The organism is Paenibacillus phytorum (genome assembly GCF_013141715.1).
Taxonomy (GTDB): domain Bacteria; phylum Bacillota; class Bacilli; order Paenibacillales; family NBRC-103111; genus Paenibacillus_E; species Paenibacillus_E phytorum.
Map to the genome: position 1 here is coordinate 1 of NZ_WHOA01000219.1, position 47,029 is coordinate 47,029.

54 protein-coding genes and 5 pseudogenes are annotated in these 47,029 nt (G+C 42.8%); 14 read left to right on the plus strand and 45 right to left on the minus strand.

Annotated features, from left to right (window positions below):
* Nucleotides 1-394: 394 nt before the first annotated feature.
* A complete protein-coding gene (locus GC098_RS30545) occupies nucleotides 395-505 on the plus strand; it encodes a YjcZ family sporulation protein (RefSeq protein ID WP_171647325.1) in 111 nt (36 codons plus the stop codon).
* A 241-nt stretch (nucleotides 506-746) separates the two neighbouring features.
* Here the strand turns inward: GC098_RS30545 and GC098_RS41010 are convergent, their stop codons facing one another.
* The gene (locus tag GC098_RS41010) at nucleotides 747-881 is read right to left on the minus strand and encodes a hypothetical protein (protein WP_281367151.1); all 135 of its coding nucleotides are present in this window, start codon (nucleotides 879-881) and stop codon (nucleotides 747-749) included.
* Between the two features lie 84 nt (nucleotides 882-965).
* Here GC098_RS41010 and GC098_RS30550 point away from each other — a divergent pair, with 84 nt between their 5' ends.
* Nucleotides 966-1,076, plus strand: coding sequence for a YjcZ family sporulation protein (locus GC098_RS30550; protein ID WP_171647327.1), 111 nt, complete (start codon nucleotides 966-968; stop codon nucleotides 1,074-1,076).
* 237 nt (nucleotides 1,077-1,313) lie between these two features.
* Here the strand turns inward: GC098_RS30550 and GC098_RS30555 are convergent, their stop codons facing one another.
* From GC098_RS30555 to GC098_RS30565, 3 genes are all read right to left on the minus strand, one after another.
* Nucleotides 1,314-3,152, minus strand: coding sequence for a putative thiazole-containing bacteriocin maturation protein (locus tag GC098_RS30555; protein WP_171647329.1), 1,839 nt, complete (start codon nucleotides 3,150-3,152; stop codon nucleotides 1,314-1,316).
* 426 nt (nucleotides 3,153-3,578) lie between these two features.
* On the minus strand, nucleotides 3,579-3,833 hold the full coding sequence (locus tag GC098_RS30560) for a 50S ribosomal protein L33 (RefSeq protein WP_171647408.1): 255 nt from the start codon (nucleotides 3,831-3,833) through the stop codon (nucleotides 3,579-3,581).
* Between the two features lie 141 nt (nucleotides 3,834-3,974).
* The gene (locus tag GC098_RS30565; RefSeq protein ID WP_216625479.1) at nucleotides 3,975-4,241 is read right to left on the minus strand and encodes a hypothetical protein; all 267 of its coding nucleotides are present in this window, start codon (nucleotides 4,239-4,241) and stop codon (nucleotides 3,975-3,977) included.
* 134 nt (nucleotides 4,242-4,375) lie between these two features.
* Here GC098_RS30565 and GC098_RS40415 point away from each other — a divergent pair.
* From GC098_RS40415 to GC098_RS30590, 6 genes and pseudogenes are all read left to right on the plus strand, one after another.
* Nucleotides 4,376-4,788: pseudogene (locus GC098_RS40415) on the plus strand (IS1595 family transposase); the annotation flags it as partial.
* 114 nt (nucleotides 4,789-4,902) lie between these two features.
* A complete protein-coding gene (locus tag GC098_RS30570; RefSeq protein WP_171647410.1) occupies nucleotides 4,903-6,804 on the plus strand; it encodes a TOMM precursor leader peptide-binding protein in 1,902 nt (633 codons plus the stop codon).
* Nucleotides 6,805-7,023: 219 nt separating this feature from the next.
* Nucleotides 7,024-7,884 (plus strand): alpha/beta fold hydrolase, encoded by an 861-nt coding sequence (locus tag GC098_RS30575; RefSeq protein ID WP_171647333.1) that lies wholly within the window; start codon nucleotides 7,024-7,026, stop codon nucleotides 7,882-7,884.
* 105 nt (nucleotides 7,885-7,989) lie between these two features.
* Entirely contained in the window at nucleotides 7,990-8,415 is a 426-nt protein-coding gene (locus GC098_RS30580) for an SRPBCC family protein (RefSeq protein ID WP_171647336.1), read from the plus strand.
* A 235-nt stretch (nucleotides 8,416-8,650) separates the two neighbouring features.
* Nucleotides 8,651-8,779: pseudogene (locus tag GC098_RS30585) on the plus strand (IS110 family transposase); the annotation flags it as partial.
* A 295-nt stretch (nucleotides 8,780-9,074) separates the two neighbouring features.
* Nucleotides 9,075-10,082 (plus strand): DUF3231 family protein, encoded by a 1,008-nt coding sequence (locus GC098_RS30590; protein WP_171647337.1) that lies wholly within the window; start codon nucleotides 9,075-9,077, stop codon nucleotides 10,080-10,082.
* A gap of 257 nt (nucleotides 10,083-10,339) precedes the next feature.
* Here GC098_RS30590 and GC098_RS30595 read toward each other — a convergent pair whose 3' ends face one another.
* From GC098_RS30595 to GC098_RS30615, 5 genes are all read right to left on the minus strand, one after another.
* Nucleotides 10,340-10,486 (minus strand): hypothetical protein, encoded by a 147-nt coding sequence (locus GC098_RS30595; RefSeq protein ID WP_171647339.1) that lies wholly within the window; start codon nucleotides 10,484-10,486, stop codon nucleotides 10,340-10,342.
* Between the two features lie 54 nt (nucleotides 10,487-10,540).
* Entirely contained in the window at nucleotides 10,541-10,696 is a 156-nt protein-coding gene (locus GC098_RS30600) for a hypothetical protein (protein ID WP_171647341.1), read from the minus strand.
* A 217-nt stretch (nucleotides 10,697-10,913) separates the two neighbouring features.
* On the minus strand, nucleotides 10,914-11,252 hold the full coding sequence (locus GC098_RS30605) for a hypothetical protein (protein ID WP_171647343.1): 339 nt from the start codon (nucleotides 11,250-11,252) through the stop codon (nucleotides 10,914-10,916).
* 46 nt (nucleotides 11,253-11,298) lie between these two features.
* Entirely contained in the window at nucleotides 11,299-11,583 is a 285-nt protein-coding gene (locus tag GC098_RS30610; RefSeq protein ID WP_171647345.1) for a hypothetical protein, read from the minus strand.
* Nucleotides 11,538-12,089: an ankyrin repeat domain-containing protein gene (locus GC098_RS30615; protein ID WP_171647347.1), complete on the minus strand. Its 552-nt coding sequence runs from the start codon at nucleotides 12,087-12,089 to the stop codon at nucleotides 11,538-11,540. Before GC098_RS30615 ends, GC098_RS30610 begins: the two co-directional genes overlap by 46 nt.
* Before the next feature lie 374 nt (nucleotides 12,090-12,463).
* Here GC098_RS30615 and GC098_RS30620 point away from each other — a divergent pair, with 374 nt between their 5' ends.
* Nucleotides 12,464-12,679, plus strand: a complete 216-nt coding sequence (locus GC098_RS30620) for a hypothetical protein (protein ID WP_171647349.1) — start codon at nucleotides 12,464-12,466, stop codon at nucleotides 12,677-12,679.
* A 159-nt stretch (nucleotides 12,680-12,838) separates the two neighbouring features.
* Here the strand turns inward: GC098_RS30620 and GC098_RS30625 are convergent, their stop codons facing one another.
* Complete coding sequence (locus GC098_RS30625; protein ID WP_171647351.1) at nucleotides 12,839-13,639, minus strand: class I SAM-dependent methyltransferase; 801 nt, start codon at nucleotides 13,637-13,639, stop codon at nucleotides 12,839-12,841.
* 328 nt (nucleotides 13,640-13,967) lie between these two features.
* Between GC098_RS30625 and GC098_RS30630 the strand changes: the two genes are divergently transcribed.
* Nucleotides 13,968-14,150: a hypothetical protein gene (locus GC098_RS30630; protein ID WP_171647353.1), complete on the plus strand. Its 183-nt coding sequence runs from the start codon at nucleotides 13,968-13,970 to the stop codon at nucleotides 14,148-14,150.
* 681 nt (nucleotides 14,151-14,831) lie between these two features.
* Here the strand turns inward: GC098_RS30630 and deoA are convergent.
* The 8 genes and pseudogenes from deoA to GC098_RS40425 all read right to left on the minus strand — a co-directional run.
* Nucleotides 14,832-15,099: pseudogene (gene deoA / locus GC098_RS30635) on the minus strand (pyrimidine-nucleoside phosphorylase); the annotation flags it as partial.
* The gene (locus tag GC098_RS30640; RefSeq protein WP_171647355.1) at nucleotides 15,066-16,244 is read right to left on the minus strand and encodes a NupC/NupG family nucleoside CNT transporter; all 1,179 of its coding nucleotides are present in this window, start codon (nucleotides 16,242-16,244) and stop codon (nucleotides 15,066-15,068) included. The gene GC098_RS30640 and the pseudogene deoA, both read right to left, overlap by 34 nt.
* 765 nt (nucleotides 16,245-17,009) lie before the next feature.
* Nucleotides 17,010-17,510, minus strand: coding sequence for an NUDIX domain-containing protein (locus tag GC098_RS30645; protein WP_216625480.1), 501 nt, complete (start codon nucleotides 17,508-17,510; stop codon nucleotides 17,010-17,012).
* Between the two features lie 497 nt (nucleotides 17,511-18,007).
* Entirely contained in the window at nucleotides 18,008-18,346 is a 339-nt protein-coding gene (locus GC098_RS41810) for a serine hydrolase domain-containing protein (protein ID WP_171647357.1), read from the minus strand.
* Complete coding sequence (locus tag GC098_RS41815) at nucleotides 18,318-18,515, minus strand: serine hydrolase (RefSeq protein ID WP_171647359.1); 198 nt, start codon at nucleotides 18,513-18,515, stop codon at nucleotides 18,318-18,320. Before GC098_RS41815 ends, GC098_RS41810 begins: the two co-directional genes overlap by 29 nt.
* A gap of 312 nt (nucleotides 18,516-18,827) precedes the next feature.
* Nucleotides 18,828-19,067, minus strand: a complete 240-nt coding sequence (locus tag GC098_RS30660; RefSeq protein ID WP_171647361.1) for a hypothetical protein — start codon at nucleotides 19,065-19,067, stop codon at nucleotides 18,828-18,830.
* A complete protein-coding gene (locus GC098_RS30665) occupies nucleotides 19,064-19,657 on the minus strand; it encodes a MucB/RseB family protein (protein WP_171647363.1) in 594 nt (197 codons plus the stop codon). The genes GC098_RS30660 and GC098_RS30665 overlap by 4 nt, the downstream gene beginning before the upstream one ends.
* Before the next feature lie 487 nt (nucleotides 19,658-20,144).
* Entirely contained in the window at nucleotides 20,145-20,378 is a 234-nt protein-coding gene (locus tag GC098_RS40425) for a hypothetical protein (protein ID WP_246359060.1), read from the minus strand.
* A 936-nt stretch (nucleotides 20,379-21,314) separates the two neighbouring features.
* On the opposite strand from GC098_RS40425, the gene GC098_RS30675 reads away from it, so the two are divergent.
* Nucleotides 21,315-21,650: a hypothetical protein gene (locus GC098_RS30675; protein WP_171647365.1), complete on the plus strand. Its 336-nt coding sequence runs from the start codon at nucleotides 21,315-21,317 to the stop codon at nucleotides 21,648-21,650.
* 476 nt (nucleotides 21,651-22,126) lie between these two features.
* Nucleotides 22,127-22,501, plus strand: a complete 375-nt coding sequence (locus GC098_RS30680) for a hypothetical protein (RefSeq protein ID WP_171647367.1) — start codon at nucleotides 22,127-22,129, stop codon at nucleotides 22,499-22,501.
* Between the two features lie 4 nt (nucleotides 22,502-22,505).
* Here the strand turns inward: GC098_RS30680 and GC098_RS30685 are convergent.
* The 12 genes and pseudogenes from GC098_RS30685 to GC098_RS30730 form a co-directional block, all read right to left on the minus strand.
* Nucleotides 22,506-22,624 (minus strand): annotated as a pseudogene (locus tag GC098_RS30685) (VOC family protein); the annotation flags it as partial.
* A 395-nt stretch (nucleotides 22,625-23,019) separates the two neighbouring features.
* Nucleotides 23,020-23,880 (minus strand): PrsW family glutamic-type intramembrane protease, encoded by an 861-nt coding sequence (locus GC098_RS40430; protein WP_312880442.1) that lies wholly within the window; start codon nucleotides 23,878-23,880, stop codon nucleotides 23,020-23,022.
* A 264-nt stretch (nucleotides 23,881-24,144) separates the two neighbouring features.
* Nucleotides 24,145-24,864 (minus strand): annotated as a pseudogene (locus GC098_RS41820) (cyclic nucleotide-binding domain-containing protein); the annotation flags it as partial.
* A gap of 76 nt (nucleotides 24,865-24,940) precedes the next feature.
* A complete protein-coding gene (locus GC098_RS30695) occupies nucleotides 24,941-25,549 on the minus strand; it encodes a hypothetical protein (RefSeq protein WP_171647371.1) in 609 nt (202 codons plus the stop codon).
* Between the two features lie 483 nt (nucleotides 25,550-26,032).
* Nucleotides 26,033-26,557, minus strand: coding sequence for a GNAT family N-acetyltransferase (locus tag GC098_RS30700; protein WP_171647373.1), 525 nt, complete (start codon nucleotides 26,555-26,557; stop codon nucleotides 26,033-26,035).
* Nucleotides 26,558-26,660: 103 nt separating this feature from the next.
* Nucleotides 26,661-27,422 (minus strand): DUF3888 domain-containing protein, encoded by a 762-nt coding sequence (locus tag GC098_RS30705; RefSeq protein ID WP_171647375.1) that lies wholly within the window; start codon nucleotides 27,420-27,422, stop codon nucleotides 26,661-26,663.
* 217 nt (nucleotides 27,423-27,639) lie between these two features.
* Nucleotides 27,640-28,257, minus strand: coding sequence for a TetR/AcrR family transcriptional regulator (locus GC098_RS30710; RefSeq protein WP_171647377.1), 618 nt, complete (start codon nucleotides 28,255-28,257; stop codon nucleotides 27,640-27,642).
* A 70-nt stretch (nucleotides 28,258-28,327) separates the two neighbouring features.
* Nucleotides 28,328-29,800, minus strand: coding sequence for an NAD(P)/FAD-dependent oxidoreductase (locus tag GC098_RS30715; RefSeq protein ID WP_171647379.1), 1,473 nt, complete (start codon nucleotides 29,798-29,800; stop codon nucleotides 28,328-28,330).
* Nucleotides 29,801-29,964: 164 nt separating this feature from the next.
* Nucleotides 29,965-30,120, minus strand: coding sequence for a hypothetical protein (locus tag GC098_RS39645; RefSeq protein WP_216625481.1), 156 nt, complete (start codon nucleotides 30,118-30,120; stop codon nucleotides 29,965-29,967).
* A 1,033-nt stretch (nucleotides 30,121-31,153) separates the two neighbouring features.
* Nucleotides 31,154-31,366 (minus strand): hypothetical protein, encoded by a 213-nt coding sequence (locus GC098_RS30720; RefSeq protein ID WP_246359062.1) that lies wholly within the window; start codon nucleotides 31,364-31,366, stop codon nucleotides 31,154-31,156.
* Nucleotides 31,356-31,670 carry a DUF1572 family protein gene (locus GC098_RS30725; protein ID WP_171647381.1) on the minus strand — a complete coding sequence of 105 codons (315 nt, stop codon included), beginning with the start codon at nucleotides 31,668-31,670 and terminating at the stop codon, nucleotides 31,356-31,358. Before GC098_RS30725 ends, GC098_RS30720 begins: the two co-directional genes overlap by 11 nt.
* A gap of 186 nt (nucleotides 31,671-31,856) precedes the next feature.
* Nucleotides 31,857-32,570 (minus strand): helix-turn-helix domain-containing protein, encoded by a 714-nt coding sequence (locus GC098_RS30730; RefSeq protein ID WP_171647383.1) that lies wholly within the window; start codon nucleotides 32,568-32,570, stop codon nucleotides 31,857-31,859.
* Between the two features lie 298 nt (nucleotides 32,571-32,868).
* Here GC098_RS30730 and GC098_RS30735 point away from each other — a divergent pair, with 298 nt between their 5' ends.
* The gene (locus GC098_RS30735; RefSeq protein WP_171647384.1) at nucleotides 32,869-34,401 is read left to right on the plus strand and encodes an FAD-dependent monooxygenase; all 1,533 of its coding nucleotides are present in this window, start codon (nucleotides 32,869-32,871) and stop codon (nucleotides 34,399-34,401) included.
* A 158-nt stretch (nucleotides 34,402-34,559) separates the two neighbouring features.
* Here the strand turns inward: GC098_RS30735 and GC098_RS30740 are convergent, their stop codons facing one another.
* The 5 genes from GC098_RS30740 to GC098_RS30760 form a co-directional block, all read right to left on the minus strand.
* Nucleotides 34,560-35,240, minus strand: a complete 681-nt coding sequence (locus GC098_RS30740) for a DUF4352 domain-containing protein (RefSeq protein WP_246359063.1) — start codon at nucleotides 35,238-35,240, stop codon at nucleotides 34,560-34,562.
* Between the two features lie 180 nt (nucleotides 35,241-35,420).
* Entirely contained in the window at nucleotides 35,421-36,398 is a 978-nt protein-coding gene (locus GC098_RS30745; RefSeq protein WP_171647386.1) for a proline dehydrogenase family protein, read from the minus strand.
* Between the two features lie 80 nt (nucleotides 36,399-36,478).
* A complete protein-coding gene (locus tag GC098_RS30750) occupies nucleotides 36,479-37,288 on the minus strand; it encodes a helix-turn-helix transcriptional regulator (protein WP_171647388.1) in 810 nt (269 codons plus the stop codon).
* A gap of 330 nt (nucleotides 37,289-37,618) precedes the next feature.
* Nucleotides 37,619-37,918 carry a hypothetical protein gene (locus GC098_RS30755; RefSeq protein WP_171647389.1) on the minus strand — a complete coding sequence of 100 codons (300 nt, stop codon included), beginning with the start codon at nucleotides 37,916-37,918 and terminating at the stop codon, nucleotides 37,619-37,621.
* Between the two features lie 203 nt (nucleotides 37,919-38,121).
* Nucleotides 38,122-38,346 (minus strand): hypothetical protein, encoded by a 225-nt coding sequence (locus tag GC098_RS30760; RefSeq protein ID WP_171647391.1) that lies wholly within the window; start codon nucleotides 38,344-38,346, stop codon nucleotides 38,122-38,124.
* Nucleotides 38,347-38,612: 266 nt separating this feature from the next.
* Between GC098_RS30760 and GC098_RS30765 the strand changes: the two genes are divergently transcribed.
* Nucleotides 38,613-38,828 carry a hypothetical protein gene (locus tag GC098_RS30765; RefSeq protein ID WP_171647393.1) on the plus strand — a complete coding sequence of 72 codons (216 nt, stop codon included), beginning with the start codon at nucleotides 38,613-38,615 and terminating at the stop codon, nucleotides 38,826-38,828.
* Nucleotides 38,829-39,285: 457 nt separating this feature from the next.
* Here GC098_RS30765 and GC098_RS30770 read toward each other — a convergent pair whose 3' ends face one another.
* The 10 genes from GC098_RS30770 to GC098_RS30810 form a co-directional block, all read right to left on the minus strand.
* Nucleotides 39,286-39,591 carry a hypothetical protein gene (locus GC098_RS30770; RefSeq protein WP_171647395.1) on the minus strand — a complete coding sequence of 102 codons (306 nt, stop codon included), beginning with the start codon at nucleotides 39,589-39,591 and terminating at the stop codon, nucleotides 39,286-39,288.
* Between the two features lie 233 nt (nucleotides 39,592-39,824).
* A complete protein-coding gene (locus tag GC098_RS30775) occupies nucleotides 39,825-40,292 on the minus strand; it encodes a GNAT family N-acetyltransferase (RefSeq protein ID WP_171647397.1) in 468 nt (155 codons plus the stop codon).
* A 242-nt stretch (nucleotides 40,293-40,534) separates the two neighbouring features.
* The gene (locus tag GC098_RS30780) at nucleotides 40,535-41,059 is read right to left on the minus strand and encodes a GrpB family protein (RefSeq protein WP_171647399.1); all 525 of its coding nucleotides are present in this window, start codon (nucleotides 41,057-41,059) and stop codon (nucleotides 40,535-40,537) included.
* A gap of 190 nt (nucleotides 41,060-41,249) precedes the next feature.
* Nucleotides 41,250-41,753, minus strand: coding sequence for a GNAT family N-acetyltransferase (locus GC098_RS30785; RefSeq protein ID WP_171647401.1), 504 nt, complete (start codon nucleotides 41,751-41,753; stop codon nucleotides 41,250-41,252).
* Between the two features lie 169 nt (nucleotides 41,754-41,922).
* Nucleotides 41,923-44,541, minus strand: a complete 2,619-nt coding sequence (ppsA, locus tag GC098_RS30790) for a phosphoenolpyruvate synthase (protein ID WP_171647402.1) — start codon at nucleotides 44,539-44,541, stop codon at nucleotides 41,923-41,925.
* Nucleotides 44,542-44,963: 422 nt separating this feature from the next.
* Nucleotides 44,964-45,137 carry a hypothetical protein gene (locus tag GC098_RS30795; RefSeq protein ID WP_171647323.1) on the minus strand — a complete coding sequence of 58 codons (174 nt, stop codon included), beginning with the start codon at nucleotides 45,135-45,137 and terminating at the stop codon, nucleotides 44,964-44,966.
* 29 nt (nucleotides 45,138-45,166) lie between these two features.
* Nucleotides 45,167-45,292: a hypothetical protein gene (locus tag GC098_RS41015; RefSeq protein WP_281367152.1), complete on the minus strand. Its 126-nt coding sequence runs from the start codon at nucleotides 45,290-45,292 to the stop codon at nucleotides 45,167-45,169.
* A 119-nt stretch (nucleotides 45,293-45,411) separates the two neighbouring features.
* Nucleotides 45,412-45,861 (minus strand): DUF1569 domain-containing protein, encoded by a 450-nt coding sequence (locus tag GC098_RS30800; protein ID WP_171647404.1) that lies wholly within the window; start codon nucleotides 45,859-45,861, stop codon nucleotides 45,412-45,414.
* Nucleotides 45,862-45,939: 78 nt separating this feature from the next.
* Nucleotides 45,940-46,305 (minus strand): VOC family protein, encoded by a 366-nt coding sequence (locus GC098_RS30805; RefSeq protein WP_171647406.1) that lies wholly within the window; start codon nucleotides 46,303-46,305, stop codon nucleotides 45,940-45,942.
* Nucleotides 46,306-46,368: 63 nt separating this feature from the next.
* Nucleotides 46,369-46,941, minus strand: coding sequence for a MarR family winged helix-turn-helix transcriptional regulator (locus GC098_RS30810; RefSeq protein WP_312880444.1), 573 nt, complete (start codon nucleotides 46,939-46,941; stop codon nucleotides 46,369-46,371).
* Nucleotides 46,942-47,029: the final 88 nt, after the last annotated feature.

Below are 47,029 nucleotides of genomic sequence, written 5' to 3' on the forward strand. Positions count from 1 at the left end.
TCGTTGTTCTTATCATAAAAAAGTCACCCTTAATCTTAATCTCAGGGTGACTTTTTTATGGTAAATGAAGGGTGAAATATGAGATGGGTGGCTGTGGGGGTTTAATATATAAGATTCAAATTTAAAAATAATGCGTGGACACATAGGGGGAATTTGCGGTTATTTTTCCCGGGTGTTGCTCGACTATTTTGAAAAAAGCAGATCGGGCTTCCAGTGGTACAAATTCACAAACACCAACATAGCTGCCATCACTCACCTGCAGGGACCTTCCGAATTCTTGTTTACGAATGCCGGCCATTCCAACACTCAATTTGGTTCATACGTCCAAGCAATCACTATTTAACGAACATATTTTATACCGTAGTGACAAATCACCTGAGGGGAATGAGTAAACATGGGAGCAGTAGGTTATGGTGCAAGTTGTGCAGGTTACGGTTCAAGCACAGCAATTGTCTTGGTTCTTTTTATTCTTTTGGTTATCATCACAATGACTTTTGCATGGTAATTCCTTAATCCAACACAAAGAACAACGAGAAAAACGGCCGCGAATTAAAATTCGGGCCGTTTTTTCTCATTGTTCTTATCATAAAAAAGTCACCCTTAATCTTAATCTCAGGGTGACTTTTTTATGGTAAATGCAGGGTGAAATATGAGATGGGTGGCTGTGGGGGTTTAATATATAAAATTCAAATTTAAAAATAATGCGTGGACACATAGGGGGAATTTGCGGTTATTTTTTCCGGGTGTTACTCGGCTATTTTGAAAAATGCAGATCGGGCTTCCGGTGGTACAAATTCACAAATACCAACATAGCTGCCGTCACTCACCTGCAGGGACCATCCGAATTCTTGTTTACGAATGCCGGCTATTCCAACACTCAATTTGGTTCATACGTCCAAGCAATCACTGTTTAACGAACATACTTTATACCGTAGTGACAAATCACCAGAGGGGAATGAGTAAACATGGGAGCAGTAGGTTATGGTGCAAGTTGTGCAGGTTACGGTTCAAGCGCAGCAGCTGTTTTGGTTCTTTTTATTCTTTTGGTTATCATCACAATGACTTTTGCATGGTAATTCCTTAATCCAACACAAAAAACAACGAGAAAAACGGCTGCGTTCGGGCTGTTTTTTCTCGTTGTTCTTATCATAAAAAAGTCACCCTTAATCTTAATCTCAGGGTGACTTTTTTATGGTAAATGAAGGGTGAAATAGCTTAAACACTATTTATGATCCGGTTCACAGTAGCATCTTTGAGGCGAATTTTAGGATAGTCCGCTAACACCCCATCACCCACAATCATAGCGATAGCGCTCACCGGGATTCCCCCTCTCGCAGCAACACGCCAAACACTCCTGCCATTTCCTCTTTCAAAAACGGTGCTACTGCCAGATCCAAGACCAATAGCCGCTTACCGTTCCGTTCCAAGACCTGCAGGGCGGACTGAAGAACATCCGATTTTAATGTCACTTCACATGAAGGGATCTCAAAGATTAGCGGCAACTCTTCAGCTAGACTCACGGACGATACCTCCAACACTTTCGATGTGAGGCAAGCCGGTTGGTTTTGTGCCTCAAACAAAGCCTGTTGCAAAGCATCCCGCAACGCCAGGGTCACATTCAAGCCTACACCGCCATACCAATGATCACTTGTCCCGACCCACATCACAGGGAATCCGAATATTTCCTCTCCTAAACCAATCATTGGTGCTCCCTTCATCGTCGTCAGAGCCTGCAAATAAAACTGGCAGTGTTTATCTTCTATTGTAGACAACTGTACTCGAAAGACAGAAGGCAACTGACATGCCATTCGCTTGCCCAGTACCTCGGCCAAACTCCTTTGCAACCCTCGGCCAATGCCTTCCGCAATCGTTTCTCCCGCTCCAACGCCGATAAATTCCTGCGGTTCTATCCTGTTGTCCTCTGATTCCTGATAGGATGGAAGCGTCGAAACGAGCAGGCAGGCCATCCGCGACACATACGCTTCAATCCCGACCAGCCCCGCTTCCCGCCTCGCTCCCTCATGCGTCAAATTAGTACAAACAATGTCTGGCAGAAGACCAGCCGGCCCTTCCGATAGCGGATCGACTGCCTGAACGCGACACTGAGAGAGCGGTAGCTGCTTTAAGTCTCCCTCCTCCCAAATATGGAAAATCCCTGATTCAGTCGACGTCAACCGGCTGAAGTAAGGAAGCAATCCGTTCTCACTTTTGCTTGATCTCCGTTCGAGCAGCAGATCGATATCGTGAATCCATTCAGCTGCAGTACGTCCGGTCACAAGTGGATGGGGCATGAACGAATGCCATTTTCCTTCCAATGTCTCCAGATTAAGCAGGAAGAATTGATTCCTTTGTTCCGCATCGTTCGCTCCCGTAATCTTTTTTAATAATTCAAACACGATCACATTCGCTAACATCGCTCCCGCTGTGGAAGAAAAGGTGTGCAGCCGAGGGTCTTTATAAATCGCAGATTCGTGAATGCTGCGAAACGCTGACTCCCAGCATCCCTCAAAGTCCGGATGCACTAGCGGACCCGCCAGACCCACCTGCTGCAGACATACTGCGGGAAGAAACAACTTCCTCTCTTCCCTACAAACCGCGTGAAGAACCCGCAGTTCCTCGATATCACCCTCCTGTGACACAAACAAAATTGAATCAAACGGCCTCACAGCCTCCCGCAAACTACTAACCCCTTTCTTCTGCAGGGTAACTTCCTCTATTCTCACCTCGGGGTCTGTTTTACGGGCATGTGCCGCCAGTTCTTGCATCCGTTGCCGATCAGTCGGCACTGTGCCAGAGACTAGCACGTGAAACTTGGGCATTCCGGATACAAGCAGCTTAGAAATGACCGAGATCAAAAATGGACCAGAGCCGACCGCCAATACTTTGGCCTGACGATAGGACTGAAACCGGTAAGCACCCGAATTACCGAAATTGTCCAAAAATTCAATTTGAGAAGCATACTCTTTGAGAACCCCTTCCGGCAATTGATGTGGAGTGTCTTGGCTCACATCCTGAACAAACTGATCGATCAATTCGCCTTCCATGCGGAACGAGCTTTCGTTGTTTCGAAAATACACACTACCGTTTGGATTATGGAGAAAAAATGTATCCCTTTTCATCTTCTGTCGCATCGAATGGTTCAAATTTGTCATTTTATTCCTCCTCCGTAATCCCCGATCTGCCCCAACTCTTCACTAGTAATCTTATGTACAGCTATTTGTCCCTGATGTCTTATACTTTAAGGAAAGCCCTTGCAGCCAATGTAGTGAAGTATCCCCCTCAAAATTGGCATGGAAAGAGTTGTGACAGTTGATACAATTGAAGCAAACGAAGCATACTCGAGGAGCCCAACCATATATAAAAACTTCAATAAGATAAACCTAGCCTGCGGCTAGGTTCACCTTATGCTGCCTTACTTTCTGTATCTAACTTATCGCAAACCTTGGGGATATAGATACGCGCATACGCACGAAAGTAAGCTTCGCTTACCCCAAACCCAAACATATAAATTCTTATTTGTTAAAAAAAAGGGCTGCGCCGAAATAAATCTTTCGGTGCAGCCCCCTTATTTCATCTTACTACCAGAATCCTGGACCACCGAAGCCACCGAAGCCACCGAAGCCATCGAAGCCGCCAAAGCCAAAACCACCGAATCCAAAAGGTTCAGTGCCGATGGCTAAGAGATCAAACAATACCAATGGGATGATCGCTTTAACCTGTACTTTTTTACCTTTTTGTGGTGCTACAATCAACGTGTTTCCGCTAATTCTGACCAATTTGCCCGATACGCTTGTTCCGTCTTTTTTCAGTGCCACAATTTGTTTACCGACCATTTTTCGAACGTCCTCTTTCCGAATTTGGGATTTCACGAACGTCCACCTCCTTCTGCCACAAGAAATACAATGCTATACAATATACTCCTGAGTAGGTAACATCGATTGGATACCTGTCCACCCATGCATAAAAACAGTCGTTTAACTACAAGAAACGCCACTTTTCCACTCCATAAGGCGCTGCATTCCAAGATCATCGCGCGTTCCACGGGCCTTCGCCGGGGTATACGTGGTTCGGCCCTCTACCCTTCTAAACGATAAGTTCAGAAACATCGTCGGTAAGGTGTAGGCGACACTATTGGCGATGAGGAATACTTTGCTGGTAACCTTAAATTGTTCCGGAGCTAAACGCCACTCTGGCAGAACTGGAATCCCAAATTCTTTCCCTTCAGCAAGAAGGAAATACAATCGGATGACATATGTTAGATCTGCTTTGTGGTTATTATTGAAACATTGTATGCACCTTGTCCAATACGTGCATATATTATTCATCATTAATATATAATGAAATCATCTTAAAGAAAGGTTGAAATTAGGAGAAAATTAGCGTATATGAGGATTTCACCGACCTAACAAAACAAGAGCAACTACGTCTGTTTGAAGCGATTAAAGATACCTTATTTCCTGATCCCAGAATTCATGGATTACTGGCGAAATCCGAGAAGCCAAGTTCTATGGAGGTTTGACATGCCTTTATTGTGGGAGTTTAAGTGTGAAGCGGAAAGGAAAATATCGTTGTAGCCAGCGTTACTTTAAATATTTCAAGTTAATGGTAGATGGATATACGCTTCCTATAATTGCAGAGAAGCTTAAAATACATGTTTCAACGGCTTTCTATTGGAGACATAAGATTATTTACGCCTTGCACTCCCTCGGCAATAATCAACTTAGCGGAATCATTGAAAGCGATGAGACTCATTTTTTGGAATTCGAAAAGATCGGGAAGCAAACCATGATAACAATCAAAGGGGCTGCCGACCGGCAGTTCCTTCTCTTCAGCCTCGGGGAGAATAGAGGAGAAACCCGCCAAAACGAGCGGGGCACATTACTGCGAGATGAGGTGATCTGCGTGAATGCTATCATATCAGTTGTCGGAGAAGGTTTATTGGCCGACTTCGTATGCGGAAAGCTATTGGACTGTTATCAGGTCGTTCGACAGACAGATTTCACTTCAGACATACCGAAAGCGGCGAAATTGGTTGTGGTGCTGCACGATGACTGGCCTTCATCCGGATACTTCGAGGCTGAAGAGGCGCTGCAGCAGGCCGGCATCCCGTGGCTGCGGGGCTTTATTTCAATGGATGAGGGCATAGTCGGGCCTTTGGTTCGTCCGGGTGTGCCGGGATGCTCCCAGTGTGCAGATAACCGGCGTTTCACGGCGTCGACTGGGGACATACAACGTGCCGTAAGATCTTCGCCAGCAGGACTTTGGCATGCAGCTCACTTGCTGATTGCCGAGACGCAGCGTGTGCTGCGGGGCAGCCGAGCCCATACGGAAGAGCATATGTATATCGTTAACCTGAAAACTCTGAATAGTTCGCTCCATTTCATTCTGCCTGACCCGCTTTGTCCGGTGTGCGGCCGCTTGCCCGACGATTCATCGGCGGCAGCCAACATTTCGCTCAAGCCGAGACCGAAGATAAGCGCCGACAGTTACCGCAGCCGTCCGATAGACGACCTGAAACAACATTTGGCCAAAGACTATATGGATTCCCGGACCGGCGTTTTTAATGCCAAGATGCTTGACCTCGTGTCGCCGTTTGCCGGGGTGGGGGTCAATCTGCCGTCGTTTCTGATGGGAGATGAGGTAACAGGAGGCCGCAGCTTTTCTTATACGGAAAGTGAATTGACCGCGATCTTGGAAGGATTGGAGCGACACTGCGGTATAACCCCCCGCGGCAAACGGACCGTAATCTACGACAGCTTCAACCGTGTTGCGGATCATGCACTCGACCCCTCCAAGGTTGGGTTATATTCGAAGGAACAGTACGCGCAGCCTGATTTCACGTTCGAACCGTTTGATCCCGACCTCCCGATCGATTGGATATGGGGCTATTCGTTAGTGCGGAAGTGTCCGATCCTTGTTCCGGAAAGTCTCGCTTATTACAGCTCGGGATTCGGTGCCGGCTTTGTCCAGGAAGGCTCCAACGGGTGTGCGTTAGGCGGAAGCTTGGAGGAAGCCGTCTTGTACGGAATTTTGGAAGTGGCGGAGCGCGACTCGTTCCTGATGACTTGGTACGCGCAGTTGCCTATCCCGCGCCTGGACCCCTATTCCGCTAACGATCAGGAACTGCGGCTCATGGTCGAAAGGCTGCGCGCAGTTGCCGGATACGATGTACATTTGTTTAACATGACGATGGAGAATGGGATTCCGAGCATTTGGGCGCTCGCGAAAAGCGTCAGCCCTGGGAAGATGAATCTTATCTGTGCGGCGGGAGCTCATTTGGATCCGGTACGGGCCGCGAAAAGCGCCATTCACGAATTGGCCGGCAGGCTGATCTTCCTGCAAGAGAAATTTGAGGCGGGCAGGGAACATTTTATGCAAATGCTCGACGATCCGTTTCTCGTATGGCAAATGGATGATCATGTCATGCTGTACGGTTTGCCGCAAGCAGAGGAACGGCTGCAATTTTTGCTGGACGGACAGCGTCCACTCAGAACGTTTGACGAGGAGTTCAAGCGTAAGGCAAGTCAAGCGGATCTGACCGATGATCTGAAGGACACGATCGAGTTGTTTCGCCGCTTAAACCTCGATGTGATCGCGGTGGATCAGTCGTCGCTCGAAACGCTGCGAAACGGGCTACATTGCGTAAAAGTTCTGATTCCGGGAATGCTGCCGATGACGTTCGGACATCATTTGCAACGCTTAACGGGGCTGAAGAGAGTGCTTCGGGTGCCGGCGGAGCTTGGATATGCGAAAGAGCCGCTGACGGCCGGGCAACTCAACCCGCATCCGCATCCGTTTCTATAAAACACGAAGGATCAGTATGCCAACCCCATTATTATCGTCATCTGATGCTCCCTGATTACCAAGGTTACGAATAATAAGTAGTAGCACAAAGAATATGAAAAATAATGGAGCATTGTCCTGAGCACATACCACTTGCCATTAGCCGTAAATGTTGCCCTTTAGTTTAGTCGCCATGGTGCTCAACTTCCATACCGTTTTTTTGAGGGTCCATCCGATGTTGTGCTTATTTTTCTACACGGCATTACGGAACCTAGCCTGTATTTGAGGGAGTTCGGTCAAAATGTTTCCCAACTTGGGCTCGCCACCGTGTACCTTCCGGATCTACGTGGGTATGGAAATCATCCCATTCGACGCGGCGACATTGACTACATCGGGCAACTTGATGATGATATGGAAGACCTGTTCTGTTTTGTTCAAAAGCGTCATCCTGGTGGAAGGATCATTGTAGGAGGTTATTCTGCGGGAGGTGCAACCGCACTCAGACAAACAATACGACCGATTCATAAGGACATTTTTGCCTATTTACTCGTTTCACCAGCACTTAGCCCCAATGCGCCACTTGATCGTAAAGGCGGATCCGGTAACGAATCCAAGGTGAGCATCCCACGATATCTGTTGTTAATGCTGCTTAATGCAATTGGCATTCACCGTTATAACCACTTTATTGTATACCGCAGACTCACACCGGTTGAAAAACTGCATGGGACTGAATCCTGCAATCTTAGCTATCGGCTCGCCTTGTCGCGCATGGTGGGGAATAATTACGAAAAATATTTGTCGCAGTTGATCCAACCGACTTTCGTCATGGTTGGGGCTGATGATGAGGTATTCGACGCTGGTGCATATAAACCACTTTATGAAAAATTTTGCAAGGCTGAGATCCGCATCATCGCTGATCAAAATCACGACTCGATTGTAAAAACAGAAAATGCACTCTCAATCATGGGGAACTGGCTCAGTGTGATGCGGGAGAGGGACAAGCAAAATGAACTAGTGAAAGAAAACGCCATTAAACAGCGTCTGCCCGTAATCAATACGACTGCCCAAGCTATACTGCCCAATCGCTTAATGAAATCATAAAAAGGAGCTGCATTAATGCAGCTCCTGAACTATATTTTCCCGTTAGTTTAATGCTATAATTAACCATAGATGTTCTAAACTACATATAGTGAGGCGGTAATTATAATGGAAACAGGTAATCAAACAATAACGGTAGAAACCACAGTTCATGCACCAGTTGGACAAGTGTGGGAATATTGGACGGAACCACAGCATATAACGAAATGGTCTTTTGCTTCTGATGACTGGCATGCACCAAATGCCGAAAATGATTTAAGGGTTGGCGGAAAATTTCTTACAAGATTGGAAGCAAAGGATGGAAGCTTTGGATTTGATCTTGGTGGAGTTTATGATGAAGTGAGAACAAATGAATTTATTTCTTACACATTGGGAGATGGAAGAAAAGTTGCGATCACTTTTATTAGTCAAGAAACCGATACTAAGGTAATTGAAACTTTTGAAGCAGAATCCACTAATTCCATTGAGATGCAAAAAGCAGGCTGGCAGGCGTTTCTAGACAATTTTAAAAAATATAGTGAAATTTCTAAATAAGATTAGGATAAAATGAATCGGACATGCAGGTTAGTCATAATTATTGAAACATTAATTTAAACCTTCCTTTCGGAAGGTTTTTTTATGCTGTAGGTATTATTAATCCTTAAAGGTCAAAGACTATTTTTCATTGAACATATTACCCGCTCGCATGCCCAATAGCTTAATGGAACAAAAGGAGCATATCACTATGATAGCTCCCTTTTTTGAACTAACGTTTCCCGTTAGTTTAATCATCGATTGGATTAAACAACATGAATGTACTCACGTTGCGATGGAAAGTACAGGGGTATTTTGGAAGCCAATTGTCAATTTACTTGAAGCTGAAGGCATTGAATTTTTAGTGGTCAATGCTCAGCATATAATCCATTTATATTTGATAAACGAATATCATACGTGTTACGTTATTCGGCCCGATAACTTAAAGAAGCCGGCGTTCCATTGCGCGCAGCTCCAGATAATTTTTTATTGAGCTCTCGTTCTTCGTTGCGTAACAAGTTTTCTAAACCACTTTAATATAAATACTTACCAAAATCTTTTAGCCTATTGTCCAGAAGGAATAAATAACTTGACATGGGTGGGATATACTAACAATACTTCCCTCATTAGCTACCGAGTGGAATAAATATTTGATTTTGACAATTAAGGGGTTGTTATCAATGGTAGGTTCTCATGTTGTTGGACTGTCTTCAACGGAAATATCCGCATTGTGGTCATCTTACATTAGTGACAGTTTAGCGATATGTATCTCCAAGTATTTACTAAAAATAACTGAAGACGACGAAGTAAAGCCACTTGTTGAATTGTCGTTGACCTTAGCGCAATCACACATAGAAACCATTCAGGATCTTTTTGAAAAGGAAAAATTCCCTATCCCTATTGGATTTACTGATGCAGATGTCAATGTTACAGCCCCCCCACTATTTTTCGATACATTCCCTCTGAGTTATGTGTATTCTGTGAGCCGAATTGGCCTGACGAAATATGCCTTGTTTTTATCTAACACAGCTCGAGAGGATGTAAGAAACTATTTTACTCAGTGTCTACGCTCCACAACTGATTTGTACAACAAAACCATCACACTTATGTTAACCAAGGGAATCTACGATCGACCTCCAATGATCCCTTATCCGGAGCATGCTACCTTTATTAAAAAGAAAGAAAACTTTCTGTCTAAATGGTTTTGGCCGCAAAGAACGCTGAATGTAATGGAAATATCCGAAATGTTCTTCAACATAGAACGGAATTATTTCGGACTAATCCTTCTTACAGCTTTTATGCAAGTTGTTAAGGACGAACATATTAAGCGTTTACTGGCACGGGGAAAACAACTGTCTATGGATCAAATCAAATTCATCAACGATAAGTTGGTTCAAGATGATTTGCTCGGGACAATCATGGTCAATACAGAAGTCACCACATCAACGGTATCCCCTTTTTCAGATAAATTGATCCTAAATCTACTTAACATACTTAATTCATCAGCTCTCACCTATCTTGGAAATGCGCTATCCGTGACGACGCGACTTGATTTGGCTGGTGAGTATTCCAAGCTTTTGGTTGAAGTAATGAGTTTCGGTAAAGATGTAACTGATTTGCTGATTGAAAGGGAATGGCTAGAAGAGCCTCCGCTTACACCTGACCGGAAGAAACTTGCAGGCGTCTAAATTAGCTAAAAGTATCTTCAATGAACAAATCCAACCATTCGTTTAGATCATCTTTTGTAGCGCTCAAAACTTTCCGCCTCTTGAATTGAAGAAAGATGATTAGTTTAATTCACCCATATAATATTGGAACCATCCATTTAGTGTTTAATAAAAACCAGGGGGTAGCTGCCGCACGGAAAACTGCTCCCTGAATTCATTTGAATTAACGTTCTCCGATAGTTCAACGACGATTATGGTTTTCGTTCATAATAACCTAATTAATCCTTTTGTCTTTCTATCTCACCAGCTACAATTTGAGGAGGATTGGATTGCATTACAATATATTCGCCTTTATCATTTGTTTTGGGATTTACATTAACTTTTTCGCCAACCCTAAGCTCGTTGTAGAGTTGGGAATCTTCCACAATATAATAGACTAATTCGACATTACTTTTTTTGAAGGTAGCAAAGGTCTTACTTTATGCATCCTTCTTAGAAATTTGTTTCGCCACTAAGATTCTTTGCTCTTCTTTTGCAATTATGTAATTCCCCTTTTCATCTTCAGACGAAGCACTACAACCACTATGTACACATACGGTAATTGCTAAAGCTACGACTAAAACTAAGTTTTTCAATATTATTACTCCTCCTGCAAACAAAAAGTCTTAATCCAACCCACTTTATTAGACAGATTTGGCAAAAAATTGTTGCGTTAGACTGCTCGCTTAATAAACCGACCAGTCTAATACTTATTTTTCCTAGTCTACGACCAAGCCCTGTAATGAATCTGTGGCGAGTAAGATGAGCATAAAAAAAGCACCATCGAATGATGATGACTGTTATAGTGTCTATTTACTTGTCGCCAACCTTTTCGAATACGCCGTTGTAGCCCTCAAAAATTAATTGCTTTGTTTGTTCGTTAACAGAATCGTCATTATATGCTATTTCATAAGGCTTAAATGACAGTGCTGACGAAACACGCCTAAATTCTCCGTATTTATTGTAAATTGCCCCTGTTTCCTGCTTCAACCTTTTAAACTCATCTTCTGATAATTTCCTTGGTGCTGAAACTGAACCATCAGATGATTTTTTTGTTTTATCTGTAGGAATTAGTTGTGTTGCTACACTAATAAGAATGACACTTCCAACAACGCAAGTAATAATGAATCCTACATGTTTAAATTTGCTCATGATTAATCATTCTCCTTTCAATTAAAGTAACCTTCCTTTTTAGACGCTATTTATTACACAGTGTTCCCTCCAAGGGATCTTTACCCACAACAACTGTTCTATTTGGTAACCAAACTAACATATTTTCAATCCTTCTTTTTGATTCTTCGGTAGCATCCCAACCACCACGTTCTTGCATTGTCTTAACGATAAAAGGCTGGAACACTTTTTGTAATCTCCAGTTTCTGATGTATTTTGATGAGGTAATTATTACTCCAAGGTTTTTTCTGTTTTTTAGCCTTCCGATTACCTTAATTTCTTCATATCCATCACCCCATAATGGAGAAAACAATAAACCTTGGTATTTGGTGTGAATTTTTTCGTACCTCTTCGAACTTCTCGTTTTTCTCCAAAGTATCTATTTTCAACAATTTTTCCAACAAGGCACCATATATATGATGCCTGCCGTTCTATTCGTTCACTACTATTTTTCATTAATATCTGAGCTATATGAGAATCCTCTCCAAACCGAGATAATGCATATTCAAGAGGTGTATTACCATTCTTGTCGGCTATTTCACTCTTTGCTCCACTAGTAATTAACGTTTCAACTAATTCAGTATCATTATTCTGACAAGCAAAGTGAAGTACGCTACAGCCATCGAAATCACATTTATTTATGTCGCTACCAAAGGTCAATAGTAACTGAGTAAACTGCTTATTACCCATGATGACTGCAGAAATTAATGGAGTTTTGCCACTTTCGTCTAGAGCCGTAAGATCACCTCTTCTCGAAACTAAAAGAAACTTAAATGTACTAATATCATTATTTTTAATAGCTTCAAAAAGAGGATCCACATGCTGCACTCCTTTATTACCAATTTAAAATCGTTAATGTTAAAAATAAGTATTCCTAATCAGTATATTAACACCATGCTGAAGTTTATTGTTCCATTCGTTTTAAAACATTGAAATACACTAGCGGTAGCTGTCCTTTAGCACTATGAAAACAGGGAGCAGCTGCCGCGGCAAACTGCCCCCTGTTTGTTTTACTATCGTTCCGCGTTAGGTAACATGCAGATGCCGCGTCCGTGAGGATGGGTAATGGAGAAAATATTTACAAAGAAGCATTTGGTAGCCTATGATTTAAATATTCGCCCATTGGGGTAATTGTGCGTCTATTGGGACCGACTACGCCGGCAATGAAATCAAGCTGAAGGAGATGAATAAAGGTGAAGAATAGATTCGAATTTACTGCGGTCGTCTTAATAGGCAATGGCGAGTTAACAGACGACTTTACCATCGATATCGCCAAAATGATTGACCGTTTAACCACACAGCTGGAGATCGCCAAGAAAGCGCTCCAAACTATTGCGGAGAGCTCAGCGCTAGGCACTGAGGTAGCCAAGACGATTGCCGCAGAATCTCTAATAGCGATTGTCGAGTAGGTACCGGCTGCATTCGTGTCTTTTTTGAGCTATCGTTCTCTGTTACTTCAACAATCGTCTCTCATGATGTTCGCCGCCACATTCTTTGGCGGCTAATCTCTATACTCAGATTGATGTTTGTTTTTTAATGGATGGCGGTCGAATGCTTATACTGTACTCTTATAGTTTTCTTGCTTTGATTACAAAAGTTACAGGAAGCATCTTTGCTTTTTTTGCAAAATCGCTGTTATTCATAATTTCATCATCAGATTGCTCAATCATTTGCTCAATGACAAATCCCGCTTTTGCCAACGCATTCACATAGGTTGATAGTTTACGGTCCGATAATGTTAGTGTACTTTCGTCAAGAGATACCGAATACCAAGATTCATCGAAATAACATTTTTTAAAAACAAGCATATTATTTTCTGCAACAACACATTTGTGTATAGGGTGAGACCAACTGAAAATAAATACGCCGTCTTTTTTTAGGTAAGAAGCAATCCGGCAAAAAGTACCCTCAAGGTCGGTGGTCCAGCCTATGGCATAAATCGAATAAACAAAGTCAAAATAATCCTCTGGTATGCCACATTCTTCTTCCATGGGAGAACAGATCAATGTTGCTGAAAGACCGCATGCCGTCAAATGTTGCCTTGTCTTTTCGATTTGTTTTTCTGATATATCCACAGCCCATAGTTCAGATGCTTTGCGTTCCCCCTGATATTGCAAAGATTGACCGCTTCCACAGCCTATCTCCAGCATCTTTTTTCCTGAAACATCGCCAAAAAGTTGGCATTTTTCTTCCGAGACAAATGCGCCATAGAGAGGAAGCGCGGTTGTTCCTAAGATATCATTTCCTTTTGTATCCCAAAAGAAGCTGTTTGTTTTACGAACAACATTCTTATCCATGTCGACCGAGCTGGCGACGCCAACCTCGCCAGCGCCTATAATGTTTGTTCTATAAGCAGATTTTTTATCCATACCAGAGCCCTCCCCAAATATAAATATTCTAACCCATCTGCTTTATTTTTCGGCAAGTCGGTAATGAAACCCTTCCATTTCATTCCATCATTCTACCCGTTAGTTCAGCGCCGCCGCGTGTTTCCAATGGAAATAATAATACAGTAAGCACATGAGAAATCAGCCCATCTCAGGATCGGAACAAGGCGAGAAACGATAGGTACTTCTTAACCACAAATTATAAATTACCTATAACGTACCTTAGTAATTAGAAAATTTTCTCATTTTTGTACGTTATAGGTAACGGACGCATTTATGTTCCAATACACAGATTTAAGGAGTGAATGGATTGAAAACAATGAAACGAACGCTGAACACGCTTGGCAAGTCAATGTTTATAACAATTGTTGGAGTAAGTATGATTGCTTCAAGTGCACTGGCCGCGGATATGGGCACTACGATTCTAATAAAAGTGGTTTCAGATACCACAACAGAAGTGGCGCCTTCAACGAATAGTTCAAACACAAACTAAAATCCTGCTGATGCAAAAATATCGAAAGACCAGGCTGTTGAACGGACAAGAAAACTGTTTCCTGCTTTAAAAGAGGCTACTGTGCAATCTGTTGATTTCGGCGATCCCAATACATACCCTCCACGTAATGAGAAATTCTGGACAATTCAGTGGCAATTCCCACCTCTATTCTCTCACGCCTTCTAAAGGGTAACAAATCCTGACTCCCTTCGTTCTCCAATGAAACCAATAAGGGTGAAATCCTGCAAATACACGAGTTTGCGTGAGAAAATTAAATTATATCGAGGGAGCTTAGCAATTGACTTTAAAGGGGTGCTGCCAACCAAACCCAAAAGCAATCGTGATATGAAAAAGCCGAAATTTCCGTACGCTAAGTAAGGGGAATTCACGGCTTTCAGTCAATTCAAAACTCATCCCAAATGTTTCAGTGTCTGGACCAATCTTCGATTTAGATAGCATTTATATAATTTAAGAGCCTGTTTGATTGCCGTTTTTTTTAACGTAATTTTTTTCTCCTCAGGATCCTGCAAATAAAACGTCTCATGTAATTACAATTCGTACATAACCCTTGTAGCAGCCTAAATAGTTAATTTTTCACATTGAAGTAAGTAAAAACAGACAGATACTATAGCACTCAGCTTCATCTTCACATCCAGCACGATGGCGTCGGAGTCGTTCCGCCGTATGCTCGAGCCCGCGGCCGGCCATCTTCGCTACCGATTGTCCAGCGCAGCCACGAGCGGCGCCAAGACCAGCGTCGTCGTATCGCCCGCCCGTTCCCGCTCCGTCCTTGAAGAAAATCGCCATGACCAAAGCGCTGACCTGGTAATTAGGAATTTCGTCTTTCGTGATAGCCCTTGATAATGAAGTTGATCACTTCAGTTGTCAATTCCTTGCCGTCGCGCTGCTTCTTACTTACAAAAACAATCCGGCTACTATAGCTGACAATACGCTAACCATTGTTGCACCGTACAACAATTTTAGACCAAATCGAGCTACTACATTGCCTTGCTTCTCATGTAGCCCCTTTACCGCGCCGGCGATAATGCCGATAGATGAGAAGTTCGCGAAAGACACAAGGAACACGGATACGATGCCTATCGTCCGTCCTGTTAACCCTGTATGCTTGCCGAGATCGAGCATCGCCACGAATTCGTTGGCTACCATCTTTGTCGCCATTATGCTTCCCGCTTCCACCGATTCCTTCCATGGAACGCCCATGATGAAGGCGAATGGAGCGAAAATATAGCCCAATAACTGCTGGAAAGAGACACCTAGTATGCCGCTAAAGATGCCGTTGATCAAAGCGATCAGCGCGACGAAGCCGACCAACATCGCCGCGACGGTAATGGCCACTTTGAACCCGTCCATAATATATTCGCCAAGCATCTCGAAGAAAGATTGTTTCTCTTCATCTAGTACTTCCAGAATATCCTCTTCCTTCGAAACCATATAGGGGTTTAGGATCGAAGCGATAATAAATCCGCCGAACAGGTTCAAAACGAGTGCGGTAACGACATACTTTGGGTTAATCATTTGCATGTACGCGCCGACAATCGACATTGAAACGGTCGACATTGCGGAAGCACAAAGCGTATATAGCCTCTGCTTCGGCAGCATTCCGATTTGCTTTTTAACGGAGATAAATACTTCGGATTGCCCCAGAATGGCGGAAGCCACCGCGTTGTAGGACTCCAGTTTACCCATTCCGTTTACTTTACTCAATACAAGACCAGTATACTTAATAATGGACGGCAAAATTTTGGTATACTGCAGAATACCGATGAGAGTGGAGATGAATACGATCGGCAGCAAAACTGACAAGAAGAATGGAGCTTGTCCTTGATTGGCAATACCACCGAACACAAAATTGACGCCTTCCCCCGCATAAGATAGCAATCTCTCAAAAAGTGTCCCAAAGGCTCCAATGAGGAGCTCTCCGACACTGGTATGAAGCAAAGCAAAGGCAAGCAGCGCTTGTAATACGATCATGACAACAAGCGGCCGGTAGCGGATGTTCCGCCGATTGTTGCTTAATGCGTATGTTAGGACAAAAACGACTAGCACGCCCAAAATGGCAACCAAATACCTCATGTTGTTGTTCCTCCACTGTTTTGTATTTTTAGTTTGCCTATCTTAAGCGTTTGCAACACCACTATAAGAAGAATAATCCCAAAGAATTATTTCTTCTTCAAGGCATCCGCCCGCAACAGCGTATGATCAATCATACCAGCTAAATTCAAGTTGTTCTCTCCTTTTATACACGGACTGAAATAGCGTACGAACGTCGAGTCTTTCTTTAGTTCTTCCTGGCGTCCATATGCTTAATATGCATTTTTATTTGATTCACAATACTTCATGGTTATCTTAGGACAGATGTAATTTAACCTCACAAGACATATGTAAAAAATTGGGTGTTTTGTGCGCATTTCCTTTATTGAGCTAACGTTACCCGTTAATCAACGACTTAATCCCTACTCCTCGTCGTCGATTATCTATATCAAACAAGTTTTCCCCGAGGCGGATACCGTCGAATTGTTAAAAAGTTACCGCTCGACGATCGAAATCAGCTCACTTTCACGATGCGGGAAGATTCATTTTCATTACGACAGCCTGCAGATTTGCTTCAACGCGAAGCGCGCGACTTTCCACAGGGCTTCAGGCGCCGGATTTCGCCGACGTCTGCTGCAAGTTACGGGGCGGCTTGGTCCTTACCCCAACTGAACTTGCATCAGTAAGTTGTGACTAGCTTGCTAGGCGCGCACCGACCGTTAGCTGAGAAGGCTGCCGATCTATAGCATCGACAGCCTTCTCATGATTTTCATTGAACTATCGTTCCTTGTTAGTTTAATGTCGCAACTATTCCAATATTAATTTTCCATCGAACTTTTTATTATCTTTAAATACTCTTTGATGATGTCTTGCAAAAAGTTCACCGGAGGCTTCTGGTAACTTATCCAATGGGTAAAATTCAGCATCTACACTTTCGTCTGTCTCTTTTTCAAGAGTACCCGACCATTTATCCACACGAAATAAATATTCAATTACATGATGTTCATTCCCCCAACGGTCCGTGAATGTTTGTGTTGTTGGAGAAGAATAAATTGCAATTAATGTTGCCTGAAAAACGTCAAGCCCAGTTTCTTCTTTGACCTCACGTTTCATCGCATCAAACACGGATTCATCTAGTTCCATAGCTCCTGCAGGCATACCCCATTTTTTATCACCATGACGTTTTATAAACAAGGCACGACCCTCATTATCAAGTAAGATAGCTCGTACTGAGTTCACCATTATCTTTTGAGTACCAACCACTTTGCGAAGTTTACCTAAATACGAATCATGCCAACTACCGCTCATATTTATCACCCTTTGGATTATTCTGGATGATATTATAATAACGCTTGAAACCTTTTTAAAAAATAATTTATTTTAGATGGATTCGTTCTAATTCAATTATTGGTATCAAAAGAGTGCCATGCTTTTGACATTGATATCTATACCATAGTAGGCAAACTTATTGTACTTTCTTGCCCGTTACTTCACTGAATATAAAAGAAGAGCTCAAAGGTAACAGCTCCATTATCGTTCTCGTTAGCTGAATATGTGCAATCTTTGCTTCTACATGATGATCCGGATAATATAATGGCTTATTTGATCTACATCTGCAGATGATATGTTATTTAATAAGATTAGTGTCACACGTTCGTCAACTATCCGGATTATTTTGTTCTTAAAGCCAACTATTTCACCACCGTGATACATTTGCTTGTGGTTTTCGGCGTTATTTAGAAACCAACCGTATCCATAGTCAGAATCATGAGTAGAAAATATTTTTTCTAAAGTATTTTCACTGACTAAAAAGTCAGTATATAACACCAGATCCCACAAAAGTCCCCATAGGATAAACCCGTCGTTTGTTCGATAATGTATGCTAATAAAATGTATCCCGAATTTGTGTACTTAAACCGAGTTCCGGATTTGAATTCGGGTTCTAAACTCAGAAATAGATTAATCGTATTCTCAAGTGTAGTGGAATGCTTCATTAATTCACGAAAATTTGGGATTTGGGTTATATTTGGAATACCTGATGTGTGGGTTAATAGATGATCAATTGTTATGTCATCTGCGTAATTGAATGATGGCGTAAACCTCTTTAAATTTTCATCAACATTGAGTACCCCTTGTTCCTCCAACCATCATTATAGCCATTGCAGTAAACTGTTTCGTTATTGATCCAATTCTAAATTTTGTATCAGCAGTATTCATTACCTGGTGCTCCCGGTTTGAGAGCAATACAGTTCCACTAAATTCATTTCTACTCTGCAAAGTAGATAAATACTCTTGAAATGCTATATTTCGCAATGATTCAACCTCCTTGCAGTTTATGAGATAATTTTACAATTATTTACTGCAAATACAAGACATATAGTTATCCAGTCGTTATGATATAATTAAATTAGGGAGATCCAAATGGATCTCCCTTTTTGAGTTTTTGATTCGCAAAAAGCTTTCATTCATTTAGCTAACGATTAGCTTAATCTGCCCGTCCCTCGGAATAGGCCACCGAATTTATCACCGGAAGCCTGCTAGATCTTGTTATAAAGCTATAGTTTCCGTTAGAGTAGTATACGGCCGTCCGGCAACTTTAGGTTAAATGTTCACGATTCCACTTGGTTATCCCTCGATCCAAGCTCCATTCTTCTTGTGCAAATACCGTGAGTTGCTGCGCGTAGTACCGTCCTCCATCGTTTCTTCCACTCTGACATGCATCACAGCAGATTCCCGGCGTAAAATCCCGGTAATTTTAAAGCTCTTGATCGGATCAGGCATCATCTGCTTGGCGCGTTCCACATAGAATTCCTTCAAGACCAGCTCCACCTTTTGAAGCTCCTGTGCCGCTTCTTCCGGAGTCATTTGTATTGTGCAACCTCCCCGTGTGGTACACTTAGTTTCTCTTGGTCCAAAGGGGCGTTTACCTCTAGCTCCAGCATTTCCGCCTGGATTATCGGAAGCTCCGAGCTTTCAGTATAGTAAGCCTTTTTCAACAAGATGCCTGTTACCTCATCCACCCACAGTTTAGTCCCCGTTACTGGAAACACCGAATATGGGTCAGTTCCTGCACGAATCACAACTGCTGTCCGGCCGAGAAGTGGTTCTTTACCCTCCATGCTCCATTTTTCTGAATCAGCCAACACTGTCTCTGCCAATAAATATGGATGCGGCAATCCTGCAATGGTATACGGTACTCCACTTTTTTGGATCTCATCTTTTTCGAAATTGTAGTCCGGCTTTTTGACTGATGCGTCAAAGAGGGGGATATTAGTTTGAAACATGTAGGTACCGTCATACACCTTAGTCATATTCGAGTTTTTGTTTTCGATTAACCAATAAGCGCCCGGTTTCTCGCCCTGCCTGATTTGAAAGTGTACCGTTGTTGTATCCTTATCAAAGTGGCTTCGAATGATTCCCTTAATTGTTGTATAGTTCTTGTAGGAGTGAATCATCCGCTGCCTTAGTTGTTCCTTTAGGTTGGCTTGCCCGGCAATTTGTGTCGGTGTTACTGTAGGTGGAGGATTGCTATTTTTTTCAGTTTCATCTTTTGAGCAACCATTTAATACTAGACAGAAGATACTAGAAAATGTTACATAATAATGCCCAATTAAAACTTACAGTAATTTCGGTGTTCTCGAATGGCACGTCATTTTGAGGTCATTCTTCATTGGGGGAATTGTCATCGAGCTCTTTGCTTTTCTTCACATGCAGCGGATTTACAACACCATACCAAGGAGTCTTTTTACTTCTCAAACCTCGTATTTCTTCATAATATGAATGCTGACCGTTACTTCAAAGAAAAAGGGAACAGCTGCCGGCCGCGGCGATCTGCTCCCTGGTTATTCAACTATCGATCAGCGTTAGCACAATTGATATATATTTACGTTATATCTTCTTTAAGGTAAATAGCATTTCTAACGTATCTGAAAGTAATTCGTGTTAGCGTTCTATTTCGTTTAGTCCATCCTTTACTTTTAAGATACATTTTAATAACACTTCGTCCGTTACTTCTGAGTTAATAGCTTCAATGAGTTGATATGCTTCAGCCTGGACTTCAAAATTTCCTGTAATCAAATGGTAAACCAGTGTTTCTAAGTGTCCTGAACAATCAAATGGTTTTAATGCAAATAACAGCGTACCTCTTGCACCTAATGTTTTTGGGTGATTTATCATATCAATCAGTGGCTCAATGGCCTCTTCGGTTCCAATATCACTTAAAGTAATTGCAATAGAATTTCATAAATTATTACTCTCGGTGCTTTTTAAATATTCTATGAGTAGGGGAATGGCATCTTTAAGATTACTTTTCCCTATCTACTCTAACATGCTTTCAACTATATCCATCTTATTACTTTCTACTGCTTCTCTAAATAAATCTAAATTCATAAGCAATTCCAGCCCCTTATGTCAGTTATAACTCACTCCATTTTAACACTGTCTCTTACTCCACTAAACTGTCCGTCCCTCGGTTAAACAAATTCATCTTGCAATACGATCTATCCTATAGCTTCGAAAAGCCTTTCAATTGGAAGAAAAAGACTCGGCAGATTTACCCGCGCGGTCATTGAATACAACATGCATTACATTGTCTTTAGAAATAGCCTACAGCATACCATATTGAGAGGCCTTTTCGCAGAGTAACTTTAATGATTCCTAGAGGACTTAATACGATTATTTAAAATGAGGTAGAAGAAGTCCATGACTAAGCGAAAATCAACTACACCTAAAGGAAGGAAAAATTCATCCGTAGTGGTGCCCGGAACTGAAGAAACGAAGTAAATAAAGATTAGTTCTACAACCGGTTCGCCAAACCATACAAGGGCCACTGGGGCTTACAGCAACAGTGCAATTGCAATGATGCCGTCTGGACAGTCGGTCCCCACATCGAAGCAAGAACAAACCCTCGGCATTAAGATCGCGAGGGCTATGCTTTCTGGCCCGCGACACATCACCAAGGATGCAACAGTTGTAGAATTGGATGCAGCCGGTAACCTAATCATCCTGCGTCAAGGCACCAACGATTGGATCTGCTTTCCCGGAGACGAAAATCAGATCGGTAATCCTCCTATGTGCGCAGATCACATGGGCCTGCAATGGATGATGGACATCATGTCCAAGAAACCGAGACCCACGAATACTGCTCCAGGCATCATCTATATGCTGTGCGGAGCTACGCAGCATAGTAACACCGACCCGTTCGATAGATCAAGCCCGGCAATCCCGGTTGGACCGCACTGGATGATAATTTGGCCTTTTGACGCCAAGAAGTGCGGACTGCCCAATACAATCAGGGATGCGGGTGCCTGGGTGATGTTCGATGGCACACCTTACGCCTATCTGCACATCTGCGGTACACCTTGGGTGGGCAATATGTACAATGAGAAGAACCCCGGAGATCAGGTTCCGATCTGGACCATGGTGTATGGATCGCGATCAGAGCCATAATATTGGCAGCAGATGTGTCCGCTGCAGCTGGTAATCTTTTACCTTCGTGAAATTGTTGAGCTATCGTTCGCCGTTAGATTAATAAATAATGCAAATGTTAATAGATGGTTCCTAAAAATGATACAAACAGCTCTTTCTTCTTGTGGTATTCAGGGGAATCAGAGAACAACAAACCACATACATACTCTATAACCACTTTTCGACTCAACAGTGTTTTTCCTGAAGTTTTAAAACCACAATCTTTGAAGTTAAACCCACATCCGTCTTGTACGTACAAACGCTGAAACATGGATCGAAAACATTAAGGTAATAAGATTTTTTATACGAAAATAAATAGGGAGAGAGCCCACGGCCATCTGTGGCTCTTTTCAATTTGTGCACAAATGCCCACTCTCATTGCATATGGTGGAAGCAATGTATGATCAGTTCATTCGGAGGAGTATAGTCCCAACTTTAATTTCAAAGGAGATAAACATATGTGGAATAGCTTCCCAGCATATCCCGATAACAGACAAGGGATTTCAAACATTTTACAATGTATGAATAAATGGGTGACCATCCAATTAGAAGATGGGACTAATTTGCAAGTCAATGTGACCTCTGCCGATTTCAACTATGCAACAGGATTTTTGACCCGCCAATCTTATAACTCCTTAGTTTGCAACGGGACTGCCATTCAAAATTCACAACAGGCAGAGGCTTGCAAGGGTCAATGGGTCCAGCTTGTTCTTCCCAATCATATTTCGCTCTCGTTTTATTTGACTCATTATGATGATCAAATGGTCGGAGGCAGTTTCCAATCGACTCAGCTTCTCGGACTATCAAACCGTGTCACTTCAGTTCAATGTTGAATAGTTTTATCACAGCCCCATTCCAATTTTCTATTTCAATCTTCAACACTTCACTGTACCATTTTTTTTATAACTTCAAGATTCTTAGTTTCTCCAAAATATTCCTCCGAAACCTTTTATCATCGTATCTAACTCCTGTCTGTCAACAAATTTTTAGCTATCCGATTACATTAGATATTCGAGATTTAAATTTAAGTTCCTTTTTCAACTATACTGCCCGTAACGATCGATCCTCGATTATTGCTTTTTTTTCTTCAGTCCGGTAACTAAAAGGATCTATATATTAGTTATGCGTAATATGTAAATCACTTTATTTTAATAAATTTTTCTCAAGACACTTTAGAAGGCCGGGTCATCATTTATTTGCTCCATGCCATAATTACATAAACAAGCGAGTGTGGTGAATATGTCCGAACAAACGAAATCATGGCCAACGTTAAAGCGAATTTAACTAGAATCATTTTATTGAAAGTAATCCATATAATGAACATGATTGGGAAACGACGCTCCAAGAGGCGTCAATTCCGCGCGGCCTCCACCCTGAGTGATTGCCCGCAGCGCGGACAATACCGTGTCTTTGGCGGGCACTGCGTGTCGCACACTTGGCAGTTTAGCGTCCGCTCGACGTCCGCATCCTCTTCCTCCGCATCGTCTATCAACCGGTCCGCGCTCAGCGCAGGATTCAGCAGCGTCAGCGCTTGTATTTCTTCCACTGTGCCGGAACGGATAAGCAGGAATAGCAACAGGAGTCCAGCTGCACCGACTGCAGCCATGCCAACCACCCTCAGCGCTCCGCTTGCGAACTGGAAGTCCCAGAGCGTGTGCAGCAGAATGCTCGCGCTAACCAGCCCCGCCACCTTTAGCCATACGCTTAACCTGCCAGACGATGTCGAGGCCTTCGACAATCCGATCCCAATGCCTGCTGCCGCAATAGCCGTCCAAGTTCCGTGCCCAAATGGTGATAACAAGGCTCTCAACCACAAGACAGCAAGCATGCTGCCGCTCGCTCCCGTTCCGAGAAAAGCCCAGCCGTAGATCATGTTTTCAACAGCAGCGAAGCCCATTCCCGCTGCAGCGCCAAAGACGACCGCATCCATTCGGAAACGCTGCCGCTTGCTGCGCAGGAAGAAATAGCAAATCAGCAGTTTCGATGCCTCTTCGATTAAAGCGACGGCAATCGGTAGATGAAGCTGTGTAAATGTATACGCGTCCGGCCCTTTTGCGAACAACCAGCTTTTCTCCAGCAGCATAGCCAGCGGTAAGGCGATGGCTGCTGAAGTTACAAAAACGCCAAGCAGCCGGCTTATGCGATAGCCCAGCAGTTGCGAGCTTCTGGCATAGGCGACGAAGGTGACCGGTCCTGCCAGACAGCCCGTCACTAAAGCGGCATAGGTCCATATCGCGCCCTTCAGCCAAACGGACAGCAGCGTTGCGACCAGAAACAAGCCGCCCATCGACATTAGCACATCGATCCAGCGCTGCTGTGCCGACGGCCGAAGCCATTTCTGCCCGGTAGAAGCGACTTGTCCGGGTTGTTCCGAATCCGGCATCCATTGCCGGATGGCGGTATCTGCAATATCCGGCCTGCGAATACGCAGGGCCGCCAGAAACTGCCGCTTCACCGGTTCGTGTCGCATCAACGTAAATCGGAATTCCTCTTCTCCAAGTGCTAACAGCTTGCCGTCCTCAAGTGCTGTAATCGTTGCCGTTGTTGATACACCCGTCAGCAGTGCAATCTCACCGAAATAGTCGCCCTGGTGAAGCACGGCTACACGCTTCCCTGACGAACGGACTTCGAAGCTGCCGGAGCTGATCGTACAAAACATATTCGAGGCATCACCCTCGTAAACGATGACTTGGCCCTGCTTCACGCTCCGCAGCACCGTGACCTCCGCCAACCCCCGAAGTTCCGAGTCGGGGATGCTCGACCAGATCGACGCCTTGCTGAGCAGGCCGTGAATGTCTCTAATGCGAGCCGAATAGGTTAGGCTCTCGTGAAAAAGCGGACTTAGCGCTGCAAGCGTCCGAAAAGCTTCACGGTCAAGGCGCAGTGCTCGGACCTCGCCTACGGCGCGTATCGTCGCCGTACGCCGCTCGGAGGAGAGCAACGCCATCTCTCCGATGAGCGCGCCAAGACCGAGCGTAGCCAAACGGACGCTGCTGCCTATCAAACTGCGGGCCGTCACGCTGACCTCGCCAGATAGGATGAAAAAGCAGTCATCCCCGACAGCGCCTTCTTTAAGGATCGTTGTCCTATCCGCGTAGGACACCATCTGCATAGTTGAGGTGGCTGCTGCTAATTCGTGCTCCGGGACCCCGTGCAGCAGCGTATGATTTCTTAATTCATCAGGAATATTCTCCATCAGTTACGATCTCTCCTTGTAGAAAACAGGAACCCGCCTCGGCGGATTCCTGTTATTTACGTTACTTAATATTCTATTATCTCATATTTCCGATGTTTGAGCTTCTGGATTCTTGCATTTTCTTGATAAAATTGGTCATAGTCTCAAAACCTTCGTTGCGCTTGTTGGTTAAACTTTGCATTCTGAGCATATCCATCTGCTGAGCGTTATTTAACGAGTCGATTTTACCTTTTATCTCATCTATCGTTGCTTTCAATTCGTCAGTAGTTAAGGTCGCTTTGGAAGCGTGCTTAGCGCCTGCTTGCTGCAATTTCGTTTTTAAGTCCGCTGCCAACGTATAGGGAACATTTCCTGATTGCAGTGCGATCACCTTCGCCAGTGTATCGTTCAATCCGGCGATGTCCACATTTCGCTTTTTTATTGAATCCATTTGGTCTTTCAGCTGTGTTTCCAGCAAAGCGGCGCGTTGAGATTGCACAACCTGCATCGCTGCGTCCAGATCCATGTTAGACACATTGACTGCCGTAGTACCACCTACGCCAGCTACAGCCGCATTGTTCGTAGCACCTTGCCCGATTGCCTGCTTAACGGAATCGTGCGCCGTATCATTGAGCATGATGCCCGCCCCCGCTACGACTCCCACCAATAATCCTAAAGTTGTTGTTCCAATGATTGTTCTTTTCATGGCTGATTCCCCTCATACATTCAATTTTCCATTCATCAAAGGACTACGAAAACCTCGAATCCCGTAAAGCGGTTCTGAAAGTCCTTATTCATTCCCTTGCCATGTCCTACCTAGACGAAATCAACTTGATCATAAATGTCCACTCCCTCAAAAATATGAACAGCGGACAGAATGATAACTTTCATACTGTAAATGTACTACAGTCAAATAAAAGAAAAATGAAAGAATCGGCCATAACTAGAAAAAAACCGCGTAGTATCAAGCCTTCGCGGTTTTTTTTAACTAACATAATTATTTGTTTTCGGTCGGCGAACCTTCTCAGCAACGAACCCATTCGCAAATATGCGCATATGTTTGTGTCGTGGCTTCGAACTATAAGCATTCAAGATGAAATAGTGTTCCCCAATATAAAATTAAGAGGGATGTCAAGGGTACTATACTATCCTTAACATCCCCAACGATTTGATATCGCTTAATCTTGCTTCATTTTAATTCAGAGAATTTATTAACCTTATACACTTTTGTATACAAGATATCTTTAAAAAGAGAAAACATCGCTTCCGTGAGAGATTGAGGGTAGCTCATAATCTTGAGCGGTAAATCAAGCTGCCCATTCTGAAGAGGAGGCTGCACATATTCGAAATGATTGAAATGAAAACCCAATCGTTTATAAAAGTTTACTCTCCGTTGCGCTAAGTCCGTAGCTGGGGGTTCCACTTCCAATAGAATGGGCTTTAACGATTCTCCGATATACGCTGTCATTAATTTTCCTCCTAGACCGCTTCCCCGTACGACAGGATCAACAGCAATGTGCTCCACAAAACGAAACAAAGGAAATTCCCATACGGCTACAAAAGCAATTATATTGTTGCTGCCCTCGATTTCAGTAATAAGACGATAGTTAGGATCGGATAGCAACTCCTTTGCTCCAGCATAAGTTCTCCGTTCATTTTCAGGAAATGAGGCTTTCATAATAGCGAAGATTTGATCAAATTCGCTGTCTTCCATAATCAGTTTCCCCCTTATATAGGCTGCATTTCGCTTTTAGATATAATAACATTCACATTTTCAAAATGAAAAATCAGTGCACACTTGTGATTGGGGCTCTTTTTTACATGTACCATAGGAGTTCTGACTTCATAGGCTTACCTTGCTTACTGACTTGGTTGATAAATGTCCAAGTTCCATCTACTTTCTTTACCGTCAGTACAACGTTAGTTCCCTCTCTTTTTTTGTACACGATATATCCAGAATCATCTTTGATAAAAGTAAAGGGGTTCACCACATTTTTATATCCCGCAGTTATTGTTCCTGGTTGTTGGAGAACTTGTTCAACAATTTTGGTATTGATATCTACGAGTGGTTGGAGTTCTTTTTGTTTCTCCGAAGTGAAGAGCAACTGTTCGTACTCATATTTCTTGTACGGAGCAAAATAAATGCCAAATGTGTTTTGGACGTCTTGAATTACTGAATTCTTAAATGTACTGATTTTAGTTTCCCACTCGTCTCCCTTGTGATTGTAATCTGTAACGGTTGTCTTCCCTAGTTCAACCCTGAATGTAATTAGGTCTTGACCAAAAGGGGGACCATGGGAATGCTCAAATGTTTCCAACTGTACCTTAACCAAGAAGCGATACCTTCCTTGTTCCCATATATCTATAATTTTTTCTTTCCAAAATTGTTTTCGTTCTCCATAGAAGCTATCAACTGCTTCAATAACATAAGGATATAACATTGCAAATAATGAATTCTTAAGAACCTCTTCACTAGGAACTCGCTGTATCATTATGTTAATCGATGTTGTTGCATTTGCGATATTACCTTGTATTGGCGAAACAAGAAGTACAACAAACAAAATAAATTGTAATCGCATAATCCTTCCGACCACCCATGTTTTCCCAGTATTATTCCTACAGAAACACTACCTTATTCAATATTACTGACCGTTAGTTGAAAAAAGGCTGCCGATTTGGCGGCAGCTTTTGTCTTGACGTTAATTGAGATATAATTCCTCGTTTGCTTAAAGAATTTTTGGGTAATAATCCATTTTTCTATATTCAAGATTAGTTTTCGCATGAATAATAAATTAATTATTTGTTGCTCAAGCTCGATACAGGGTGAGCAATCAACCGCATCAACATATCGACCTTCGGAATTCGATAGTCTTCAATCCCGTTCGCATTGATGACCATGATACCGGTAAGGACAGATAAAAAACAAGCGATAAGCTCTCTAGGGTCTCCTGCCGCCAATTCTCCGACCTGCTGTCCCTCTTGGTATAACGGAAGCAGCATATCAATAAAAGTATCCATCGAATACTGCTCCAGAAGGTGCTTAACCTTTACGGGCACACCGTCGGACGTACGCGCCTGGTGGATGAGCATGAAGTACGGTGCTCCGCTTTCATCGAGAATTTCCGCCGTCAAAGCCCTGATTTTCTCGATTGGCGTTCCCGGCATTTCATAGATGCTTCGCATGGCCGATTCCGTTTCGACCATCGCCTCTTGAACAAGCGACATAAACAACTCATCTTTCGATTTGTAATAATGGTAGAGCAGCCCGTTGCTAATACCTGCCTTTTCTGCGATCATGCTCATCTTCGCGCTAACGATACCTTTATGGGCAAACACCTGGATGGCCGCCGCCTTAATTTGTTCTCTTCGTTCATCGCGGATTTGATGCAATTGTTTATCGTTTAATGGTGCCATTGTCGAGTGCTCCTTTGCCGGGCGATATAGATATCTATCAGTATAACAAATCCGACCATTAAAATCGCTATTACCTTGCTGACTCGAACGGCGTTTCCGAGAATCGGGGCAGCAGATCTTCCAGAACTGCCTCGACGGGCCGTCCGTCTTTCGCCTTAAGCCCGGCGAGCAGTCGCTTACCTTCATCTGAAGCGGATAGAACTTGGACGGCCGTCTGCGAGTTGAAAATGTGACTGGGTGATACGGACAACGAATTCACGGCCCAATAGAGCCCGTATAGCTGCCAATCTGGCTTGCATGTAGCGTACTTGAGACACAGCTCCATATATTCCCGGCTGAACGCATTCCCCTTGCGCGAATCCGAACCTTCGTATTCAACACCTTCCCACCGAAGATTAGCCGTGCAGTTTAACCAGAAGGCCGGCTCGATGACTTCTTTGATTCGGCGAAGTACACCGTGCTCCCAATCATGTCGGATATCGCCGTGTTGCTCTAGCAGACAGGTTTCCAGTATATCGGCAGCGATCGCGGCCGCAGTCATGCCTTGGCCGAAGATCGGATCGTAGATGCAGTAAGCATCTCCCAAGACCAGCAATCCTGCAGGCCAGCGGGACATCTGTTCATAGCGATGACAGTACAATTCTGGAACACGGAAGCCTCGAGGAGAGGTGATGGGTTCAAGATCGCGTACGATTTCCGAAATGATCGGGCTCGGAAGCTGCTCCACGGCCAGTTCAAATTCGGCGGCATCCGTTGGAGGGTAATTCCCGCCCGGGCGGTAGAGCAGCACTTCGGCAATCTGGTTCTCGATAAAGGAGAACACGCCCGTGTAAGTGCCGCCTGCAGGCTGACCCTGGAGGTTGATGACGTCCCATTTATCGATTAAGTGAGTCAGATGAGAAGGCACTTTATATCGGCGGGTGCTGTATCCGAGCGAAACTTTCAGAAGATCCGGCTTCGGCACCTCGTATCCCAAATCCGTAAGCCATCCCGAAAGTTTCGAGGAACGTCCACTCGTATCAATAACCAAATCGGCTGTCAGAGCTTTCTCCTGCTTGGATTGATCTCTATCTTTAGCTTGAACGCCGGTAACGGCTGACCGATCAGAGGTCGTTAACAACCCGATCACATCGTGTCTGGGCAGGAAGCGTACGTTAGGAATGGCTTTTACGCGTTGACGGATGACCCACTCAAGTACAGCTCGACTAAATTTGATATCATTCCGGTCATACTTCATTTCCAGACACCCGTGCTGGTTCATGAAATAAACGGCTTTGTTCAGAGACGAAGGGGAACCTTGCGCCACCAAATCAAGCTCATATCCCGGAAAAAGCCGTTCCGTGATCGATTTCCCGCGCGTCGTGAAGCGATGCGGATGGAAAGCCTGCGGAGTTCCGGGACGGAGGTCTGGCCCTGAGGGGAAGTCGTCTTTCTCGACGATCAGCACCTCTTCGTAATGATCCGAGAGTACGCGTGCGGTCATTAATCCGGCCATACCTCCACCGATGACGATGGCATTGCTTTTGTTAGGATTGGTTGTCATGTTATTATTCCTCCTTGATTTAGATTGACTCATTCAGTCTATAATTTTGTAAAAAAGTTCATATAGGGGGTTCATTCTAAATCCAACAATATAGATTGAACGATTCAGTCAATGTAATTATGCGATAATCTCCAATTTTTGTCAACACGTTCCTCCGCGCATTGTTAATTATTGGAATCAGCTCCATCCATACGTAATTCTCGGTACGGTTGATGCGCACACAAGATGGCCATTCTATACGGGATGGCTATGCCGGCGCAAAATAAGCCAACAACCTGATTGCCTTTCGGCTCCGGTTGTTGGCTTACTCTATATTGCATATTCCTTTACTTGCTGTGTTGCGCCAGCATTTTCAACAGATCAGTGACGCCTCAGCTCTAGTTGTTTCGCCATTAGGAGCGAAATTGTTAGCACCGCGGAATTCACTGGTACAGCCAACAGACTCAATACCGTCAGGACAAGTCCAGCGCCTATTAACAGCGCGAGTCTCCTGCGCCAATTTTGTAACATAGATAACCCAGCTCCGACATCGATGTGGAATTACTAAATTCTTATTGTGCATACGAATCACCTGACCGATGAGTCCTTTGTTATCAACTAATGTAGTTGTGGTGCAAAAATTAACCGATCATCTGGTCTAATCAGTGGGGGATTTTCGGCTTCTATCTACCTTTAATTTCCTCCACTAACTTCCTCCACATAAATTATTTTTTTCTACAAGCTTTATCATAATAAATTTATCGGGTATAGGTAATTTCTACCACATATAAAAGATATCTCATTTATTTGAAGGCCTAAAGTATTGGTCTATTAAACTCTAGTAAAATATTACCAATATCTGTTAAGATATGTTTTTCAAAGATTTTCGCTTAATAAACACACAAAAAAGGAGACGAATATTGATGAGAAAATTAAGATTAGGTTTTATTACTGGGTTTTTAGTAGTCTGTATGTTACTAACATTTTCCGGAGCAGCCAGTTCTAGTGAATGGCCAGGACCAACGATTTATGCGGATGATTGGCCTGAGAGAGGTTGGTGCTGAAATCTAACCCAGATTTCTTTGAATAATTCTAAACTGATCGTATCACCTATTTTTTATCATTCTTAAAAGCCTTTGCCGAATCAAGAGGGAACTGAAAAGTCCGATATTTCTAGATTCCAAAATAATAAAATTAAAACGAGCCTCTAGAATCACTTCTAAGGCTCGTTTTGCATGTAGGGAGACATATTTGAACCCCCTAAATTCATGGTTTTTTCAAAAACACTACTGCTTCAGTGCCCTATCATCTGGCCGGCTGCCTTCTTGCTTTATTGATTGAACTATCGTTTTCCGATAGTTGAGCGGAAACTATTTACTCAGTTAGAAATATACTTTTGCTCATCTTCACTTGTTCAATCATATACCCAATATTTCCTTCACCTGCAAATAGGGTCATATCGAAAAAATCTTTATTCAAATCAGACCAATATAATTCATTTTCAGCCCCTGTGACCATGACATCTCGCTTCAATTTGCCGACATAAACCTCAACATAGCAATGATGCAAATAGTATTTAAAATCCATTTTTAGATAATACATAAAATAAATGTTTCACAGAGTTACCCAGTAGAAAGAATGCTGTTTCAATTCGTTGATGAACAGTTCCCCAAATGTGCGCCACTAAATTGGCAATGCTGTTGCTCTCAGGTGTGGGTGCCCATACAATATCTTCGTCGGATAATTGTTCAATTACTTGCAGTGTCCCATTCTTTTCGGATTTATATTTCTTCAAGAGAAAGTCAATCAATATCGATGTGCTGTCCAATAAACTCACATCTCCTTGAATAGTTTGCATATTAATCACCTTCATAAAAAATGGAATATTCATTTACCATTTCTCTGCAGATTAGCTTTTTCCTTTATTTGTAACTAAATTAACCTGCCTGTTAGCATAACGCAGCTGCCGATCCATGCCGGCAGCTGCGTCTTAGTTGTTTATTAAGCTATAGTTCTTCTTTAACTTAATTCATTTTGATGTTTAACTTCATAGTCCACGAGATTCCTGTTGCTGACTCTAATCCTCATAGACTGAAAAAAAAACATCGTTAAGAATCGCTTTCGCTTTCTTTAAGTTGCGGGAATCCAGCTTGTTGAGCATCGCCATGATTTCGTTCATTTCCTCGTTAACCGTTAAAGAACGAAGGGCCTTGTCAGTGTCTGACTCTTCGTTTGTGTTCGCATCTCTCTGACTAGGATCGATTGATTTCTCGTATGTATCCGATTGAATCCATGATGTATGCAAAGTTTCGCGAAAGACATTGACGAGAAATCCCAATTCATCTTCGTTATACCGTTGCAAGAAACGATTGACCCCGATATCAATTTGATGATGCAAAGCTTCATGCAAACGATAAATCTGTTTGCCCAGTGATGTGGTACGGAACAGAATTTCTTTTTTGTTATCCGGAAGGTATTCAATAAAGATGATTTGTTTATCAAGCAGCCTTCTCGTGATTTTGGAGACACTCCCTTTGGAAATGCCGAATTGCTTTGAAATAGTTATACCGTTTACAGGCTCAAGCTTGCCAATCGCATCCAGCACATGCAGCATCATAACAGTCATTTCTTTCATCAACTCTGCAACAACAGGATTAGGGCTATTCTGGATCAGCCACTGTTTCTCTTCGTCATCTTCCGATTGGAATTTAAGCTGTATTTCATTCACGGTTTCCAACAATTCCTTGATTAAGCGATCTTTATTTTGCTTTTCCATTGAATGATTGATCATTAATTTCTCCTCCAATAGTTAACTTGATACCAGTATATCAAGGGAAAAGCGATAATTAAAGTTTCCTTTGAAACAATAATATTGACAAAGAAAGGGGCATAAATTATTATTGTTTCAAAGGAAACATATAGTTTCAATTGAAACAAAAGTTTTGTCATTATCTTCAACCATCCGTATTAATCTTAATCGTAGCCAGCAAGAAGTTTTACGCATTCAAAAAAAACAGAGAGGAAGGCTAGCAATGACAAGCATGGTATCCCATCAATTGCGTAACAAGGCAGTAGGAGGTCGATCCACTTTGACCGAACACCACGACATCGATGTACTCGTCGCCGGAGCCGGCCCGACCGGCTCCACGCTGGCGGCGGACCTGCTGCGGCGTGGCCTTCGTGTGCGACTGGTTGATAAGGCACCACACGCCTTCAAGGGCTCCCGTGCCAAAGGAGTCCAACCGCGCACCCAGGAGGTCTTCGAAGACCTCGGCGTACTGGGCGAGGCTCGCGCGGAGGGCAGCCCGTACCCGCTCGCGGGCCTCCATCTCGGACCGATCACCGTTCCGTGGCGGATGCAGCAGCGGAACAGGCCGACGCCCAACGTGCCGTATCCGAACATCCTGCTGCTGCCGCAGCACCGCACTGACGCCATCTTGCACCGCCTGCTCGACCGCCTCGGGCTACGCATCGAGTTTGGCGCCGCAGTGGAGGGTTTTGAACAGGATGCCGATGGGGTGACGACGACGCTCTCTTCGGGGGAAAAGGTCCGTAGCAGGTATCTGGTCGGGGCCGACGGCGGCTCGAGCACTGTCCGCAAGTCCGCTGGTATTCGGTTCGTTGGAGAGACCAATGACTCCGACCGTACGCTCATCATCGACGGCACGATCGACGGACTGTCGCGCAACCGGTGGCACATTTGGCCACGCACGCACGGCAAATCTGTCGGAGCATGCCCGCTGCCCCACTCCAACCAGTTCCAGGTCATGATCCGGCTGACACCGGACGAGACGCTTGACCTCGACGAAGCCGCGCTGGCCGCCCAGTTCCACACGCTCACCGGTTTCCGGCTCCACGACATCACCTGGACGTCGGTGTTCCGGCCTAACGTCCGGCTCGTCGAGCACTACCGTGCGGGCAGAGTCTTCCTGGCGGGCGACGCCGCCCACGTCCACACCCCGGCCGGCGGACAGGGCCTCAACACCGGCGTGCAGGACGCCTACAACCTCGGCCAAGTCATCGCTGGAGCACCCGACAGCCTCCTCGATAGCTACGAGGCCGAACGGCAGCCGATTGCCGCACGCGTCCTCGGCAAGTCCAGCGAGCTATACGCTAGTCTCGACCAGCGCCGTCTCTCCGGCCTCAAGCGCGGAGACGAGGAGCGACAGCTCGGAATCTCATACCACGGTGGGCCACTCGCCTCCACCAACGCACCGGCCACCAAGACCCTGCATGTGGGTGACCGGGCACCAGACGCGCCCTGCACCGGACCCGGCGGGGCACGACGTCTGTTCGACATCTACCGGGGGCCACACTTCACCCTGCTGGCGTTCGGCGCCAACGCCGCCAAGTCACTCCCCGAGCTGATCTGGTCGACCGGCAGCGCCGAATTGCGCCGCTACGCCATCGGTAACGCGCGTGGAGTCGATTACAATTGCCTCAACGATACATCCGGCAAGCTGACCAGTATCTATGGCATTACCGGCGACACGTTGGTGCTGATCAGGCCAGACGGTTACATCGGCAGCATCATAACGACCGACTGGCTGGCAGCCTTCGACAACGTTGCCAGGACGATTACCCGCTCCGGTTCAATGCGGCCACTCGAGCTGAAGAGGTAATGTCTCCCTAGTTCCAGACACAACTGTTTCTACATGCTGTTCCCCATACACCGGAGGATGCTTCCGCGCTGCTTTATGCCTGCTAGCTATATGAGAACAGAACGAAATAAAAAAGCCTCTTAGTGTAATGTATCCCTAAGGGCTTTTCGTTGCTTCTTTTATTCAACTTTAAGTTTAATCTTCTTTCCAAGCATTCCACCTTGAGCTTGTAAATAAAATCCCTTAGCATCTTTTGGTACGTCAAAAGCTAATAGTCCGGTTATACTTAATCCTGGGTTAAGTTTTTTCAATAAAATAGTTTTATCTGGTCCAAATGCCACGTGCTCAGCTTCGGTTGAACTTGAGAACTCTCTGTTTTGATCATCAATAAGTTTAAAACTATTCGAATCAAGAATGATAGCGTCCTTTTGATTATTAGCAACTGTTAATTCAATTACCTTAAATACTCCCTGAGCTTTGGCTTTTAAAATTTGGTTATCCCCAATCTCAGCCTTTGTTTCTGTGCTTATAACTGTTATTTTAACATCTGAAGAAACTCCCTCCTTAGAAAGTTCCACAGGTGTAGGTGCAGGTGTAGCTTTCGGAGATGCTTTTGGCTCTTCCTTTTTCGTTTCAGCCTTTACTTCATTCTTTTGATCTGCTACTACCGGTGCGCTCGCTGTCTTAGTAGAGATAGAATCATCCTTGTTCAGATTTCCTATTACAATTAGAGCGCCTATTACTGCCCAAATGATTCCAAAAGTCTTTCCTGCGCCTTTTAAGCCTTTCCACGAAACAAAGATCATTACATAAGGTACAACAATCCAACCCAAAATCCTCAGTGCTTTCAAACCGTCCATCTCCTAATACATAGTATTAATTTCCTATCACTGATTATATGTCCTATGCATTATATTGGTCTACATTTTTCTGGAAAAATTTGATAGTTACCATGGGGGTCTCCCTCGTTAGGCAATCCCATGTTTTGCGCAGAAAGAACGTAATAGTTCGACTTAGGTTCCCACTCATGACCTATCCTTTTAGTCATACGCTTTAATAACCTCAACCTCAACTTCCTCATTACTTACCATATCGATTACAGCTTGAAAAAGATTCGGCGGGTATTCGGCAATCCGATGACACAAGTACAAAAACCATTGATGCCCATATGTAAGATAGATCCTTACTGGATGCCCAGCTGCTTTTAGTCTGCTGCTCAAATCTGGACGAATTCCATACAACATTTCGAATTCTACATCTGAGTTAGATAACCACCCACGCTCAAGCACTTCTTCGATGATATGTTCATCATGAGTAGCGATAGACACACGGTGTCCTTGGCGAATCGTGCTTTCAACTAGTTCCAAATAACGATCACTAAGCGTTGAAGATCGAGGGATCGAGCAGTCAGCCGGTTCTTGATAGGCGCCTTTGACGATGCGTATACGACTAGGTGAGGCAACTATAGCAGCCAAATCCTGTGGCGTTCGTGTCAAGTGCGCCTGCAATGTAATGCCAATGTTCGGATAAAAAGAGACTGCTCGCTCATAAACAGATAGTATGTCATCTGTCTTGCTGGACTCTTCCATACTAATGAATAATTCAACCCCAGCTTCCTGGGCTTGCTCAGCTAGATTCATCAAATGCGAAAAAGCAAGCTCCTTATCCAAGGAAAGCCCGATATGTGATAAATCGAATGATACACGAGCTGGGACCCCGCCTTGGCTTAAGTCATGGATCAGGGCCATCATCTCCAATGCGGCTGCTTCACATTCAGTGGCAACAGTTGTATTTTCACCAATATACTCGATGGATACTGCGTAACCTTTAGCCACTAACTTGCGTCCCACTTTGAGTCCGTCTTTGCGATGTTCACCCGTTACATATCTATCAGCCGTAAGACGCAACAGCCGATTCAGTTGTGGTGTCTGCTCCACATAAGATTTTAGGTCTGAACGGCGAGCGATAGATTTTAGTGCAGCTGTGAATTTTTTTTCCAAATCTGATACTTGGTACATGATGTCAACTCTCCCTCTTTCAAGTTACACCCAGTATACTAGGATGAAGGAGGCTGGTATTGTAAATAATTGCTCTTTTTTTAAAATGATAAGGCGTATTTATGCGGTGTAGTCCCAACTATCTTGTCAAATGTTTTCGCGAAGTGACTCTGGTCATAGAAGCCCACTTCTACTGCAATCTCGGCTATCGATCGCTTCTTCATCAATTCCGACTTCGCATGATTAATTCGCAGTAAGTTTTGATAAGCATGCGGGGGCAGATGACTCCACCTCTTATAAATACGAATGAGATGAAATCTGCTGATTCCAGCTTCGGTCTCCAAATTCTCCAACGTTATCTGTTCGGAAAAATGTGCATGTATGTATTCCTTTATAAGTTTAACGTATTTCTGGTCTTGCTTTCCTTGGTGTGTTTCATGTTCAAGATCGGAGGTGTTCTGACTAACGAGTGCTTGTACCAGGTCGATTAAAGCAGTTTCGATCTCAATCGGAGAGGATGTTCTGGTAAGTGCCTCCATCGTACGGTTGATGTGTACACGGCAGGCTTTATTTTTACCCTCTCCCAATAAGAACGGGATATGAAGCTGATCAAGCTCCCGTTGCTTGAGCCCCTGGAACCAATTTGGATGAATGAACAGCATCTTGTATTTCCATTCTACGCCCGTATCGGGATAACATGCATGCAGCATCATCGGCGGAAAGCTGATCAGCCGTCCCCTTTCAACATAATGCATTGTTCCGTCACACCAAGCATTCGTTTCACCTTCATCAATTAACCCAATCGAATATTCCTCATGGAAATGTTTTTGATAGGCAAAATCGCTCTTCAGACATCTCTTTGCTTCCAAGAAAGGCAGCGCTTCATTGCGGTAAAAGGTTACATCAGGCATATTTCGAGTCCTCTTCTTTCATAATGCATGAATACTTCCACGGGGATATTATAGGTTTTGTTCAAAATACGAGTCATAAAGGTCAGACTATAGTTCTTTAAAATTGTTAATACGTCTACTTCATTTATGACAGTTCCACTTTTTAACCATAAACTTATGAACCTATTACTGAATTAATTATCTTATTTTACTACAAATTGGCTTGATTTGAATGATATATTGTTGCACTATCCTGCCCGTACTTTAATACACAAAAGAGGAGCTGCCGCGAAGCAAGCCCCTCAATTATAGTTCACCATCAGTTTAATCTGATTGGTTTTACTACGTCCCCTAATCCGACCAGCCCATACACTTAATACCTAAAAACACAAACCCGATACCGAGTAGGATATAAATAACTTTAACTAACCACCAAGGTAATGCTCTTAATAACGCACCAATTGAATTAACGACAAAAAAGATTATCCATACAAAAAATGAATCAGCAACACCTTCAATATCACGTAATTTTAATTCTTTGGCAATAGTATCTTGTTTGCGTTTTTCACTTTTAACAACTATTATGCCTAATGTAAGAAAAACGAAAGCGATAAACCAGCAAATAATGGCACCAATCAGCCGTAAGGTCAAACCTCCACCTCCGAGTTAGTTGTAATATTCCGTTCATATATTTTTTCCATAATTCAGAAATTGAAACTCTACTGCTCATTAGCGTAAAAAAGGACTGCCATTCGGCAGCCCTTTCGTTATTGAACTATAATTCTTCGTAATAATATCAATCTAAGTGGTGCGAGTTTGGGGGTTGCAGCCATTGCATAGTTAAGATTAATTCGTTAAGATCTTTCTTTGGCTTGTGAATTCTTCCCCTCATGATAGTCTTCCCAGAGTGGACCGATGTATTTTTCTAATGTTTTAACGACGTCATCTCTTCGGCTCTCTTCGACATTTGCAGTGTCATTTGAAATATCATTTCTAATTCGTATGAGCACAAATAAAGGGGGTAATGCAGCCTCACGTAGAGCCTTAATCATGTTTTCTTCTTGTGGAGTAATATCCATAACGTATCATATTTCCTTTCCAGTAGATTTCTGCTCATGATAATCTCATTATAAACCCTGACCTCAGTGTTATGGTCAAGAGGAAGTAAGCTAATCAACATGCAGATGCCGCATCCGTGAGGATGGGTAAGGCATTTACAAAATGGCGTTTGGTAGACTATGATTTTAATATTCGCCTATTGGGGGAATTGCACCGGATTCCGGACAGCGTCTACTGTGGCCGATTACGCCGGCAATGAAATCAAGCTGAAGGAGATGAATAAAGGTTGAAGAATAGATTCGAATTTACTGCAGTCGTCTTAATAGGCAATGGCGAGTTAACAGACGACTTTACCATCGATCTCGCCAAAATGGTTGACCGTTTGACCGCACAGTTGGAGATCGCCAAGAAAGCACTGCAAACTATTGCGGGGAACTCAGAGCAAGGTAACGAAGCAGCCAAGACCATTGCAGCAGAAGCTCTAGCATCTATTGTCGAGTAGGTGTCGGCTGCCTTCGTGTTTTATAACGTTATCCGTTAGTTGAATCCTAGGCGTAATATCCGCCCATTGCAAGGTATTCATGGTGTTCAAGATAATGCTTATAGATCTTTCCAAATACTCTGTTGGCCATTGCCTGTGATTGATTATCATTCTTCAGGGATATCAAACCCTTGAAAACTTACATTTAATAAATTCGCTTCAAATGAATGTTGAAATTCATATTGACCAGCATAGCTAAGAGCAATTATTCCATCCCATTTAATATCAAATTGTTTTAATTCGTTTTCTGAGAAATGTATCCGATGTTCGGCAACAGAATCGTGTCCTAATAAATAAATGTTAAAAGATAGTGTACAACTATGACAATTAATCCAAACGATTTTTGCCTGCCAGTGTTTTAATATAAATAATCCCTTTCGGTATTCAATTGTTGAACTATCATATCCCGTTAGGTACTCTATGGTTCTCTAAACCCTAAAAATGTCATACTTAAAAATACCATTACCAATCCTACAACCATAAGAAAAACAATTAAGATTCCTGTGAATTTTAACAATCCTTTCTCGCCTGTTAGAATACCAATAAAGCCCAAAACAATGCAAATGATTAAAAAAGTTAGTCCTGAAAAAAACAGGGATTTAATAACAATTATTTCACTTGCGGTTGGATTTTTTGAAACTAAGTAACTGAAGATAAGCATCAAAGCCCCTAAAATACTTAAAACGGTAGACCACACTCCGAATGGCCTCACCTTTGAAGTCATTAATTTCCCTCCCACTCCGGTTTTTTTGGTATTTATTTAGGCTGACATCAATAATATCCTTTATTTTACCATATTTGGTCATTAAGCATCCTGCACGTTAGCGGAATAGGCCATCGGATTTATCAACGGCAGCCTGCTATATCTTGTTATGAAGCTATCGTTCCTCGTTAAACAACCGATACATTTACTTGATATTCAAGTTAATCGAATATACCACTTTAGGGAGAGCATTATTACATTCCTTCGACGGTTCTGATATTTCCCTCTACATTCACAGACATGTAAACGTCTATGAGATCCTCACTTTCAACTTTAAAACCAAACCGTTCATAAAGACGTTTTGCAGAGCTTCCTTGTAAGACATTTAATGTTACACGTTTTCCTTTTACATCATTTTGTTCAAGCAATTTTTTTAATACATGACTACCGACCCCTTTACCTTGGTAATAGGGATAAATATAAAAATGTTCCAATAAATAACCATCTAACGTTGGTTTAAGAGCTACGCAGCCAATAAAAGAAGAATCTGACTCAATGATCCAAGTGTGATCTGAGTCAAATGAATTACGGAAGCGTTGACGAACCTTCTCTTCATCAAACCTTCCTAACCTAGTCAAATCATTTCGTAGTACAATTGCCCGTAAATTAGCAATTGTCTCAACATCGGAATTTTGGGATTGGCGAAGAGTAATCTGTTTCATTTAACGTAACAGCTCCTTTATTCTTTTTTAGACAGCATAGGGGTTGAGCCCCCTTAAAAATCATTGAAATTATTTATTTTAAGGTCATTATGTTCTTCGCATATTATAGTGGTTTAATAAGGGCGTATCTATATGTAGTCATTTGTAAAACTAAGATTGGATAACTGCCTGTTAGCACAACAAGCCACCGAGTTTATCTCTGGTAGCCTGTTTGATCTATGAAGCTAACGTTATCCACTAGCTTAACGTTCCTTGATCATTTTATACCAATGTAGTGCTTTTCTTTCTAGCTCTTTAACAAATGTATCTTTACCGTCCATATAAGCGTCAATGTCCTTCGGGAATTGTTTTGCAAGGTGTTCTTTTAAATTTCCATAGTGATTAACTTCCTCTGAATGTATCCGGAGATAGTCTCTTACAGCCAAATGGCGATTAATATCTTCTCTGTTATCCACCTGGAATACATGCACTTGATGTGTTCTATTATCTCCGCCTTTTCTGAAGTATCTTCTTCCTTTCATACCGAGCTCACCCATACATTCGTAACCAAGACCTGTCATTTGTTCATTAAACGAATCAATTTTTTTAATATCCTTTACTACTGGCATGATATCAATAATTGGTTTTGCTTTTAACCCTGGAACAGATGTGCTACCTATATGATGAATCTCAATTAGCTCATTACCAAAAACATCTTTTATTTTTTGAGATTCCTCGCTAAACCTTTGTTTCCAATTATCGTTGTATTCCGTAACTACAACATTCATTTAACTAACCTCCACTGACAAATAAATTATTCATTGCAGAATCGATATAACGCAATTGAAATCACTCTTGGTTTTTGATTCATGATTTTATCACACCCCCAGGCATTAAAAACTCTTCTGCCCAATCGCTCATCAGGCTGCCTAGCTAATGTCAGCAACCTGTTTCATGGTGCTTTCGTTCTTCGTTAGTTCAATCTCTGACTTTATTATTTTCATTTGAAAATGTTTGTATAGGACCATCCCATTCGTCTTCTCTAACCTCTTGAAAGTTGTTATTTGTATAGCTTTCAATTACCTTCCTCCAAAATATTTGAGCTGGTTTATTAGTCTCTATTTGAGCAACTTTCCAAATGCCACTGAATCGATTGAATATTTCATTAGAAGCGATTAGACCTACTCCAAGTTTTCTATACTTTTTCATCACAAAGAACTCAGCCACCGAATAAATTCTTTTCCCATGATCATTTATCCCCATAATTCTTACAAGCGCAAATCCAGCCAATTTTCCATCTACACGTATAAAAAATGGATGCCTGCCTTCCTCTGTCCAATAATGATCAAGATACATATAATCATATAAGCCATTTTCATTAACATCTTCAGGGTCAAACTCGCTAAAATCGTATTTATAAAGTTCTAGGAGATTTCTTAAGGTTGATTTTTGATCATATTCGACCTTATGAATAGTTACCATTCGTATTTCCACCTTTCCACTTAAGTCAGAGTTCGGCGTCTCAGATTAATAACCCCCCAATCAAAACATTTGATTTTGGGGGGTGCTTTGTGTCATATTTGCTTTCGACGTGGTGGTCTGCGTCATTGAACTAACGTCTCCGTTACTACCATCCATTATGACTAAGCCATTACAATATTTCGATATACCCTTCTGTTCCATGCACGCGAATTCGTTGTCCGTCTTTTATCAGTTTGGTCGCATTTTCCACTCCGACGACTGCTGGCAAGCCATATTCACGTGCAATAACGGCTCCATGGGTCATCAGTCCACCTACTTCGGTGACAAGTCCTTTAATGGATACAAACAAAGGGGTCCAGCCAGGGTCCGTAAAGGAGGTGACTAAAATATCTCCATCTTCCAGATTAGCCTCTTCCATGTTTAGGATAACACGTGCTCGTCCTTCTATCACTCCGGAAGAAACAGGTAGACCTATAATCGCTTCAGCTGGCAGATTTTCTCGTTTGTACGCGCCTGTAATAATTTCACCATCCGACGTGATTACTCGCGGGGGAGTTAGTTTTTCGAAAAATTTGTAATCTTCTTTCCGTTTGTTGATCACCTGATCATCAAGATTGTTTGTGCGTACGACTTCGTGAAGCTCTTCAAAAGAAAGAAGGAATACATCTTCTTTTTCATGAATAACGCCAGCTTGTACGAGTTGTTCGGCTTCTTTCAATATAGCCTGCTTATATACGAAATAGCGACTAATCATGCCGTATTTGGGATATTCCCGATAACCGATGTAATTCCGGATCAGACTGATCACTCGTTTGGTCTCATTGGCTTTTTCTTCACCATCCGGTAATTGCTTCAATCGCTCTAATAACACTTGTTCTTTTTCTAAAGCTTCCTGGCGCCCTTGCTCAAATTTTCGCTTGCCGGCATTCGGCTCCATATTTTTGATATTACCAAGAATGATTGGAACAAGTGAACTTGGTTTTTCACTCCAACGAGTTCTAGATACATCAATTTCTCCCGCACATCGCATTCCGTATTTATTCAGATAAGCGTAGATCGCGTCTTGCGTTTCCTGACCGCCATCCAATTTAACGAGTTCATCCAAGAAATGATCATCTTTTACCTGTTGTAAATAATCAATCACTTCCGGGTAAGGACGAATTACATCCGCGACATCCAATAGCGCCAGACCCATTTCCGAAGTAATATTGTTTGGCACAGATTGAGAGAGTGTGTCTGCTGCGTTTTTTTCACCTAGCCACTCGTACATTTTTTCATTGATCCATGACGAAGCATTCATAGCAGTCATAAACACAGCCGAACTCTGGGGGTCAAGTAAAATCTTCTTTAATTCCTGGATATCTTCTAGAATAAAATCAAATAACTCTGATCCTGATTTCGTTTGGATGTTTACTTTTAACTCTTCGATCGATGTTTGACTCTTCTTAATCAAATCAGCAACGATTGTCGGATCATTCTCGATTTGTGCTTGAAAATCCCAAGATGATATACCTTCATTACTTGTACTGGGACTAGGTACTATTTTACCATCATCTGGTGGAAATTTGATAAAATCTTCCCGCTCTACGATGGTTGTGAGTGCGTCTTTAGTGAGCGGTTCGGATTTCCCTAAAGCATCAATGATCATATGTCTCCTGGTAGGCGAAGCTAGCATCTGTGTAACATCAACAAACAATCTTCCGCCAGCTTTACGCATGGGTGCAGGAGTTATTAACAGGTAGAAAGATAATCCCAATGGTTTCATAGGATCGGTCATCATTTGTTGATGGCCCACGGATACATAGACGTGATTTTCTTGATCATTAGCTTCAGGAATGGGGAATAACGTCGTAATTGGACGACTCTGGACAATATAAAAGGTATCTTGGACCAAACACCATTCGATATCTTGCGGACTGTTAAAATAAGCTTCAATCTGTCTTCCGATGCGTGCCAATTGTAAAATTTGTTGTTCAGTAAGTGTTTGACTATTTTGCTGATCAGGATCAAGCTGCTTGGTCTCAGTTCCACCTTCTTTGCGTCCATAGATAGCCAATTCTTTGGTTGCTATACGCTTATTGACGATTTTTCCTTCGTGTACGGTGTAATTATCGGCAGAAACCAAGCCAGAGACCAATGCTTCTCCAAGTCCGTAACTGGCATCGATGGATAGCAACTTTCGGTTGGAGGTCATTGGATCCGCCGTAAATAAAATCCCAGAAGCCTGTGGGAAAACCATCCTTTGAATGATAACTGATAAATAAACTTGACTATGGTTAAATCCATTTTGCATACGGTAGATGACCGCGCGATCCGTAAATAGGGAAGCCCAACATTTGCTGATATGCTGTAAGATGGCATCGACGCCGATGATATTTAAATAGGTGTCTTGTTGACCAGCAAAAGAGGCATGTGGTAAATCTTCAGCAGTCGCACTAGAACGCACTGCATAAGCATGTTCAATACCAAACTGGGAGAGATAGTGAGTAACTGCTTTCACAACATCGGAAGGAATTTCTACTTCCAAAATGATTTGTCGAATCTTCCTGCTGATTTCACCAATTTGATCTCGATCTTCTACTTTTAGCATTGTTAGTCGATCCAACAAAGCATGATACGTTTCGTTTTGTTCGATGGCTTTTTGATATCCCACTGTTGTAACACAAAATCCTTCTGGTACTTGTATTCCTTCAATTTTTGATAATTCCCCTAAATTTACCCCTTTGCCGCCAACGAGCAAAAGCTGCGTTTTTTCCATTTCCTGAAAACCGAGAACCAAAGAACTCATTCAATATCTCTCCTAACCATTAAATTGAGAAAAAATTTGACAAGAGTTTACCGGCATGGTACACTTAAAGTGTAGAATACAATAATTATGTCTATGTAACTTATAAAAGTCGTAATCTGATTATATCATCGTGTCTGTTTATATGCAATATAAAAGAACCTGATAAAACTATCCAGGTTCTTTTTTGATTTCCCGCTATCATTAGTCACATTAAAAACCATGGTTCGAGCCAGAAAAACCATCAGGAAAAACATCCTGACGGTCTTTTTACGTGTAAACCCATACTTTTGTCTATGGGGAGGGATGAATGTGGGGTTCCAACCGCTGTTGAAGTCATGTTTTTTTAATTTATTTTGCGGTATAAACAAGACTTCAAAGGCGGCCCGTAAACTTTCCACCCTCACACCCATCCCTCTTCTGTTCTACTTTGAACTACCTTCCACTTCTTTGTTCTTTAATCCGTCTGAGATCCGGTATTCGTAACCATGTATCCCTTTGTAATACTCAGGATATAGCCCCTCCACAGCTTTCACACGTGAAATGCGGCGGTACAGTCGGATCCCCTTGATCCATTCGGTCAAAATCTTAGACAACATTAAGCGGATGCTTTCCACTTCCGAACAAGTCAAACAATATATACTTCACTGCCTGCTTTGACAGTAGGTAATTGCTTATGGACAACTGTTACTTCAAACAGGCTGACGATGAATCCGTCAGCCAGCGTAATGTTGCTATCGTCATCCGTTAGCACAGCGAAGTGGTGCTACTGCGCTAACACCCGTTCGAAATGGCCACATTATCGGCAGCCTTCTTTGGCGTTTATTGAGTACTTGTATCCGTTGAACAATTATTAATCATTGCGAAAAAATACTAAACACCAAATTGTCTTAAATGATGGTCTAGATGTTTATAAATTCCTTTACCCCATTGCTCATTAGTGAATTCGCCAAAAAAAGGATGTGGATGGGGTGAACATTTATCCGGACCGTTACTTTGGTAAGTTAAAATCTTTTGTTTCAGTTTTTCTTTTTCTGTCTCAAAATCTTTGTCATCTAAAATACGTATGGTCGAAATTGTTGACATATTGTGTGGTGTTGGCTTGTCATTATATAACATAGGTTTCAAAAACCTTCCTATTAACCTTCCTAACCAATCTCTCGGGGGAAAGGAATTTCCCATTGCAATATCTTGAAACGCTGAGCAGTGAGCCAACATTTGAGCAACATTCATTGTTCCCCATTGTGGTTTTAAATTTGGACTTAAATTCTCGATACGGTTCAGTATTTCAGTTGTATGCAATTTATTGTATATATTTTCCATTGGCACACTCCATTAAAATTACCTTTTGTACTCGTGAATTTGACTTGAAACAGAGAAAAATATCTCGTTTGCGGAAGTTCACAAATGCTGTAGTCCGATGCGATTTCCTTCAGAATCTAGAAACATCCCCAAATAGCCGGCAGTCTCGCCAGTATACGTTTTCTCCATGATAACCTTTCCACCAGCCTCGTTAACCCTTGACAGAATTGTTGCTAGATCGGGACTTCCGTCCAAGTACACAGTGACGCCATCTGCTGCTGGCTTGTGATTCGGACCTTGAACCAGAGCCCCCCCATTAAACCGCTCCTGAACAGGGAAAAACGCATAATCACAATCCCCCATCGCCATTGTTGGCATTTCAATCTGAAAAAGCTGCTCGTAAAACGTTTTGGCTCGTTCCATGTTACCTACGGGAATTTCGACCCAAATAAATAAACGCTGCATGATGCTATACCTCCTAATTGATCTAATTGATTTATATTTACGACTTCTTTTAACCATCAACAATCACTTATTCTCATCTTCATTTAATTCTCCAGTATTAATGCTTTGCCAATTCCCATTACTAAAGAAGTTTACCTCCTTCTCCAGAATTCGCCCGACATTCTCAAGAGCATCTGCTATCTTATCCAATTGCTCTGGGGCGAGTTTGGTAATTAGATGCCGGTTCCACTCTGCATATTGTTCGTAGATAGCACCCAGTACTTCTGCACCTTTTGGAGTAAGTTCAACCAGCTTTGTGCGTCTATCGGTCTGATGGTCCTTATAGATAGCCAGACCTTCATTTACTAATACGTCTGCAACACGCTGCACGCTCTGACGTGCATGTCCCATATCACGAGCGATCATTGCCACCGTTTGGGGTTTATATCCAACTCGACCAAGAACCTGCCACCTGGCGCTACTTTGATCAATTGAACGCGTGATAATGTCCCCGGAACGCATTAGTAACCCATTAATGTGGAATATACTCAGTGAAAATCTGCTTAGGTGATCCTCTGGTTTGTCTATTGTATTCATGATTGCATCATAACAATTCGACAGCATACTGTCAATATAATATTTACCATTTTCCATCATTTTTATCTTTTGTTTCACTATCCTGTCCGATAGCGGAATAGGCCGCCGAGAGATTCACCGGCAGCCTTGGTAGTATAATATGATGGAG

Coding starts and splice junctions, on each gene's coding strand:
- GC098_RS30555 (WP_171647329.1), bottom strand. CDS start 3,152: ATGACAAATTTGAACCATTCGATGCGACAGAAGATGAAAAGGGATACA.
- GC098_RS30775 (WP_171647397.1), bottom strand. CDS start 40,292: ATGAAACAGATTACTCTTCGCCAATCCCAAAATTCCGATGTTGAGACA.
- GC098_RS39645 (WP_216625481.1), bottom strand. CDS start 30,120: ATGCAATATAGAGTAAGCCAACAACCGGAGCCGAAAGGCAATCAGGTT.
- GC098_RS30710 (WP_171647377.1), bottom strand. CDS start 28,257: ATGGCACCATTAAACGATAAACAATTGCATCAAATCCGCGATGAACGA.
- GC098_RS30645 (WP_216625480.1), bottom strand. CDS start 17,510: ATGAGCGGTAGTTGGCATGATTCGTATTTAGGTAAACTTCGCAAAGTG.
- GC098_RS30745 (WP_171647386.1), bottom strand. CDS start 36,398: ATGTACCAAGTATCAGATTTGGAAAAAAAATTCACAGCTGCACTAAAA.
- GC098_RS30715 (WP_171647379.1), bottom strand. CDS start 29,800: ATGACAACCAATCCTAACAAAAGCAATGCCATCGTCATCGGTGGAGGT.
- GC098_RS30795 (WP_171647323.1), bottom strand. CDS start 45,137: ATGTTGTCTAAGATTTTGACCGAATGGATCAAGGGGATCCGACTGTAC.
- GC098_RS30740 (WP_246359063.1), bottom strand. CDS start 35,240: ATGGACGGTTTGAAAGCACTGAGGATTTTGGGTTGGATTGTTGTACCT.
- GC098_RS30700 (WP_171647373.1), bottom strand. CDS start 26,557: ATGGAAGACAGCGAATTTGATCAAATCTTCGCTATTATGAAAGCCTCA.
- GC098_RS30785 (WP_171647401.1), bottom strand. CDS start 41,753: ATGGTAACTATTCATAAGGTCGAATATGATCAAAAATCAACCTTAAGA.
- GC098_RS30680 (WP_171647367.1), top strand. CDS start 22,127: ATGTGGAATAGCTTCCCAGCATATCCCGATAACAGACAAGGGATTTCA.
- GC098_RS30695 (WP_171647371.1), bottom strand. CDS start 25,549: ATGAAAAGAACAATCATTGGAACAACAACTTTAGGATTATTGGTGGGA.
- GC098_RS30800 (WP_171647404.1), bottom strand. CDS start 45,861: ATGGAAAATATATACAATAAATTGCATACAACTGAAATACTGAACCGT.
- GC098_RS30770 (WP_171647395.1), bottom strand. CDS start 39,591: ATGACTTCAAAGGTGAGGCCATTCGGAGTGTGGTCTACCGTTTTAAGT.
- GC098_RS30590 (WP_171647337.1), top strand. CDS start 9,075: ATGGTAGGTTCTCATGTTGTTGGACTGTCTTCAACGGAAATATCCGCA.
- GC098_RS30750 (WP_171647388.1), bottom strand. CDS start 37,288: ATGCCTGATGTAACCTTTTACCGCAATGAAGCGCTGCCTTTCTTGGAA.
- GC098_RS30720 (WP_246359062.1), bottom strand. CDS start 31,366: ATGGATTTTAAATACTATTTGCATCATTGCTATGTTGAGGTTTATGTC.
- GC098_RS30760 (WP_171647391.1), bottom strand. CDS start 38,346: ATGGATATTACTCCACAAGAAGAAAACATGATTAAGGCTCTACGTGAG.
- GC098_RS30625 (WP_171647351.1), bottom strand. CDS start 13,639: ATGGATAAAAAATCTGCTTATAGAACAAACATTATAGGCGCTGGCGAG.
- GC098_RS30580 (WP_171647336.1), top strand. CDS start 7,990: ATGGAAACAGGTAATCAAACAATAACGGTAGAAACCACAGTTCATGCA.
- GC098_RS30705 (WP_171647375.1), bottom strand. CDS start 27,422: ATGCGATTACAATTTATTTTGTTTGTTGTACTTCTTGTTTCGCCAATA.
- GC098_RS30810 (WP_312880444.1), bottom strand. CDS start 46,941: ATGATGGAAAATGGTAAATATTATATTGACAGTATGCTGTCGAATTGT.
- GC098_RS40425 (WP_246359060.1), bottom strand. CDS start 20,378: ATGATAAATCACCCAAAAACATTAGGTGCAAGAGGTACGCTGTTATTT.
- GC098_RS30730 (WP_171647383.1), bottom strand. CDS start 32,570: ATGATCAATCATTCAATGGAAAAGCAAAATAAAGATCGCTTAATCAAG.
- GC098_RS30725 (WP_171647381.1), bottom strand. CDS start 31,670: ATGAATATTCCATTTTTTATGAAGGTGATTAATATGCAAACTATTCAA.
- GC098_RS30675 (WP_171647365.1), top strand. CDS start 21,315: ATGTCCAAGAAACCGAGACCCACGAATACTGCTCCAGGCATCATCTAT.
- GC098_RS30665 (WP_171647363.1), bottom strand. CDS start 19,657: ATGATTCACTCCTACAAGAACTATACAACAATTAAGGGAATCATTCGA.
- GC098_RS30780 (WP_171647399.1), bottom strand. CDS start 41,059: ATGAATGTTGTAGTTACGGAATACAACGATAATTGGAAACAAAGGTTT.
- GC098_RS30640 (WP_171647355.1), bottom strand. CDS start 16,244: ATGAGGTATTTGGTTGCCATTTTGGGCGTGCTAGTCGTTTTTGTCCTA.
- GC098_RS30660 (WP_171647361.1), bottom strand. CDS start 19,067: ATGACTCCGGAAGAAGCGGCACAGGAGCTTCAAAAGGTGGAGCTGGTC.
- GC098_RS30605 (WP_171647343.1), bottom strand. CDS start 11,252: ATGAGCAAATTTAAACATGTAGGATTCATTATTACTTGCGTTGTTGGA.
- GC098_RS30545 (WP_171647325.1), top strand. CDS start 395: ATGGGAGCAGTAGGTTATGGTGCAAGTTGTGCAGGTTACGGTTCAAGC.
- GC098_RS30560 (WP_171647408.1), bottom strand. CDS start 3,833: ATGGTCGGTAAACAAATTGTGGCACTGAAAAAAGACGGAACAAGCGTA.
- ppsA (WP_171647402.1), bottom strand. CDS start 44,541: ATGAGTTCTTTGGTTCTCGGTTTTCAGGAAATGGAAAAAACGCAGCTT.
- GC098_RS30805 (WP_171647406.1), bottom strand. CDS start 46,305: ATGCAGCGTTTATTTATTTGGGTCGAAATTCCCGTAGGTAACATGGAA.
- GC098_RS30550 (WP_171647327.1), top strand. CDS start 966: ATGGGAGCAGTAGGTTATGGTGCAAGTTGTGCAGGTTACGGTTCAAGC.